General features: G+C 62.0%; 45 protein-coding genes and 3 pseudogenes. 32 read left to right on the top strand and 16 right to left on the bottom strand.

The features are described 5' to 3' along the window. Positions 1-260 precede the first annotated feature (260 nt). The 3 genes from MF410_RS26840 to MF410_RS26830 all read left to right on the top strand — a co-directional run bounded on the left by MF410_RS26840 (position 261) and on the right by MF410_RS26830 (position 2,468). Entirely contained in the window at positions 261-1,091 is an 831-nt protein-coding gene (locus tag MF410_RS26840) for an MBL fold metallo-hydrolase (protein WP_239620538.1), read from the top strand. A gap of 115 nt (positions 1,092-1,206) precedes the next feature. Further along, complete coding sequence (locus MF410_RS26835) at positions 1,207-1,581, top strand: GFA family protein (RefSeq protein ID WP_097625621.1); 375 nt, start codon at positions 1,207-1,209, stop codon at positions 1,579-1,581. Further along, positions 1,578-2,468, top strand: a complete 891-nt coding sequence (locus MF410_RS26830; protein ID WP_239620537.1) for an alpha/beta hydrolase — start codon at positions 1,578-1,580, stop codon at positions 2,466-2,468. Before MF410_RS26835 ends, MF410_RS26830 begins: the two co-directional genes overlap by 4 nt. 33 nt (positions 2,469-2,501) lie before the next feature. Here the strand turns inward: MF410_RS26830 and MF410_RS26825 are convergent, their stop codons facing one another. Further along, the gene (locus MF410_RS26825) at positions 2,502-3,254 is read right to left on the bottom strand and encodes a polysaccharide deacetylase family protein (protein ID WP_222148598.1); all 753 of its coding nucleotides are present in this window, start codon (positions 3,252-3,254) and stop codon (positions 2,502-2,504) included. Beyond that, entirely contained in the window at positions 3,251-4,345 is a 1,095-nt protein-coding gene (locus tag MF410_RS26820; RefSeq protein WP_239620536.1) for a glycosyltransferase family 4 protein, read from the bottom strand. The genes MF410_RS26825 and MF410_RS26820 overlap by 4 nt, the downstream gene beginning before the upstream one ends. Positions 4,346-4,525: 180 nt before the next feature. Here MF410_RS26820 and MF410_RS26815 point away from each other — a divergent pair, with 180 nt between their 5' ends. Together MF410_RS26815 and MF410_RS26810 are read left to right on the top strand one after the other, a co-directional pair. Beyond that, on the top strand, positions 4,526-6,244 hold the full coding sequence (locus MF410_RS26815; RefSeq protein ID WP_239620534.1) for an adenylate/guanylate cyclase domain-containing protein: 1,719 nt from the start codon (positions 4,526-4,528) through the stop codon (positions 6,242-6,244). Further along, a complete protein-coding gene (locus tag MF410_RS26810; protein ID WP_239620532.1) occupies positions 6,244-7,122 on the top strand; it encodes an FkbM family methyltransferase in 879 nt (292 codons plus the stop codon). The genes MF410_RS26815 and MF410_RS26810 overlap by 1 nt, the downstream gene beginning before the upstream one ends. A gap of 35 nt (positions 7,123-7,157) precedes the next feature. Here MF410_RS26810 and MF410_RS26805 read toward each other — a convergent pair whose 3' ends face one another. Further along, positions 7,158-8,129 carry a quinone oxidoreductase gene (locus MF410_RS26805; protein ID WP_239620530.1) on the bottom strand — a complete coding sequence of 324 codons (972 nt, stop codon included), beginning with the start codon at positions 8,127-8,129 and terminating at the stop codon, positions 7,158-7,160. Between the two features lie 69 nt (positions 8,130-8,198). Here MF410_RS26805 and MF410_RS26800 point away from each other — a divergent pair. Continuing rightward, positions 8,199-9,090: pseudogene (locus MF410_RS26800) on the top strand (LysR family transcriptional regulator). Between the two features lie 111 nt (positions 9,091-9,201). Here MF410_RS26800 and MF410_RS26795 read toward each other — a convergent pair. Then, positions 9,202-9,681, bottom strand: coding sequence for a class I SAM-dependent methyltransferase (locus tag MF410_RS26795; RefSeq protein WP_097625629.1), 480 nt, complete (start codon positions 9,679-9,681; stop codon positions 9,202-9,204). A 124-nt stretch (positions 9,682-9,805) separates the two neighbouring features. Between MF410_RS26795 and MF410_RS26790 the strand changes: the two genes are divergently transcribed. Further along, the gene (locus tag MF410_RS26790) at positions 9,806-10,981 is read left to right on the top strand and encodes a DUF3095 domain-containing protein (protein ID WP_239620528.1); all 1,176 of its coding nucleotides are present in this window, start codon (positions 9,806-9,808) and stop codon (positions 10,979-10,981) included. An 87-nt stretch (positions 10,982-11,068) separates the two neighbouring features. Here MF410_RS26790 and MF410_RS26785 read toward each other — a convergent pair whose 3' ends face one another. Beyond that, the gene (locus MF410_RS26785) at positions 11,069-12,406 is read right to left on the bottom strand and encodes a nucleotide sugar dehydrogenase (RefSeq protein ID WP_239620526.1); all 1,338 of its coding nucleotides are present in this window, start codon (positions 12,404-12,406) and stop codon (positions 11,069-11,071) included. A gap of 579 nt (positions 12,407-12,985) precedes the next feature. Between MF410_RS26785 and MF410_RS26780 the strand changes: the two genes are divergently transcribed. The 13 genes from MF410_RS26780 to MF410_RS26720 all read left to right on the top strand — a co-directional run bounded on the left by MF410_RS26780 (position 12,986) and on the right by MF410_RS26720 (position 29,517). Continuing rightward, positions 12,986-14,329 (top strand): adenylate/guanylate cyclase domain-containing protein, encoded by a 1,344-nt coding sequence (locus tag MF410_RS26780; RefSeq protein ID WP_097625632.1) that lies wholly within the window; start codon positions 12,986-12,988, stop codon positions 14,327-14,329. 154 nt (positions 14,330-14,483) lie between these two features. Beyond that, complete coding sequence (locus tag MF410_RS26775; protein WP_183854701.1) at positions 14,484-16,379, top strand: ABC transporter ATP-binding protein; 1,896 nt, start codon at positions 14,484-14,486, stop codon at positions 16,377-16,379. Further along, the gene (locus tag MF410_RS26770) at positions 16,373-18,280 is read left to right on the top strand and encodes an ABC transporter substrate-binding protein (protein ID WP_222134862.1); all 1,908 of its coding nucleotides are present in this window, start codon (positions 16,373-16,375) and stop codon (positions 18,278-18,280) included. The genes MF410_RS26775 and MF410_RS26770 overlap by 7 nt, the downstream gene beginning before the upstream one ends. Before the next feature lie 3 nt (positions 18,281-18,283). Then, entirely contained in the window at positions 18,284-19,282 is a 999-nt protein-coding gene (locus MF410_RS26765; protein WP_088940698.1) for an ABC transporter permease, read from the top strand. Further along, the gene (locus MF410_RS26760; RefSeq protein ID WP_165503876.1) at positions 19,282-20,454 is read left to right on the top strand and encodes an ABC transporter permease; all 1,173 of its coding nucleotides are present in this window, start codon (positions 19,282-19,284) and stop codon (positions 20,452-20,454) included. The genes MF410_RS26765 and MF410_RS26760 overlap by 1 nt, the downstream gene beginning before the upstream one ends. Before the next feature lie 97 nt (positions 20,455-20,551). Then, entirely contained in the window at positions 20,552-21,757 is a 1,206-nt protein-coding gene (locus MF410_RS26755) for a glycosyltransferase family protein (RefSeq protein WP_097625635.1), read from the top strand. A gap of 9 nt (positions 21,758-21,766) precedes the next feature. After that, positions 21,767-23,011 carry a glycosyltransferase gene (locus MF410_RS26750; RefSeq protein WP_239620524.1) on the top strand — a complete coding sequence of 415 codons (1,245 nt, stop codon included), beginning with the start codon at positions 21,767-21,769 and terminating at the stop codon, positions 23,009-23,011. Next, on the top strand, positions 23,008-24,156 hold the full coding sequence (locus MF410_RS26745) for a glycosyltransferase (protein ID WP_222134882.1): 1,149 nt from the start codon (positions 23,008-23,010) through the stop codon (positions 24,154-24,156). Before MF410_RS26750 ends, MF410_RS26745 begins: the two co-directional genes overlap by 4 nt. Before the next feature lie 111 nt (positions 24,157-24,267). Continuing rightward, complete coding sequence (locus MF410_RS26740; protein WP_222134860.1) at positions 24,268-24,963, top strand: YafY family protein; 696 nt, start codon at positions 24,268-24,270, stop codon at positions 24,961-24,963. A 66-nt stretch (positions 24,964-25,029) separates the two neighbouring features. Further along, positions 25,030-25,404 carry a VOC family protein gene (locus tag MF410_RS26735; RefSeq protein WP_097625639.1) on the top strand — a complete coding sequence of 125 codons (375 nt, stop codon included), beginning with the start codon at positions 25,030-25,032 and terminating at the stop codon, positions 25,402-25,404. Positions 25,405-25,407: 3 nt separating this feature from the next. Beyond that, on the top strand, positions 25,408-25,860 hold the full coding sequence (locus tag MF410_RS26730; protein ID WP_097625640.1) for an EVE domain-containing protein: 453 nt from the start codon (positions 25,408-25,410) through the stop codon (positions 25,858-25,860). A 377-nt stretch (positions 25,861-26,237) separates the two neighbouring features. Next, on the top strand, positions 26,238-28,952 hold the full coding sequence (locus MF410_RS26725) for an ABC transporter ATP-binding protein (protein WP_239620521.1): 2,715 nt from the start codon (positions 26,238-26,240) through the stop codon (positions 28,950-28,952). A gap of 97 nt (positions 28,953-29,049) precedes the next feature. Beyond that, positions 29,050-29,517, top strand: coding sequence for a cyclic nucleotide-binding domain-containing protein (locus tag MF410_RS26720; RefSeq protein ID WP_003563501.1), 468 nt, complete (start codon positions 29,050-29,052; stop codon positions 29,515-29,517). Between the two features lie 262 nt (positions 29,518-29,779). On the opposite strand, the gene MF410_RS26715 is transcribed toward MF410_RS26720, so the two are convergent. Together MF410_RS26715 and MF410_RS26710 are read right to left on the bottom strand one after the other, a co-directional pair. Beyond that, complete coding sequence (locus MF410_RS26715; protein WP_179867110.1) at positions 29,780-30,337, bottom strand: alpha/beta hydrolase; 558 nt, start codon at positions 30,335-30,337, stop codon at positions 29,780-29,782. Between the two features lie 50 nt (positions 30,338-30,387). Next, positions 30,388-31,719: an MFS transporter gene (locus MF410_RS26710; protein WP_097625642.1), complete on the bottom strand. Its 1,332-nt coding sequence runs from the start codon at positions 31,717-31,719 to the stop codon at positions 30,388-30,390. A gap of 378 nt (positions 31,720-32,097) precedes the next feature. Here MF410_RS26710 and cyoA point away from each other — a divergent pair, with 378 nt between their 5' ends. The 6 genes and pseudogenes from cyoA to MF410_RS26680 all read left to right on the top strand — a co-directional run bounded on the left by cyoA (position 32,098) and on the right by MF410_RS26680 (position 38,444). Then, on the top strand, positions 32,098-33,291 hold the full coding sequence (gene cyoA / locus MF410_RS26705) for a ubiquinol oxidase subunit II (protein ID WP_222134859.1): 1,194 nt from the start codon (positions 32,098-32,100) through the stop codon (positions 33,289-33,291). 42 nt (positions 33,292-33,333) lie between these two features. Next, entirely contained in the window at positions 33,334-35,337 is a 2,004-nt protein-coding gene (gene cyoB / locus MF410_RS26700) for a cytochrome o ubiquinol oxidase subunit I (protein WP_097625644.1), read from the top strand. Between the two features lie 5 nt (positions 35,338-35,342). Next, entirely contained in the window at positions 35,343-35,963 is a 621-nt protein-coding gene (gene cyoC, locus MF410_RS26695) for a cytochrome o ubiquinol oxidase subunit III (RefSeq protein WP_097625753.1), read from the top strand. After that, positions 35,960-36,361 carry a cytochrome o ubiquinol oxidase subunit IV gene (gene cyoD, locus MF410_RS26690; RefSeq protein ID WP_097625645.1) on the top strand — a complete coding sequence of 134 codons (402 nt, stop codon included), beginning with the start codon at positions 35,960-35,962 and terminating at the stop codon, positions 36,359-36,361. Before cyoC ends, cyoD begins: the two co-directional genes overlap by 4 nt. Positions 36,362-36,407: 46 nt before the next feature. Further along, a complete protein-coding gene (locus MF410_RS26685) occupies positions 36,408-37,166 on the top strand; it encodes an SURF1 family protein (RefSeq protein ID WP_131710726.1) in 759 nt (252 codons plus the stop codon). 109 nt (positions 37,167-37,275) lie between these two features. Beyond that, positions 37,276-38,444, top strand: a pseudogene (locus tag MF410_RS26680) (acyltransferase). Positions 38,445-38,513: 69 nt separating this feature from the next. Here MF410_RS26680 and MF410_RS26675 read toward each other — a convergent pair. From MF410_RS26675 to MF410_RS26665, 3 genes are all read right to left on the bottom strand, one after another. Beyond that, on the bottom strand, positions 38,514-40,442 hold the full coding sequence (locus MF410_RS26675; protein ID WP_131710728.1) for a PAS domain-containing sensor histidine kinase: 1,929 nt from the start codon (positions 40,440-40,442) through the stop codon (positions 38,514-38,516). Positions 40,443-40,512: 70 nt separating this feature from the next. Then, a complete protein-coding gene (locus MF410_RS26670) occupies positions 40,513-41,919 on the bottom strand; it encodes an FAD/NAD(P)-binding protein (protein WP_222134858.1) in 1,407 nt (468 codons plus the stop codon). A gap of 291 nt (positions 41,920-42,210) precedes the next feature. Next, positions 42,211-42,828 carry an NAD(P)H-dependent oxidoreductase gene (locus MF410_RS26665; protein ID WP_222134857.1) on the bottom strand — a complete coding sequence of 206 codons (618 nt, stop codon included), beginning with the start codon at positions 42,826-42,828 and terminating at the stop codon, positions 42,211-42,213. Positions 42,829-42,950: 122 nt separating this feature from the next. On the opposite strand from MF410_RS26665, the gene MF410_RS26660 reads away from it, so the two are divergent. The 5 genes and pseudogenes from MF410_RS26660 to MF410_RS26640 all read left to right on the top strand — a co-directional run bounded on the left by MF410_RS26660 (position 42,951) and on the right by MF410_RS26640 (position 49,873). Next, complete coding sequence (locus tag MF410_RS26660) at positions 42,951-44,912, top strand: ABC transporter ATP-binding protein (RefSeq protein WP_239620519.1); 1,962 nt, start codon at positions 42,951-42,953, stop codon at positions 44,910-44,912. A 217-nt stretch (positions 44,913-45,129) separates the two neighbouring features. Beyond that, on the top strand, positions 45,130-47,028 hold the full coding sequence (locus tag MF410_RS26655) for an ABC transporter ATP-binding protein (protein WP_131710731.1): 1,899 nt from the start codon (positions 45,130-45,132) through the stop codon (positions 47,026-47,028). 95 nt (positions 47,029-47,123) lie between these two features. Then, complete coding sequence (locus tag MF410_RS26650) at positions 47,124-47,441, top strand: hypothetical protein (RefSeq protein ID WP_097625652.1); 318 nt, start codon at positions 47,124-47,126, stop codon at positions 47,439-47,441. 150 nt (positions 47,442-47,591) lie between these two features. After that, positions 47,592-48,633: pseudogene (locus MF410_RS26645) on the top strand (LacI family DNA-binding transcriptional regulator). Positions 48,634-48,835: 202 nt separating this feature from the next. Then, positions 48,836-49,873, top strand: coding sequence for a LacI family DNA-binding transcriptional regulator (locus MF410_RS26640; RefSeq protein WP_097625654.1), 1,038 nt, complete (start codon positions 48,836-48,838; stop codon positions 49,871-49,873). Positions 49,874-49,879: 6 nt separating this feature from the next. Here MF410_RS26640 and MF410_RS26635 read toward each other — a convergent pair whose 3' ends face one another. Both MF410_RS26635 and MF410_RS26630 read right to left on the bottom strand, forming a co-directional pair. Beyond that, entirely contained in the window at positions 49,880-51,172 is a 1,293-nt protein-coding gene (locus MF410_RS26635; RefSeq protein WP_131710732.1) for an MFS transporter, read from the bottom strand. 140 nt (positions 51,173-51,312) lie between these two features. After that, complete coding sequence (locus tag MF410_RS26630; protein WP_097625656.1) at positions 51,313-52,512, bottom strand: multidrug effflux MFS transporter; 1,200 nt, start codon at positions 52,510-52,512, stop codon at positions 51,313-51,315. Between the two features lie 170 nt (positions 52,513-52,682). Here MF410_RS26630 and MF410_RS26625 point away from each other — a divergent pair, with 170 nt between their 5' ends. Then, complete coding sequence (locus tag MF410_RS26625) at positions 52,683-53,420, top strand: TetR/AcrR family transcriptional regulator (RefSeq protein ID WP_097625657.1); 738 nt, start codon at positions 52,683-52,685, stop codon at positions 53,418-53,420. A 23-nt stretch (positions 53,421-53,443) separates the two neighbouring features. Here the strand turns inward: MF410_RS26625 and MF410_RS26620 are convergent, their stop codons facing one another. The 4 genes from MF410_RS26620 to msrA form a co-directional block, all read right to left on the bottom strand. Continuing rightward, positions 53,444-53,884: a response regulator gene (locus MF410_RS26620; RefSeq protein WP_097625658.1), complete on the bottom strand. Its 441-nt coding sequence runs from the start codon at positions 53,882-53,884 to the stop codon at positions 53,444-53,446. A 645-nt stretch (positions 53,885-54,529) separates the two neighbouring features. Further along, on the bottom strand, positions 54,530-55,756 hold the full coding sequence (locus tag MF410_RS26615; protein WP_131710733.1) for a biotin/lipoyl-binding protein: 1,227 nt from the start codon (positions 55,754-55,756) through the stop codon (positions 54,530-54,532). Continuing rightward, on the bottom strand, positions 55,757-56,203 hold the full coding sequence (locus tag MF410_RS26610; protein WP_097625660.1) for a hypothetical protein: 447 nt from the start codon (positions 56,201-56,203) through the stop codon (positions 55,757-55,759). It lies immediately after the preceding gene. 668 nt (positions 56,204-56,871) lie between these two features. Continuing rightward, positions 56,872-57,573: a peptide-methionine (S)-S-oxide reductase MsrA gene (gene msrA, locus MF410_RS26605; RefSeq protein WP_239620518.1), complete on the bottom strand. Its 702-nt coding sequence runs from the start codon at positions 57,571-57,573 to the stop codon at positions 56,872-56,874. Between the last annotated feature and the right edge of the window lie 98 nt (positions 57,574-57,671).

Raw genomic sequence — 57,671 nt, 5'->3', positions numbered from 1 at the left:
GTTTTTTCGATCGCGCGCAACCATCTAATAGGCATGACCTACGGGAAAATGCCCCCGCCCCAACAGCACGTTTACCGAAAACCAACCATACTGGGTTGCTTTCCGAGGCGAAAGCCGATTGCTTAGGAAAATCTACTTCTTCTTCCGCTAGCGGTTAGGAGAATGAAAGGGGACACAGGCAAACCCGTGGAATTCTGCTGCTTCGCATCGGGATAAACTATGTTTACGATGGCGGTGCGGGAAGGCCGGTTTGAAGAACGATGACGACAGAACTGTTTCAGGTAAAATTTTGGGGCGTCCGCGGCAGTATTCCCGTTTCGGGCCCCGAATTCGACCGCTACGGCGGTAACACTTCCTGCATCGAAATTCGCTGCGGAGAACACAGGATGATCTTCGACGCCGGCTCCGGCCTGCGCGAGGCGGGGCTGTCGTTGCTCGCCGACGGCGTCAGCAATGTCGACCTGTTCTTCAGCCACTGCCACTACGACCACATCATCGGCCTGCCCTTTTTCAAGGCGATCTATTATCCCTCGATCAACGTCAACATCTGGTCCGGCCATCTCGACGGCAAGATGAGCACGCGTGAGATGGTCGAGCAGTTCATCAGCCCGCCCTGGTTTCCTGTGAAGACCGATATCTGTCAGGCGACGATGAACTTCCGCGACTTCCATCCCGGCCAGGCGCTGACGCCTCACGAAGGCATCGAGATCAAGACCTTCATGCTCAACCATCCGGGCGGCGCCATCGGCTACAGAATCGAATGGCAGGGCCGTTCGGTCGCTCTGATTTACGATATCGAGCATATTCCCGGCAGTTACGACCCCATCTCGCTGGAGATGATGCGGGACGCCGATCTCGTCGTCTACGACTGCACCTACAATGAAGACGAGATGCAGCGTTTCAAGGGCTTCGGCCATTCGACCTGGCAGCACGGCACCGAGCTGGCAAAGATCGCCGGCGCCAAACGCTTCGCGCTCTTCCACCATGCCCCCTCGCGCACTGACGAACAGCTGACACAGATGGAAGCGCAGGCCCAGGTCGCCTTCCCCGAATCCTTTGCCGCCCGCGACAACCAGACCGTGGTGATCTGAGAGGCTGCAGGCCGTTTTCGCCGGCTGCAGCCGGCCGCACTTGAGCCTGCTGGGGAACCGATCCCGAGCCGGACCGTTTTCCCGGCATCGCAAGACGACTAACCGGGTATCAGCCATGACCGTATTTTCCGGACAATGCCTCTGCGGGCAGGTGCACATCTCTGTTCGCGGTCAACCCATTCGCGTTGGGATCTGTCATTGCATGGACTGCAGGAAGGAAAGTGGTTCGGCCTTCACGTTCTACGCAATGTGGCCCGCCGGCCAATTCGAACATGCAGGGGAAACCGGCGCGTTCCAAGGCCGGCATTTCTGCACAGGCTGTGGCTCGCGGGTGTTTTCCGTCGATGCCAAGGAGGCGGAAATCAAGCTTGGCATCCTGTCCGAGGCGCCGACGCCGCTCGTGCCGCGCTACGAACTCTGGACCAAGCGCCGGGAAGCGTGGCTGCGGCCGGTCGAGGGTGCCGAGCAGTTCGAGGAAGACCGCAAGTGAGCGGCGACGTCGAAAGCGCGGGGCACCTCGTCCGGCATCGCCGGATCACCGTTGCCGGCGTCGAGACGTTTTATCGCGAAGCCGGGCGGCACGATGCTCCGGTCTTGCTGCTGCCGCATGGATATCCCTGCTCCTCCTATGAATTCCGCAATCTCATGCCGCGCCTGGCTGACCGCTGGCGGTTGATTGCGCCGGACTTCCCCGGTGCCGGCTATAGCGGCACGCCCGACGATTTCGACTACAGCTTCGATGGCTACGCCGCCTGGCTGGAAGCTTTCGTCGACGTGCTGGAGATCGACCGCTTCGCCCTTTACCTCCACGATTTCGGCTCGCCCATCGGTGCGCGACTGGCCATCAAAGATCCCAGGCGCATCGTGGCGCTGATCATCCAGAACGGCGATATTCCCTACGAGGATGCGCTCGGGCCGAAATATGCGGATATCGAGGCGACGTGGTCGCTGCCGCGATCGGAGATGAGGAAGGTGCTGGCCGAGGCGATCAGCAAGGAGACCTTCAAGGAGGAATTCCTCAACGACCTGCCGCCGCCTCTGGCCGCCGCCATCCCGCCGGATCTCTGGACGCTGCACTGGTCGCTGATGACGCCGCGGCGCAAGGAAATCGCCATCGACCTGATCGCCGGGCTGAAAGAGAACCGGGCGTGGTTTCCGCAGCATCGGACATACCTCAGGGAAAACCGGCCTCCGGCCTTGATCGTCTGGGGTCCCAACGACCACTACATGCCGGAACAATCGGCGCGCGCCTATCTCCACGATCTGCCGGATGCGGAACTGCATCTGCTCGGCGGCGGACACTGGCTGCTCGAGACGCATCTCGATGAAGTCACCGCACTGATGCGAGATTTTCTCGGGCGCGTTCACTCCAGGTGATCGGCCAACTGATCGGCCATCGACCGGCAAGCCTCACGGCTTGAGAAGTGCCGATGCCGCCGACCAGTGGACGGCGGGATGCCGTCCCGTTGCGGCAAACAAGGCCGACAGGAAATCCCAGGCGGCGGCGTCGTGCACCAGATGGTGGGTGAGCACGCCGATCGGTTCGTCGCTGCCGGCAAACCGGTCGCGCAATTCCGCCACCAACTCGGCCACCAGCTCCGCCTCGCTCCGTCCGCCGCGGGTGCCGTGCCAGTCGATGATGTCGACATGGGTGTTGAGAAGCGGTATCGGCCCGCCCTGCCTTGCCCGCCCATAGACCGAAAGCGCTGCGAAGCCGAGATCCGGCAGCGCCGGGATGAGGGTGGCGTCGATCCGGTTCCAGGGCGGCACCAGCACCGGCAGGAAACGGGCCGGATGGAGCCGCTGCAGCAGCCGGAACCCGTCACCCAGCTCGCCGAGCACAATCTCCGCCGGCCGGTCACTGCCAAGCTCCTGCTTCTTCCGCTCCGGCCCCGCATGGTTGCTATGCGACCAGCCATGCACGGCAACCGTCACGCCGGCCTCTGCCGCCAGCCGCGCCGCCAATGGCTCGCCCGTCAGGCCAGGAATGACGGCCAGCGTCGGGGGCACCTTGCTTTCGCCGGTTAACGCCAGCAGCCTCTCCAGATCAGGCGTCGGCTCGATCGCATCGTCGTCGCGCAGCCACAAGCGGGCCACACGGCCGGCGGCCTGCCAGCGGTCGAGCTCACGGCGCAGCGGCTCCCAGCTCGTCATGTCGGTCATCGCCTTACTCCTGTTGCCGCATTGGCTCGCAAAATTCCGTCCAGCCGCTCGGCCGCCATCGCCAGCGAGCGCTGGCCGAGCACGAAGCGGCGCGCCGCCTGGCCCATGGCGTCGCGCCTCTCCCCATCGTCCAGCAGGGCAGCCACGGCCGCGGCATAGGCGGCGACATCACCATCCGGCGTCAGCAGGCCGGTCACCCCCGCTTCGACCACGGCGGGCACCCCCGCCGTCTCCTGCGCGACGACGGGCAGGCCGGCGGCCTGGGCTTCCAGATAGGCAAGGCCGTAAGCCTCGCCGCAGCCCGGCCAGACATAGATGCCGCCGCGCCCGAGCAGACCGGCGATTTCGGCCGCATCCCGCTCGCCCAGCCATTCGATGCGGCCGGCGGGAAAGGCGGAAAACAGCGCCTCCACCTCGTGCCGCATCGGGCCATCGCCGATGACGGCAAGCGTCCAGGGCCGGTCTTCGATCAGCCGCAACGCTTTTGCCAGCATGGCATAACTTGCCATCTTGTCGCCGGCCCGCATCATCGCCACCGTCATCAGCCGCAGCGGATCGGGGGCCGGCGACACCCTCTCGAACAGCACTGTGTCGATGAAGGGTTTCAGGCCGGCAAGCCGCGCCTGCGGAAAGGCGGCCGAAAGGCCCGCCTGGTCGCGTTCGGTGAAGCTGATACTGACGGCCGCCTGCAGGATCGCCTCGCCCACGCGTTTCTGCACGCCTGCCCAGCCGGTGCTATCGCGTTTCGCCGCATAGGAGGCTTCGGCTGTGACATAGGGGATGGCGAATTCGGCGGAGATCACCGGTCCGAACGGGTCGGGCGATTTGTAATAGGGGTGATAGCAGAACCAGAGTTCGGGTCGCGGCGTGGATGTCCATTTTTGCCGCAGCCGCTGCAGTTCGGCACCGATCGCCGGTTCGAGGTCGGCTGCCGCTTCCGGTGTCGCGGCATGGGTGCGGAATTCGGAGACGACCTCGACCTCGTGCCCGGCCATTTCAAGCGCCCGGATCAACAGCCGCGCCATCAGCCGGTCGCCCGACGGCACCGGATGGTTCGGCGATTTCATCGGCGCGTAAAAAGCCACCCGCATGCACAACCCTCATATGAAGACACCGTGTTTCCGGCCGGCATGCCCGGTGGCGAAACTCCGCTATTGTCCATTTCCCTAAAACTTGCGCATAAGCATATGGAATGTGATCGCGATGGAAGCAATTCCGCCTCTTTCTCACTCTCTATGAGCCTGCGGTTGCATCGACAAGAACGGGAATGAATGACGACGGTCTCGGCCACAGGGATTTTTTCGGAGCGTACGATCAGAAGGGCGAGGCTCGGTTCCGGCCTGGTCATTTTCATCTTCGTCCTGCTGCACCTGTCGAACCATGCGATCGGCCTGATTTCCGTCTCCGCCGCCGATAAGGCCGCCCGCCTGTTCATGGCGATCTGGCGCAACCCTGTCGGCACGACCATCTTCTATTCGGCGGTTCTGATCCATATAGCGCTGGTGCTGCGCGCCATCTATACGCGCCGCAGCCTCGTCATGCCAAAGGGCGAGATGGCGCAGATCGTGCTCGGTCTGCTGATCCCGCTGCTTCTCATCGATCATGTCATCGGCACGCGCATCGCCCACGAACTCTACGGCTATATCGACGACTACGAGACGGTCGTCGGCTCGTTGTGGATCCGGGCTCCGGCCAACGGCCTGCGGCAGGCAGTCGGCCTCCTCGCCGTGTGGATCCATGGCTGCATCGGCCTGCATTTCTGGCTGCGCTACCGCCCTTGGTACCCCGGCCTGGCGCCGCTGCTGCTGGCGCTGGCAATCCTCGTGCCGGTGCTCTCGCTGCTCGGTTTCGTCGAAATGGGCCGCACGCTGGCCGACCCCTCCTATCAGCAGGCGGTCGCAAACAGCCCCTATAAGGCAACGGTCAACGCCCGTTACGCCTCGACCCCGGAGGTTCTCCGCCAGGTCTCGACGATCCGCGCCGGGCTTTACGGCGCTTTCTCAGCCGCGCTGCTGATCGTCGTCGCAGCCCGCGCCCGGCGCAGGCTGAAGGAGGCCCTCGACCAGGTGGCCGTGCATTATCCGGGCGGCGAGGTGATCCGTGTGCCGCGCGGGTTCTCGGTGCTGGAGGCAAGCCGGCTCGGCGGCCTGCCGCATTATTCCGTCTGCGGCGGCAAGGGCCAGTGTTCCACCTGCCGGGTGCAGATCCTCGGCGACTGCGAGCACCTGCCGGTCCCCGACAAGATGGAACAGACGACGCTGAGGCGCATCAATGCCGGCCCGGACGTGCGGCTTGCCTGCCAGCTTCGCCCGAACCGCGATGTCGCGGTCGCGCCGCTGCTCGTGCCGGCGCTCGAAGCCGCCCTTCCCGCCAACAGTCAGGAGACCAGCCCGGGGCGCGAACGTGAGATCGCCGTGCTCTTCGTTGACATCCGCCATTTCACCACGCTGACCGAAACGCGCCTGCCCTTCGACGTCGTCTTCCTGTTGAACCGCTATTTCGCCATCATCGGCAAGGCGGTGGAGCAGGCGGGCGGGCGGCTCGACAAGTTCATCGGCGACGGCGCCATGGCGCTTTTTGGCCTCAACACCGCGCCTGAGGAAGCCTGCCGCCAGGCGCTCAAGGCGGCTGCCGCGATCGTCGCCGAGATCGAGAAGCTCGCCGCCGAACTGGCCGAGGAACTGGCGCTGCCGCTGCGCATCGCTGTCGGCATCCACACCGGCCCGGCCGTCGTCGGCACGATGGGCTATGGCCGGGTGCGCAGCATGACGGCGATCGGCGATACCGTGAACGTCGCGAGCCGGCTGGAAAGTGCCGCCAAGGAATTCGAAGCGGCGATCGTCATCTCCGAACCGGTGGCGAGCCTCTCCGGCGCCGATCTTTCGGGCATCGAAAGCCGTGAAATCAGCGTGCGCGGCCGCGCCCTGCCCTTGAAAGTCTATGTCATTCCGAGAGAGAAAGCGGCAGAACCGCTCGAAGGAAAAGACTGATGCCCGGCAAGCCCTGGCTCACCGCCAAATATTGGAGCCGCCGCCTGCGCAAGGCGCGCAACGCCGCGGCTTCGCACTTCTTCGACACCCGTTTCGGCCGCCGCCTGCTGATCGAAAATATCGGCCCGCGCGTCGTCTGGATGACAGTCGACGCCGGCGATCATCTGATGACCTTTTCGCCTTCGGATTATATCGGCCGCAAGGTCTTTCGGAAGGGTCATTTCGAGCGCGACGCGGTCGACCGGCTGATCGTCATCCTGCGCGAGCGCGGTCTCCTCACAAAGGATGCGACGCTGCTCGAGATCGGCGGCAATATCGGCACCCAGACCGTCTATTTCGCCTTGAGCGGTACCTACGCCCGGATCGTCAGCATCGAGCCCGACCCGCGCAATTTCCCGCTGCTTGAACTCAACATCCGCCAGAACCGGCTGACGCAAAAGGTCCATCTCGTCAATTGCGCCGCCGGCGAGAGCGAAGGCGAGATCGACTTCTTCCTCAACCGCAACAATCACGGCAAGAGCAGCGCCATCCGCCAGAGCCCGACCGACAGGAAGATTAGTGTGCCGGTGAAGCCGGTGTCCGAAATCCTCGCCGGCCTGTCGATCGACCCTGGAGCAATCGGCCTCGTCTGGATGGATATCGAAGGCTACGAGCCGATCGCCTGCCGCTCTATGCAGCCCCTGCTTAGCCGCCGCGTGCCGCTCCATATGGAATTCACCCCGCTCTTCTACGGAGCCGAAGGAACAAGAGCCTTCATCTCCATGCTCGCCGGCTACTACGAGGACTGCCTCGTCCTCTTCGAGGACCGCGAGGAGGAGATGAAGGTGCGGGATCTGCCGGGGGAATTCGATCAGTATAACGTGCTGTTTCTGCCGTAGAGACGGCTTCGGAGCCATCCTCTGCGCGCCATGCTCTAAGGTATTAGCAAAATGCTGCCTGCGGCCCGCCCCGACTCCATTTCCATATGCGCTCTTGCAACATCTGCCAAGCTGAACTCGGCCGCGATCTGGCAGACGATCCCTGCTTCCATGGCCTGAACTGCCGCCTGCGCCGCCTCGCGGTATCTTTCGACATCGGCGCACCAGGCCATGATGCTAGGGTGAGAGAGCGACTTGCCCGGCCGAAGCTCCTCGACCGGAACCGGAGGAACCGGACCGGCGGCTTGCCCGATGGTCACAGCCATCCCGAAGGCTCGGACCGAACGAAGACTGTTGACCAGCATATCGCCGCCAATTCCGTCAATGGCGACGTCAACGCCATTGCCATTCGTAAGCCGCTGGACTTCCGCGACGATATCGGCCCCTCGCCCGACGATGAGATGATCCGCGCCGAAGGACTTGGCGAGCACCGCCTTTTCGGGCGTGCTGACGGTGCCAATCACCGTGGCATTGAGCGACTTGGCCCAACGAACGAGGATGCCCCCAAGCCCACCTGCGGCCGCGTGGATCAGAATACGACTTCCGTCCCGAACATCGCACGTCTTCTTCAGCAGCATGTAGGCCGTCATGCCTTTGAGCAGCGAACTCGCAGCCGTTTTCGCCGAAACCGAGTCGGGAAGCCTGATCACTCTTTCAGCGGCAATGGTCCTTGTCGTGCAATAGGCTCCGACCGGCGGCCCGGCATACGCCACCCGGTCGCCCTCTTTCAAGTCGGTCACGTCTGGGCCGACCGCTGCCACGACACCCGCAGCCTCAGCACCGATCACGGCCGGATAAGAGGGCATCGAATAGATGCCCTTCCGATGATAGATGTCCAGGAAGTTGGTCCCGATCGCTTCATGACGAATTTTTATCTCGCCCCGGCCGGGAGCAGCGGAGCGGTGATCCTGTACCTGAAACCGAGTGACGTCGCCTGGGGCGTTCAACATTACGATCTGATCTGTCATCGTTGGATCTCCATGATGCGCACAGGCTAGCGGCTGGCCAAGCGGGTGAAAATTCCCTATTGCTGCACAATGAATGGGAACAAATTCACACACCTCGATTGGGACGATTTGCGGCATTTTCTGGCGCTGGCGCAGTCAGGAACCTTTCTCGGCGCGGCAAAGCAGCTCGGCGTCGAACACGCAACCATAAGCCGGCGCGTCTCATCGCTTGAAGCAACGCTGGAACGCAAGCTCATCGACCGCCGCGGGCGTCGCGTCCTTCTCACTCCGGAAGGCGAGAAGGTTGCCAGGCATGCCGCTGTCATCGCCTTGCAGACAGCCGCGGTCGAGCAGATTGGGCGCAGCAGCGCGACGGAAGTGCGCGGCCATGTGAGGATCAGCGCCCCTCCCGCTCTTTCGAGCGCGCTTCTGGCAAAACCGATCGTGGCCATCCGGCGAGATCATCCGGGTGTGCAGATTACGCTTGTTGGGGAGAAGCGGTTTACGTCGTTGAACAGGCGCGAGACAGACATCGCGGTACGACTGTCAAGACCGGAAGATGGCGACTATTCGATCACCAAGCTCCAGGAGCTTGACGTTCGACCTCTTCGCTTCGAAGCGTTACCTCGAAACCGTTGCGCCATCCGAATGGACGTTTATCGGCTACGATGAAGCGATGAATTCCTCGCCGCAGCAGCTGCGTCTCAAGGAAGTGGCCGCCGGTCGCCAAATTGCGTTGCGATCATCCGTTCTGGAGTTTCAGGTCGCGGCCGCAAGGCTTGACGGGGGTGTCGTCATGCTGCCCGATTTCGCAGTCCCCGCAGATCTCCAGCGCATCGAGGGCGGACATGCTCTCGTAAGGGAGCTGTGGCTGGTCGTGCACTCGGAGATCAAGGACGTTCCGTCTATTCGTGTCGTCCTGGATGCGCTCAAGAGCGCGTTCAAAAAGAAGCCTGATGCCGGCCCGCCCTGCAAGACTTGAATGCTGAGGCATTTTCGTCACATCCCGCATCGAGTGGAGATTAGAGCGCATCATCGCGAGCGCCGATCGGAAAATGCTAGAGCGATCAGATAATGACTGCCACCTAATCGCTTACCTCCTCCGATACAGAAAATACCGCCCGTCCTTGATCCCCTCCGGCAGCGGCAGCGCCACAAGCTCGGCATGCTCCAGCGGCAGGCCGCTGACGGCGATGCCGTTGGGGGTGAGCACGCCGGCCATCAGCTGCGGCAGCCAGGTCAGCGTCACCGCATCGATCTCGTCATGGCCGGTGCCGATATCGGCGTGGGCGAGCGCCGCGCCGATGCCGAGGAAGGCCTGGCCGGACTCGCGGATATTGCCGGTCACCATGTCTTCCGCCGCTGGCGTCGAGGCCGAATAGGAGCGGACTTCCCAGTCGAACGCGACGATGCGTCGGCCGGGGAAATTTTCGCGCAGGTGATCGTAGGTGCGGCCGTTGCCGAGGCCGAATTCCAGCACCGGGCCTTCGATTTCGCCGACCAGATCGATGATCGCGTTCAAAATGTCGCGTTGGGCCGTCAACCGGCGAATGAAGCTGTCGAGGCGGCTCATCTAATCCATATCCGTCATGAAATATCGTGAGCGCGTGCTAACACATGAAACCTTGCCAAGTCGATTGCCGTAAATGGGAAATGGCGTTGCAGTTGCAACATGGGTCTGTGCTAAGCTGGATGACATGGAAACCGTGACCGACGAAGAATTCTTTGCCGCCGTGCCGCTGTTCAGCGCCTTCGAGGGCGTGACCGATGCCGCAAACTACCGGCCGCTGCCGGATGGGTGGGTGCTGGCGCTTGCCGATATCGTCGGCTCGACGCAGGCAATCGCCAGCGGCCGCTACAAGGACGTCAACATGGCCGGCGCCAGCGTCATTTCGGCTGTGTTGAATGCCGTCGGCAAGGGCGATTATCCCTTCGTCTTCGGCGGCGACGGCGCGCTGATCGCGCTTCCGGGCTCGCTGGAGCAGGCGGCACGCGATGCCCTTGCCGCCGTGCAGATCTGGGTCGAGGAGGATCTCGGCCTGATGCTGCGCGTCGCCATCGTTCCGGTCGCCGACACCCGCGCCGAGGGCCTTGACGTGCGCGTCGCGCGCTACTCGGCAAGCCCGCATGTCACCTATGCGATGTTCTGGGGCGGCGGCACCAGTTGGGCGGAGAGACAGATGAAGCTCGGCCATTACGCGGTCGGGCGCGCGGCGGCCGGAACACGCCCGGATCTGACCGGCCTTTCCTGCCGCTGGAGCCCGATTGATGCGCAGAACGGCGAGATCGTCTCGATCATCGCGGTTCCAGGCGAAGGCCGGCCGGGCGAAGAATTCCGCGACCTCGTCAACGGCATCGTCGCCATCACCAGCGAACAGAACCGCGGCAGCCATCCGGTGCCGGCCGATGGCCCGGAGCTTGCCTTCTCGCTGCACGGCATCAATCGCGAGGCCAAGGCGACAGCCCCCGCCGGCCGGCGCTTGCGCCAGAAGCTGATCATCTTCCTGCAGCTCGCCATCACCGTGGTCTGCTATCGGCTCGGCATTCCGCTCGGCCGCTTCGACGCACGCCGCTACAAGCGCGACGTCGCCGGCAATTCCGATTTCCGCAAATTCGACGACGGGCTGAAAATGACGGTGGACGTCGACGCCGAACATCTGAAACGGATCGAGACGCTGCTGGAAGCGGCACGCGCCAAGGGTATTGCCCGCTACGGCCTGCATCGGCAGGCCTCGGCGCTGATGACCTGCTTCGTGCCGACGCCGATTTCGCGCGACCACATGCATTTCATCGACGGCGCGTCAGGCGGTTACGCGGTGGCTGCCAGCCGGATGACCGGCAAGTCGCTTTCTGCAGCGCCGAGCGTCATTTAAAACGCCCACCGAAGAAGCAAAAGCCGCCATTTTGAGGCGACGCCGTCATCATAGCGGGTCGACTCGGCTTGTGCCGTCGCGCCGATTTTATGCCTTGATGACGTGATCGGCGGAAAGGCCGAGCCGGTGGAAGACGTTGCGGGTGTCGATGATCAGCGCGGTACTTTTTGCCAGCGTCGCATAATCGACGCTGTCATGGTCGGTGGCGACCAGCACCGCATCGTAGCCGGCGATAGTATCAGGCGTCAGCGCCACCGATCGGCGGCCCTTCAGCGCCTGGTATTCACGTGTCGGCGGGATCTCGGCGACGAAGGGGTCGTGATAATCGGCCCGTCCGCCGCGTTCCTCGATGATCTCGATCAGCCGCAGCGACGGGCTCTCTCTTATGTCGGCGACGTTCTTCTTGTAGGCGAGCCCGATCACCAGCACCTTGCTGCGGCTCAGCGCCTTGCCGGCGCGGATATCGAGGGCTTCGGCAAGCTTGCCGACGACGTAACGCGGCATCGCCGAATTGATCTCGCCGGCCAGCTCGATGAAGCGGGTGGGCAGCTCGTACTCGCGCGATTTCCAGGTGAGGTAGAAGGGGTCGATCGGGATGCAGTGGCCGCCAAGGCCGGGGCCGGGATAGAAGGGCATGTAGCCGAAGGGCTTGGTCTTGGCCGCATCGATCACTTCCCAGACGTCGATGCCCATCGCCGCATAGACGGTCTTCAGCTCGTTGACGAGGGCGATGTTGACCGAGCGGAAGATGTTTTCGGTGAGCTTCACCGCCTCGGCCGTCGCATTCGAGGAGACCGGAACGACCGTCGAGACCGCCGCGCCGTAAAAGGCCGTCATCAACGACAGCGCCTCGGGCCCGTCTCCGGCGACGACCTTCGGGATGGTGGCGGTGTGATAATGCTGATTGCCGGGATCCTCGCGCTCCGGCGAGAAGCCGACGAAGAAATCCGCGCCGGATTTCAGTCCCGTGCCTTCGAGGATGACCTTGACGATATCGTCGGTGGTGCCGGGATAAGTGGTCGATTCCAGCACGACGAGCTGGCCGGGCCGCACATGTTGCGCGATCGAGCGCGACGTCGCCTCGACGAAGGAGAGATCGGGATCGCGATGTTTGGTGAGCGGCGTCGGCACGCAGATGATGATGACGTCGCACTCGGCAAGACCGGCAAAATCGGTGGTCGCCTGGAAGCGCCCGGCCTCGATCTGGGCCGACAGCGCCTCATTGGTGACGGCATCGATGTAAGAGCGGCGGGCATCGAGCGCCACCATCTTGGAGGGATCGATGTCGAAGCCGGTGACCGCAAAGCCGCTGCGCGCCACCGCGATTGCCAGCGGCAGGCCGACATAACCGAGCCCGATGACGCCGGCACGGGCGTTGCGGGTTTCGATCTTCTGCAAAAGCGTGTCGAAGGTGGAGATGGCCAAGGCGGGATCTTTCGGAACGGGGAAGAGGAAGCTGATCTAATGCATGATCGCGGTGAATTAAACCCGGGGCCCTCTTCTCCCCGGCGGCAATAGCGTCGGTTGGCGACCAAGACCCCTCCCCAACCCTCCCCACAAGGGGGAGGGCCAACCTGCGGCGCCGGCCTGCCCTCTTTCAGCCAAAGCGTTCTCGGCGATAATTTTGAGTAGGACGACGCGGCAAGCTAAGCCCCTCCCTTGTGGGGAGGGGTCCTGAGCTGCTCAAAGCTCCTTACCCGGGTGTGGCCAAAATGCCCCGGCACAATCCTTTGTTGCAACTTGAGCGCACAAAAAAATTACGCTCCCATTGTTTCGCATTTGCAGCATCCCTATTTTGCCTTTCAACAATAAACTGCCGTGAAAGGACTGCCCGTTCGGTCTCCTAGGGGCGCAGAGGGGTGCCGCTGTCGGGCTTTCGGCAGATCGTTGACAAATAATACCGCTCGTACATCCTGATTTCCTTGTGACCTGCGCATAAAAATGTGCCGGCCGAGGGATTTTTGGCTCTTGGGGATGGCGTGCCTTATGAGGATCATACCGAGAATGAGCACGATCGAATCCAGCGTGTCCTCCATCCTGTTGGACCGGGTCGCTGAATGGCTGACGAACTCTTCGCTGGCCGGAGACGAGCTTGAAAACATCGTGCGCGGTTTCTGCGAAAGGATCGCGGCGGCCGGCCTGCCGATCGCGCGCGTGCATCTGACCTTTTCGATGCTGCATCCGCTTTATGACGCGCTGAGCTTTACCTGGCGGCGCGCCAGCGGCGTCACCATCGAGGGCTTCCGCATGCCGGCCGGCCAGAAGCCGGACCGTTTTCTGCAGAGCCCCTATTATTACCTGCTCGACAACAACCTGCAGCACATCCGCCGCCGGCTGATGCAGGAAGGGCCGGCCGAATTTCCGATCTTCGAGGACCTGCGCAAGGACGCCATCACCGATTACCTCGCCTTCGTGCAGCCCTTCGGCGACGGCTCGGTACAGGGCATGATGGGCTCCTGGTCGACCGACCATCATAACGGCTTTTCCGACGACATGATCGACGCGCTTCTCCGGATGCAGAACCATCTGGCGGTCGCCGCCAAGATGGCCGTGCTCGGCAAGCTCGCCAACAACATGCTCACCACCTATCTCGGTGGCGATGCCGGCAAACGGGTGCTGAACGGCCAGATCCGCCGCGGCGACGGCGAGACGATCCGTGCCGCGCTCGTCATGGGCGACATGCGCGAGTCCACGATGTATGCCGAAAAGGAAGGCCGCCAGGCCTACATCGACACGCTGAACCAGTTCTTCGACGCGATCGCCGCGCCCTTCAATCGCAACGGCGGCGAGATCTTAAGCTTCCTCGGCGACGGCTTCCTCGCCGTCTATCCCTGCGGGCGCCACAAGGACCCGTCGAAAATCGCCTGCGAGGCAGCGCTTTCCGCCGTCCATCAGGCGCAGGCGCGGGTCGCCGAGCTCAACAAGGACCGCGAGGCGAAGGGCCTCAGCAAGGTCGGCTACGGCATCGGCCTGCATGTTGGCAACGTCATGTTCGGCAATGTCGGCCTGAAAGACCGGCTGACCTTCTCCGCCTTCGGCTCGGCCGTCAATGAGGTGCAGCGGCTGCAGATCCTGACCAAGAAATATGGCCGTGAGGTCGTCGCGAGCCAGGCTTTTGCCGGTTATTGCGGCGGCGAATGGACGACGCTCGGCGAAGAGAAGCTGCGCGGCATCCGCCAGAAGGTGACGGTGCTGCAGCCACGGGCGCCGGCCCCCGAGATCAACGTCGACGATGGCTTCCGCGAGGCGGTGCAGAACGGGCTGTCCGAGGCCGAGCAAGTTATTCTCCTGCACCGCGACGCGAAGAAACACGTCGAGCGCACAACCGTGGAGAAGTTCATCCAGTAAAGCCTTTAAGGCCTGCTATGAATCTGCGCCTCTCGCCTGGGGAACTTCGGCGAGATGTGGCGGTTTTCCCTTGATTGTCATCAACTAGACACCCCGTTTGCGGTACGATAGTGTGCCTTAACGGGAACATAGAAGACTGGGGAATTTCATTGGTATGGCGTCTGCAGCCGATTTGTTGCGTATTGAAAATCTCGACGTCTCCTTCTCGGTTTTCGGCGACCGGCTGCGTGTCGTAAAGGAAGCCAATCTTCGCATCCTCCCGGGCAAGGTTACCGCTCTCGTCGGCGAATCCGGCTCCGGCAAGTCGGTGATCAGCCAGTCTGTGATGGGCATCCTGCCCAACCCGGCCAAGGCCTCCGGCAGCATTCTTTTCACCGATCCGCTCGACGGCAGCACGACCGATATCCTGTCGCTCTCGCGCGACAGTGAGGAAATGCGCGACCTGCGCGGCCGGCGCATGGCGACGATCTTCCAGGAGCCGATGACCTCGCTTTCGCCGCTGCATACGGTCGGAAACCAGATCAGCGAAGTGCTTTTGATCCATACCGAGATCGACAAGCAGGAAGCGCGTGAGAAGACCGAGGAAATGCTCGGCCTCGTCGGCTTCACCAATCCGCACCGCACCTACGACATGTATCCGTTCGAACTGTCCGGCGGCATGCGCCAGCGCGCAATGATCGCCATGGCGCTGATCTGCAAGCCGGCGCTGTTGATTGCCGACGAGCCGACGACGGCGCTCGACGTGACGATCCAGGCGCAGATCCTCGAATTGCTGCGCGAACTGCAGGCCAAGCTCGGCATGGCGATGCTGCTTATCACCCACGATCTCGGCATCGTCGCCAACATGGCAGACGAGGTGGTCGTCATCTATCACGGCGAGATCATGGAAGCCGGGCCGGTCGAAGCGATCTTCCGCAATCCGCAGCATGCCTATCTGAAGGCGCTGATGGCCGCCGTTCCGCATTTCGACATGAAGCCCGGCGAGCGGCTGAAGGCGCTGCGCGACGTGCCGGTCAATCTCGAGACCCTCGTCGGCAAGAAGAAGCCGTTGCAGGCGGAGGCGCCGGGCACGCTGCTTTCGGTCGCCAACCTCTCGAAAACTTATAAGACGCGCAAGCGCAGTTTTCTCGGCAAGCACGAAGCCGCCGTTGTGCACGCCGTCGACGACGTCAGCTTCGACATCCGGCGCGGCGAATGCCTTGGCCTTGTCGGCGAATCCGGTTGCGGCAAGACGACGCTCAGCAAGATCCTGATGCGCGCCATCACACCTGACAGCGGCTCGGTGGTGTTCAACGACGGCAAGGACGTGATCGACGTGCTTTCGGTACGCGGCGAGGCATTGCAGGACATGCGCACCAAGATCCAGATGGTGTTCCAGGATCCGGTCTCCTCGCTCTCGCCGCGCATGACGGTGCGCAACATCCTCAGCGAACCGCTGGAGATTCACGACCGCGGCGACAGTGACGAGCACAAGCGCAAGGTCGAAGGGCTGATGGCGGCGATCGGCCTCGACAAGCGTTACCTCAGCCGTTACCCGCACAGTTTTTCCGGCGGCCAGCGTCAGCGCATCGGCATTGCCCGCGCGCTTGCCCTCGGCCCGAAGCTCATCATCCTCGACGAGCCGGTCTCGGCCCTCGACGTCTCCGTCCAGGCGCAGATCCTCAACCTGTTGAAGGACCTGCAGAAGGAACTGGGGCTGACATATCTGTTCATCTCGCACAATCTCGCCGTCGTCGACTACATGGCCGACCGCATCGCCGTGATGTGCAAGGGCCGTATCGTCGAGATCGCGCCGCGTGAGATCATCCTGCGCGATCCGGTGCACCCCTATACGAAATCGCTGCTCGCCGCCGTCCCCTTCCCCGATCTCGATCGGCCGCTCGATTTCAAGGCGCTCCGGGAAAACGGCGCGGCAGACAAGCAAAACTGGGGTGTGACCTTCACCGCCGAGCATGACGACGCGGCCGAGCTTGCCTATGCCGATCTCGGCGACGGCCATCTGGTGCGCGCCCGCAAAGGCGCCGATGCCAAGGAGTTGCGAGGATGGTGACGCGTCGCACCTTTCTGGGCGGCCTTGTCGGCGCTGCAATCGCCCCTGCAGTGCTTCGGGCGGAGCCGGCCGGCGAGCCTGAGTTTCTCAAGGAGCGGCTGGCATCGGGCAGCCTGCCCCCGATGGCCGAGCGCATTCCCGCCCGCCCGCGCATCGTCAACCTGAAGGAGATGGGGCTTGCCCCCGGCAGCTACGGCGGCACGGTGCGCACCATCATCGGCAGCCAGCGCGACATCCGCTTCATGACGATCTACGGCTATGCCCGGCTGATCGGCTACAACAAGCACCTGCAGTTCCAGCCGGATATCCTCGCCGATTTCAGCTCGGAAGACGACACGGTCTTCACCTTCAGGCTGCGCGAAGGCCATAAATGGTCCGATGGAGAGCCGTTCACGGCTGACGACTTCCGCTACTGGTGGGAAGACGTGATCCTGAACGACAAGCTGACACCTGGCGGCGGCGCGCTGGAGCTTCGCCCGCACGGCAGCCTGCCGCGTTTCGAGGTGCTCGATCCGCTGACGGTGCGCTACACTTGGGAAAAACCCAACCCGATGTTCCTGCCCACGCTGGCAGGACCGATCCCGCTCGTCATCGTCGGGCCGGCGCATTATCTCAAGCAATTCCATAAGAAGTTCCAGCCCGACCAGGCGAAGATGGAACAGATGATGCAGACCAACCGCGTCAAGAAATGGCAGGACCTGCACATCAAGATGGCCCGCTCCTACCGGCCTGAGAATCCCAACCTGCCGACGCTCGATCCCTGGCGCAACACGACGGCACTGCCGGCCGAGCAGTTCGTCTTCGAGCGCAACCCGTTCTTCCACCGCGTCGACGAGACCGGCAGGCAGCTTCCCTATCTCGACCGGTTCATCCTCAACGTCTCCTCCTCGTCGATCATCGCCGCCAAGGCGGGTGCCGGCGAGGCCGACCTGCAGGCGACCGGCATCGACTTCAACGACTACACCTTTCTGAAAGAAGCTGAGAAGCGCTTCCCGGTGAAGGTCAATCTCTGGAAGGTGGCGCGCGGCTCGCGCATCACGCTGCTGCCGAACCTCAACTGCGCCGACGAGGTATGGCGCGGCCTTTTCCGCGACGTGCGCCTGCGCCGCGCCTTGTCGCTGGCGATCGACCGGCACGAGATCAACATGGTCGCCTTCTACGGCTTGGGCACGCCGAGCGCCGATACCGTCCTGCCCGACAGCCCGCTGTTCAAGCAGGAATATGCCGATGCCTTCGTGAAGTTCGATGCCGACGAGGCCAACCGGCTGCTCGACGAGATCGGCCTGACCAAGCGCGGCGATGACGGCATAAGGCTGCTGCCGGACGGGCGGCGCGCCGAGATCACCGTCGAGACCGCCGGCGAGAGCAATCTCGATACCGACGTGCTGGAGCTGGTGCACGATCACTGGGCTAATATCGGCCTTGCGCTTTATACACGCACGTCGCAGCGCGACGTCTTCCGCAACCGCGCCATGAGCGGTTCGATCATGATGTCGATCTGGTACGGCCTCGACAATGGTGTTCCCACCGCCGACATGTCACCCTCGGGGCTGGCGCCGACGCTGGACGATCAGTTGCAATGGCCGCTGTGGGGCATGCATTACCTCTCCGCCGGCCAGGAGGGCACCGCCCCCGACCTGCCGGAGGCGGCCGAACTGGTCGACCTGCTCGGCCAGTGGGGCTCGACGGCGAAATTCGAGGAGCGCCAGGTGATCTGGCACAAGATGCTGTCGCTCTATACGCAGCAGGTGTTCTCGATCGGGCTGATCAACAGCACGCTGCAGCCGGTCCTTTGCGCCGCCAAGCTGCAGAACCTGCCGGAGAAAGCCCTCTACGGCTTCGATCCCACCTCCTATCTCGGCATCTACATGCCGGATACATTCTGGTACAAGGAGGCCTGAGGCGTGCTCAGATACATTCTCTGGCGCATCGCCGCCATGGTGCCGACGCTCTTCGTCATTTCGGCGCTGGTTTTCACCATCATCGAGCTGCCGCCGGGCGACTTCTTCGAGAGCCAGATCGCCGAGCTGCGCGCCTCCGGCGAGACTGCCAACCTCCAGGAAATCGAGGAGATGCGCCAGCAATACGGCTTCGACAAGCCGGAGATCGTGCGCTATTTCTACTGGGTCGGCGGCATGCTGCACGGTGATTTCGGCTATTCCTTCGAATACCAGATGCCGGTTTCCGACGTGGTCGGCGAGCGCCTGTGGCTGACGATCCTCGTCTCCTTCACGACCATCCTGCTCACCTGGCTGATCGCCTTTCCGATCGGCATCTATTCGGCCACGCACCAGTATAGCTGGAGCGATTACGGGCTGACCTTCCTCGGCCTGCTCGGCATCGCCGTTCCGAATTTCATGCTGGCGCTGATCCTGATGTATTTCGCCAATATCTGGTTCGGCATCTCGATCGGCCATCTGATGGACCAGCAATATATCTCGGCGCCGATGAGCTGGGAGAAGGCGCGATCGATCCTCTCCCACCTGTGGATTCCCGTCATCATCGTCGGCACGGCGGGGACTGCCGGCATGATCCGGCGGCTGCGCGCCAACCTGCTCGACGAGATGCAGAAGCAATATGTGACGACGGCGCGCGCCAAGGGCCTGCATCCGATGCGGGCGCTGTTGAAATATCCGCTGCGCATGGCGCTCAACTTCTTCGTCGCCGATATCGGCTCGATCCTGCCGTCGATCATTTCAGGCGCCGAGATCGTCGCGATCGTGCTGTCGCTGGAGACGACGGGACCGATGCTGATCAAGGCGCTGCAAAGCCAGGACATGTATCTCGCCGGCTCCTTCCTGATGTTCCTCGCCTTCCTCAACGTCATCGGCGTTCTGATCTCCGACATCGCCCTCGGCTTCCTCGATCCCCGCATCCGTCTGCAAGGCAGGAGCACCAAATAATGTCGCCCCTTCCCGCGCCCGGCGCGCCGCTTCCCCATTACGTCTCGACCGCGCCCTTCGATCCGCTGGCGACAGAAACGATGACGGCGGCGCAATCGCGCATCCATCTCGCTTCGCAGAAACAGCTGATGTGGTGGAAGTTCAAGCAGCACAGGCTGGCCTTGATCTCCGGCATCTTTCTCGCCGCCGTCTACGCGATGATTCTGATCGTCGAGTTCCTGGCGCCCTACGGCCTGCATACGCGCAATGTCGATTTCATCCATGCGCCACCGCAGCGCGTCCATTTCTTCGACAAGGGCAATTTCGTCGGCCCCTTCGTCTATGGCCGCAGCATGACGCTGGATCTCGACACGCTGCACCGCGTCTATACCGACCGGCCGAACGACGTGCAGCCGATCCGTTTTTTCTGCCGCGGCGATGCCTATAAATTCTGGGGTTTTGCGGCCTCGAACTATCATCTGGTCTGCCCGGCGATCGGCGGGCAGATGTTCCTGCTCGGCACCGACCGGCTCGGCCGCGACGTTCTCTCGCGCATTCTTTACGGCGCGCGGATATCGCTGACGATCGGCCTGATCGGCATTTCGATCAGCTTCCTGCTCGGCATCGTCATCGGCGGCCTTGCCGGTTATCGCGGCGGCATTTTCGATCTCGTCGTCCAGCGCCTGATCGAAGTGCTGCAATCGCTGCCGAGCCTGCCGCTATGGATGGCGCTGGCCGCCATCATGCCGGTGACCTGGAGCCCGATCGTCATCTATTTCGGCATTACCGTCATCCTCGGCATCATCGACTGGACGGGACTGGCGCGAGCCGTGCGCTCCAAGCTTCTGGCACTGCGCGAGGAGGATTACGTCCAGGCGGCACAGCTGATGGGCGCCAGTACGCCGCGCATCATCGGCCGGCATCTGGTGCCGGGCTTCATGTCGCATCTGATTGCCTCGGCGACGATTTCGATCCCCGGCATGATCCTCGGCGAGACCGCGCTCTCCTTCCTTGGCCTCGGCCTTCGCCCGCCGATCACCAGCTGGGGCATTCTGCTGACCGAGGCAAAAAGCGTCAGCGTTATCGCCTTTTATCCTTGGCTGCTCTATCCGATCATTCCTGTTGTTCTTGTCATTTTGGCGTTCAACTTTCTGGGAGACGGCTTGCGTGATGCGGCAGATCCCTACAAATAGCAGAAAACCCGGCGGCGCCTTATGGCACCGCCCCCGCCACGTGGCCTCCGGACGGTGGGGGTACTAACGCATGCTGTTCACCCCGGAGGGAACACCCATGGCCAGACGTCTAGAAGATGCGCGCATCCTCATGTACAGTCACGACACCTTCGGCCTCGGCCATCTCAGGCGCTGTCGCGCCATTGCCCATGCGCTGGTCGAGGATTATCGCGGCCTCAACATCCTGATCATTTCGGGCGCGACGATCGCCGGCGCCTTCGACTACCGCGCCCGCGTCGACTTCGTGAAGATCCCGAGCGTCATCAAGCTGCGCAACGGCGAATATACCTCGCTTGCCAGCCATATCGACCTGCACGAAACGCTGAAGATGCGCGAATCGAGCATCCGCCACACCGCCGAGACCTTCCAGCCCGACATCTTCATCGTCGACAAGGAGCCGATGGGATTGAAGGGCGAGGTCGAGGATACGCTCGCCTATCTCAAGGCCCGCGGCACCGTGCTGGTGCTCGGCCTGCGCGAAATCATGGACGCGCCGCATCTGCTCGACGCCGAGTGGAAGAGGAACGGCATCATGCAGAAGATCGACCAATATTACGACAGCGTCTGGGTCTATGGTCCGCCTGATTTCTACGATCCGCTTATGGGTCTCGACGTGCCGGCCAGCCTGCGCCGAAAGATGGATTTCGTCGGCTTTCTGCAGCGCAGCGTCTCCAAGGGCAAGAGCTCGATCAACGCCCGCAAGGATAATTACCTCCTGGTCACCACAGGCGGCGGCGGCGACGGCTCCGATCTCGTGCACGACGTGATGAACGCCTACGAGGCCGATCCGACGCTGACGCAGAAAGCGCTTGTCGTGCTCGGGCCCTATATGCCGGCCGCCGAGCGGGCCAAGCTGGTGCAGAAGGGCGAAGCCATCCCCTATATCGAGGTGATCGAGTTCGACAACCACATGGAAGAGCTGATCGACGGCGCCACCGGCGTCGTCGCCATGGGCGGCTACAACACCTATTGCGAGATCCTTTCCTTCGACAAACCGGCCCTCATCGTGCCGCGCGTCAAGCCGCGCGAGGAACAGCTGCTTCGTGCCCAGCGGGCAAGCGCGCTCGGCCTTGTCGATATGCTGCTGCCGGAACAATCGGCCGATCCCACCATCATGTCCGAGGCTCTGAAACGTCTGCCTTCCCGCCTGCCGCCGTCGAAGAGCGGCAGCAACATGCATCTTGAAGGGCTGGACCACATCTCGCAGACGGTCGGGCGATGGATCGACGGCCGCGCCAGCCACCTTTCCCTCGTCGCGGAATAGGGCACAGCCTTGCCGCCACGCCGCAAGATCCTCGTCGTGCTGAAAGGCTATCCCCGCCTTTCGGAAACCTTCATCGCCCAGGAGCTGCTCGGCTTGGAAAAGGCCGGCTTCGACCTGACGCTGATTTCGATGCGCCGGCCGACCGACAAGAAGCGCCATCCCGTGCATGACGAGATCAGGGCGCGGGTCGTCTACCTGCCGGAATATCTGCATGAGGAGCCGATCCGCGTGCTGAAAGGCCTGGTTGCCGGCTTCTCAAAACCCGGCTTCAAGGTCCTGATCAAACGTTTCCTCGCCGACCTCAAGCGCGACATCTCCCGCAACCGCTTCCGCCGTCTCGGCCAGGCGCTGGTGCTGGGACGCGAATGGCCGGATAGGGGCGAATGGCTGCATGCCCATTTCATCCACACGCCGGCTTCGGTGACGGAATATTCAAGCATCCTCACTGGCACACCCTGGACTTGTTCGGCCCATGCCAAGGATATCTGGACGTCGCCCGACTGGGAGCTGCAGGAAAAACTCGGCAGCGCCCGCTGGGCCGTCACCTGCACCAGGACAGGTTATGAGCACATGCGCGCCCTGACATCCCGCAAGGATGCCGTGCACCTGAGTTACCACGGTCTCGATCTTGCCCGTTTCGGCCATTTTGCCGGCGAGCGTTCTGAGAGAACCGGCAGCGACCCTGACGATCCCGCCTTCATCCTCAGCGTCGGCCGGGCCGTCGAGAAGAAGGGCTATGACGTGCTGCTGCGCGCGCTCGCCCTGCTATCCCAGGACCTTCATTGGCGCATGGACCATATCGGCGGCGGCGAGGAGCTTGCCAAACTGAAGGCGCTCGCCAGCGAGCTCGGACTCTCCAACCGCATCGTCTGGAAGGGCGCCATGGCGCAGGAAGACGTGCTCGATCACTACCGCCGCGCCGACCTCTTCGCGCTCGCCTGCCGGATCGCCGCCAATGGCGACCGCGACGGCCTGCCGAACGTGCTTGTGGAGGCTTCGAGCCAGCGCCTCGTCTGCCTCTCGACGGCGGTATCCGGCGTGCCGGAACTTTTGGAGGACGGCGAAAACGGCCTGGTCGTGCCGCCGGAGGATCCGGGTAGGCTTGCCAAAGCGCTGGAGACGGCGATCCGCAACCCGGCGCTCCGCAAGCGCCTCGGCGACGCCGCTGAAAGGCGGGTGCGCGACGATTTCGACTATCACTCCAGCATTCGGCAGCTCACCGGCCTGTTCGAGGCCGAATGGCAGAAGTCATGACGGCACCGCGCATCTTTTTCTACGTCCAGCACCTGCTCGGCATCGGCCACATCGCCCGCGCCAGCCGCATCGCCAATGCGCTCGTCAAGGACGGTTTCGACGTCACGGTGGTCACCGGCGGCCTGCCGGTGCCGGGTTTTTCCGGCGACGGCGTCAAGACCGTGGCCCTGCCGCCGGTCGTCGCCAGCAATGCCGGCTTTTCCGGCCTCGCCGACGCCGATGGCCGCCCCGCCGGTGAGGATTTCCTCAATGCCCGCCGCGATCTGCTGCTTGAGGCCTTCCATGCCGCCAGGCCCGATGTCGTGATCATCGAAGCCTTCCCCTTCGGCCGGCGGCAGATGCGCTTCGAACTGCTGCCGCTGCTGGCGGCGATCGACAAAACCGAACCGCGGCCGAAACTCTTAAGCTCGGTGCGCGACATCCTGCAAGAAAACCGCAAGGCCGGCCGCGACGCGGAGACGGCAGCATTGGTCAAGGATCATTTCGATGCGGTGCTCGTCCATGGCGATCCCGATTTCACCAGGCTTGAGGATACTTTTCCGCTGACGGCAGAGATCGCCGACAGGTTGCGTTATACCGGCCTCGTCGCAGCGCCGCCGGCGCCGGAACCGACTGAAACCTTCGAGATTATCGCATCGGCAGGCGGCGGCGCGGTCGGGGCGGCGTTGATCGGCGCGGCAAAAGACGCGGCCGCCCTCCTGCCCGGCAACCTTCGCTGGCTGCTGATAGCAGGCCCGAATCTGCCGGAAGCCGATTTCGCGGCATTGTCTGAGGATGCGGCACCAAACGTGACGCTGGTCCGCTTCCGCAAGGATTTTCCCTCGCTGCTGCGCAGCGCCAAGGTCTCGATCTCGCAGGCAGGCTACAACACCGTCGGCGATCTCCTGCGTACCGAATGCCGGGCAATCCTCATCCCCTTCGTCGCCGGCGGCGAAACCGAACAGACGGTGCGCGCCGAGCGGCTGCAGGCGCTTGGTTTCGCCGACATACTGCCCGAAACGGGACTGACGCCCGGCCATGTGAAGGAGGCGGTCGAAAAAGCGCTCGCCGCGCCGCGCCGCGGGGCAGTCTCGCTCGATCTCCACGGCGCTGAGAAGACCGCCGGCATAATCCGCTCCATGCTGGTCGGCAATTCGAAGTCTTGAGTATCTCAATGAGCGCAGGCGGCTAAAGAAGTGGGCGCACGGTTTCGGCAAATCCGGGCAAATCTCGTCCTGCCAGTATCTGGCAGCAGCAAGCCTGTATAAGCTTACCGCATGTCCCGTTCCGAACGCCTTCTCGACCTTCTCCAGGTATTGCGCCGCCACCGCCGGCCGGTCAGTGGCGGGGTGCTGGCCGACGAGATCGGCGTCAGTATCCGCACCCTCTATCGGGATATCGCCAGCCTTCAGGCCCAAGGCGCAGCGATCGAGGGCGAACCGGGTGTCGGTTATATTTTGAAACCCGGATTTCTCCTGCCGCCGCTGATGTTTCCGCCGGAGGAGATCGAAGCGCTCGTCCTTGGTTCCCGATGGGTGGCGGATAGAGGGGACGATCATTTGCGCGATGCGGCGCGAAATGCGCTGGCGCGGATTGCCGCCGTGCTGCCGCCCGAATTGCGCGACGCACTGGATGCATCCGCCCTCCTGGTGGGGCCTGGGGTCAAACTCCCTGTCGACCAGGTCGATCCGGCGCTTCTGCGCAAGGCGATCCGCACCGAACGCAAGCTTTTGATCTCCTATAGCGACGGGGCCGGCGTGGCATCGGAGCGTGTGGTGTGGCCGTTCGCGCTGGCTTTTTTCGACCAGGTGCGCCTCCTTCTCGGCTGGTGCGAACTGCGCCAGGATTTCCGCTCGTTTCGCACGGATCGAATTGTTCATGCGCAGGTGCTCGACGCACGGTATCCCAAGCGCCGGCAGGCGCTGCTGAAACAATGGCGGGAGATCCAGGGAATATCGCATCGTGACGCATGATACTGCCAGAAATTGGCAGTGTCTGGTCATAAGCTTCTACTGTCCAACGAACAACAGGAGCGCCTTATGACCGCCAGCAACAGCATTCTTCTCTACGTGACCGATGCCCCGACAAGCGCCCGCTTCTACACCAGCCTGCTCGGGAAGGAGCCCGTGGAGGCGAGCGCGACCTTCGCCATGTTCATCTTGCCCTCCGGCCTGGGGCTCGGTCTCTGGGGCAAAGCGGGCGTGGAGCCCGCGCCGGCAGCAGCGGGCGGCGGCTGCGACATAGGTTTTAAGGTCGCGACATCAGACATCGTCGATGCGACCCACGCCGATTGGCGGGCCAAGGGCGCTGATATCGTCATGGCGCCGACCGATCTCGATTTCGGCCGAAGCTTTGTCGCCGCCGATCCCGATGGGCATCGCCTGCGCGTCTACACCTTGACCGAGGAGGGTTGAGCCATGGCCAGAGCCTGGATCGCCGTCGCTTCCGCAGAGCATGTCCGCATCGGCCGTCAAGCCGGCTTCATGCAGGTCTGTCACGGCAAGGCATCACCCCTCAGGCGCATCACGCCTGGGGATCGCGTGATCTACTACTCGCCCACCGTCGTCTTTGGCGGCAAGGACCGCCTGCAGGCTTTCACCGCGATCGGCGCGGCTCGTGACGGCGCGCCATACCAGGTGGAGATGGAAAGCGGTTTCAGGCCCTGGCGTCGCGATGTCGATTGGCAGCCGGCAGAGGAAACCCCGATCCGGCCCCTGCTTGACCGGCTGGCCTTCACACGGGTCGGCCCCAATTGGGGCTATCAGCTTCGCTTCGGTTTGTTCGGCATCAGTGATGAGGATGCCGACATGATCGCGGAAGCGTTGAGCTGCTCCACTGCAAACGCCATGCTGCGAGCAGTCGCGGCTTGAGCGCGACCTCTCTTGAGATCTGCAATTGACGAGCCCCCGGGTTTTTCCGGGGGTTTCTTTTGCTCGCAGCGCCGATCTCCGGATGACCGCCGAGCCGCCTGCTGCCCCGCATTTCCGTTAATCGGAATCGATTCAAGGATAAAATTATTCAGCAATTCCAAGTGCTACGGTGTCCTTTTCGCGTCTTTTCAGACGCACGGCGCTGCAATCCAAAATTCCTGTGATATAAGCAAAGTTCCGGCGAGAATCGGCCTTTCTGCAGCCGGTCTCTTCGCCTTGTTTTCATTGCGATATCGGCGGTCCGGCTGCATGGTCCTGTTCTCAGAATTGCTCCCCATCCCGGCCCCCGGAATTTCCCAGCACGCTGACGGTTAGCCATGGAAAAAAGCCTCGCCCGCTACATCTGGAAGAACACGCGGCTGCAGCAGCTGTGGATTCTGGCCGTCGTCGCCGCCTCGATGGTGCCCTATTTCCTGTCTTTCGACCTGCCGAAGCAGATCGTCAACGGACCGATCCAGGGCGACGGTTTCGAAGGTCCAGGCGCAAGGCAGACCTTCATGCACATCGCCTACGACATTCCGCTGATCGGCCATGTCGAATTTTTTCAAGGCTTGCAGCTCAACCGTTTCCAGATGCTGATGGCCCTCAGCCTGGTGTTCCTTGCGCTGGTGGTGCTGAACGGCCTCTTCAAGTTCTATATCAACACCTATAAGGGCCGGCTCGGCGAGCGCATGCTGCGCCGTATCCGCTTCGAACTGATCGACCGGGTCTTACGTTTTCCGCCTATCCACTTCAAGCGGGTGAAATCGGCCGAGATCGCCACGATGATCAAGGACGAGGTGGAGCCGATGGGCGGCTTCACCGGTGATGCCTTCGTCTCGCCTGCCCTTCTCGGCGGCCAGGCGATCACCGCCCTCGCCTTCATCATCGTCCAGAATTTCTGGCTCGGCATGATCGCCGCCGGCATCGTTGGCGTACAGGCCGTCGTCATTCCCCGCATGCGCAAGCGCCTGCTGGACCTTGGCCGCCAGCGGCAGCTGACGGCGCGCGAGCTTTCCGGCCGTGTCGGCGAAATCGTCGACGGCATCGGCACGATCCACGGCAACGACACCTCCAACCTCGAGCGCGCCGACATTGCCTCGCGGCTCGGCCGGATCTTTTCGATCCGTTACGACCTTTACCAGTGGAAGTTCCTGGTGAAGTTCATCAACAACTTCCTTGCCCAGGTGACACCCTTCCTGTTCTACGCGATCGGCGGCTACTTGGCGCTGCAGGGCCGGCTCGACATCGGCCAGCTCGTCGCCGTCATATCAGCCTACAAGGACCTGCCCGGGCCATTGAAGGAGCTGATCGACTGGGACCAGATGCGCCAGGACGTGCAGGTGAAGTACCAGCAGGTCTACGAGCAGTTCAATGTCGAGCCGCTGATCGACAGCCGCATCCAGGAGCTGGCCACCGCCCCCGTCGGCGCGCTGACGAGTGCGCTCGTCGTCACCAATCTCTCACTCTCCGACGACAGCGGCGCCCGCCTCGTCGACCACGTCTCCGTCGAGATCAAGCCGAACGAGACGGTGGCGATCGTCGGCCCGAACGGCAGCGGCGCGGAAGCCTTCGCCGAAGCGCTCGGCCGCATGGTCTGGCCCGATTCCGGCCGCATCACCATCGACGGCCGCGACCTGCTGGATCTGCCGGAATCGATCACCGGCCGGCGGATCTCCTATGCCTCGGCCGATACCTTCTTCTTCCACGGCACGCTCGCCAGCAATCTGCTTTACGGCCTCAAACACGCGCCGATGACCGATCCCGTCTACGACGAGAAGGAAGCGCTCGAATATAAATGGCATTCCGTCGAGGCAGTGAAGGCCGGCAATCCGACGCTCGATCTCAACAGCGACTGGGTGGATTACCAGGCGGCCGGCGCCAGCGGGCCGGAGGATCTGCTGAAAGCCATCCGGCCGGTGCTCGACGCCGTGCTGATCTCGCAGGACATCCTCGACCTGGCGCTGCGCTCGACCGTCAATACCGACGTGCATGTCGCGGTCAGCGACCATGTCGTCGCCCTGCGCGCTTCGCTGAGAGACCGGCTGCGCGACGAAGGGCTCGACGGCATCGTCGTGCCATTCGACTTCGACGCCTATAACCCCCAGGCAACGGTCGGCGAAAACCTGCTCTTCGGCACGATGAAGCGACCGCTGATGACCAATCGCCGGCTTGCCGCCCATCCCTATTTCCAGCAGCTGTTCCGCGAGACGGGCTTGAGCACCGATCTCTACGCCATGGGCTTGGAGATTGCACAGAACGCCGTCGAACTCTTCCACGACCTGCCGCCGGACCATCCGTTCTTCCAGCAACTGACGTTCATGACGGCGGACGACATTCCGACCTACCAGGCGCTGCTGCAGAAGCTGCAAAGCCGCCGCTTCGAGGACGCCACACCCGAGGAACGCTCGGCCATCATCCGGCTGAGCTTTGCCTATATCGAACCGCGCCACCGCTTCGGTCTGCTGACCGACGAGCTGATGGACAAGATCGTCAGCGCCCGCAAGCAGTTCCACGAGCATATCCCGGCCGATCTTGGCGAGCTGATCGAGCGCTACGACGCCGAGCGTTTCACCCCGTCGGCAAGCCTGATGGACAATGTGCTCTTCGGCCGCATCGCCTACCAGCAGGCCGACGCCTCCGATCGCATCCGCGCCATCATGGGCGAACTCTTCGACGCGCTCGATCTTTATGACGATGTCCTGTCGATCGGGCTGGAATTCGACGTCGGCTCCGGTGGCAAGCGGCTGACCATGGTGCAGCGGCAGAAGCTCAACCTGGCGCGTGCGCTGTTGAAACGCTCGGACTATTTCATCTTCAACCGGCCGCTGTCGGCGCTCGACCAGCGCGTTCAGGACCAGATCACCCGCAACATCGTCCAGGACCTGCACGAGGAAGGCAAGCGGCCGTCGATCATCTGGGTGCTCTCCAATGCGCGCCTTGCCGAGATGTTCGACCGGATCCTGCTCTTCGACCGCGGCGGCTTGGCCGAAGCTGGAAACTATCCCGAACTTTCCGAGAAAAACGGGATGTTCAAGGAACTGTTATCGTAATATTCTATAGGGGCGGCGATGGTAGGTGTTCCCGGGGGACGCCAGGAATTGAAGGCGCCAGGTTCCAAGAACCCTGCGTCAGGGGATTGAAACGCTCATGCTGTTGAGAGACGAAGTGGAAATGCTGCGGCGCGTGCCGATCTTTTCAAGGATCGCGCCAGCCAAGCTCAAGCTTTTGGCCTTCACCTCCGACCGCATGACCTACAAGGCCGGACAGAACCTCTTCCATCAGGGCGATGTGGGCGACGCTGCCTATGTCATCCTCTCCGGCACCGCCGATATCATCGTCTCCTCGCCGGCCGGCGAGATCAAGGTCGCCGATGTCGAACTCAATTCCATCGTCGGCGAAATCGCCATCCTCTGCGATGTCTCGCGCACGGCAACGGTGCGCGCCACCTCGCCGCTCGAGGTGCTGCGCATCAGCAAGGAACACTTCCTGAAGCTGCTCAGCGACTTCCCCGAAATGGCCGTTGAAATCATGCGCGTGCTCGCCGACCGCCTGAACCACACCACCGCGGAACTGACGGCGGCCCGGGCTGCGAAGCAGCCGCAAATGGCGCAATAAGATTGCAGATCGAGATTTCGGTGGCCATTTTTGCGTGCCGTGGACCACGGCACAATATTTCCACATGTTTGAGTTTTTGGCGGACACGATAGGCCACGAAAAACGATGTGCGTGAAATGACCAGTTCGCGCGCCATCTTCTTCAACAACTTCGTGCGGAATCCAGACCGCCTTCGGATCAGCTCCCCTCCGGCAGGCCGATGAGGGGCTGGCGACCCGGCGGAGTAGCCTACTAAGGTCAGCCGAAGTGACGCAGATATGCGCTATGCGAAGAGGCCTTCGATGAAAGCGGCAATCTCTGCCCGTAACGGAGATCCAGCTGTCAGCGCGTCGGTACGGTAAAAATCGTGCTGCTTGCCGGCATAGGATTTCCAACGCTTGGGAACAATGTTGTTCCAGCTTTCAGGCGGCCGATATGGATCGAGTTCTCCCCAGGCTACCATTGTGGGTATATGCAATGGAGACGTTTCGAAGCGCAATCTGGTTGATGACACGCAGATCAGGGCCTCAAGCTCCAGCCCCTCTTTGACCGCATTCCACAAAGCAGTTCCACCGGCGCTAAAACCGATCCCTAAGCACGTGCGTCCGTCCATCTCGCGAAGTGCCCGAACCGCATGCCGCATGCCGTCTTCGTTGAAAAGATGGTGGTGGAGCTCGTCTCCGCGCAGACCGGCGCCACCGCTCAGGTCGGCCAGCTGTAGTAAGCGGTGCTCAGGGCACCCAACATCCAAGAGTTCGGCGAAAGTTCCGGGAAAGCCGTGGATATCGCTCACGACCAACAAGTGCTTCATCAATTTGGCGGCGCCGCTCTTCGATACCATAGAGAATGAGGCAGCACGCCGGACTTTTCGGCGTGCTGCTGCAGTTTACACTATTCGCGCTGTTCCAGTGCCCTGCTGAAGGCGAGCGCCGCCAGCGTGCAAATGGCGCCAGAGAGCAGGTAGTAGCCGACGAAGGTCAGGCCGAAGCGGCTGGAGAGGCTGAGCGCTACCAGCGGCGCGAAGCCGGCGCCGATCAGCCAGGCGAGGTCCGAGGTGAAGGCAGCACCCGTGTAACGATAGCCGCGGCCGAAGCGCGAGGAGATCGAGCCGGTCGCCTGGCCGAAGGACAGGCCGAGCACGCCGAAGCCGATGATGACGAAGGCGTCATGGCCGCTGTTGCCCGACGCGATCAGCATCGGCCCGACGAAGCTGAAGACGGCGATGATGACCGCACAGATGGCAAGCTGGGCGCGCCGGCCGATGCGGTCGGCGATCAGGCCCGACGCGACGATGGCGACGATGCCGACCATGGCGCCGACCACCTGCACCACCATGAAGGCGCCGATCGGCTGGTTGCCGTAAAGGCTCATCCAGCCGAGCGGGAAAATGGTGACGAGGTGGAACATGGCGAAACTGGCGAGCGGCACGAAGGCGCCGATCAGGATGTCGCGGCCATGAACGCGCAGCACGTCGAGGATCGGTGCAGCCTCGAGCTCGTGCTGTTCGAGCAGCGTGCCGAATTCCTTGGTCATGACCAGGCGCAGACGCGCAAACAGCGCCACGACGTTGATCGCGAAGGCGACGAAGAACGGATAACGCCAGCCCCAGGAGAGGAAATCCTCGCTGGAAAGATTGGCGACGAAATAACCGAACAGCGTGCTTGCCAGCGCAAAGCCGATCGGCGCGCCGAGCTGCGGGATCATCGCATACCAGCCGCGGTGATTGGCCGGCGCATTGAGCGCCAGCAGCGAGGCAAGACCGTCCCAGGCGCCGCCGAGCGCAAAACCCTGGCCGAGACGGAAGAGCGCCAAGAGCGCGATCGACCAGACGCCGATCTCCTCGTAACCCGGCAGGAAGGCGATCGAGGCCGTCGAGCCGCCGAGCAGGAAGAGCGCGATGGTCAGTTTGGTGCCGCGCCCGTACATCCGGTCAATCGTCATGAAGACGACGGAGCCGACGGGACGAGCGAGGAAGGCGAGCGAGAAGATGGCGAAGGAATAGAGCGTGCCCGTCAGCCGGTCGGGCGCAAATGGGAAGACGAGCTGTGGAAAGACCAGGACGGAGGCGAGGCCGTAGACGAAGAAATCGAAGAATTCCGACATGCGGCCGATGACCACGCCGATGGCGATGCTGCCTGGCGAAACCGGTTTGTCGTCGTGAATACGCCGCGCGTCGCGTTCCAGCGACGATGACGACGGTCCGTAATGCGATGTTGTTGCCATAAACGCCTCCTCGTTAAGGCGCTTCCGGCAAGGCGCCCCAAGCGTGATCTTGATCAAACCCGCAGGCTTATCAAGTCCGCAAGACTGAAATAGTTGATCATCGCGGCGCAAATGAAGTGTGGATGGGAAAAATTTGCGTGATCCGGACGGTGATTTCCCCTGCAAATGCTGGCCTGGCCGGTTCTTGCGGATATATTGAGTTGAAACATGCGCTGGCGAAAGAATCCTTCTGGATTTCCTCAGGATTTCAACGCTATAGGACAACGGCATTTACGCCGCAGTGCGGCATGCTTGCTGCACTGCGACCAAACACCTCATGTCGCGATCTGGTTCAGTGCTTTAGTCGCGGAACAAACGAAACAACAAGAGCTTAGAGACGTGCCAAAACTCATGAAGTTTTCCCGCCTTCTATCCGTCTTGCCGCTGCTTTTCCTGGCAGGATGCAACATGGTGGTCATGGCGCCGTCCGGCGACATCGCCGTGCAACAGCGTGATCTCATCGTCATCTCGACGGTGCTGATGCTTCTGATCATCATCCCGGTGATCTTCCTGACGCTGCTCTTCGCCTGGCGCTACCGCCACTCCAACACGGCCGCAACCTATGCGCCGGAATGGCACCATTCGACCCGCCTCGAAATCGTCATCTGGGCTGCACCCCTGGCGATCATCATCGCGCTCGGCGCCGTCACCTGGATTTCCACCCATAAGCTCGATCCCTACCGCCCGCTCGACCGCCTCGATGCGGCGCGCGCCATCCCGGCCGATACCAAGCCGCTGACCGTCGAGGTCGTGGCGCTCGACTGGAAGTGGCTGTTCTTCTATCCCGAACTCGGCATCGCCACCGTCAACGAGCTCGCCGCGCCCGTGGATATGCCGATCAATTTCAAGATTACCGCCTCCTCGGTGATGAACTCCTTCTATATCCCCGCCCTTGCCGGCCAGATCTACGCCATGCCGGGCATGGAGACCAAGCTGCACGCGGTCATCAACAAAGAGGGCGAGTATGAGGGCTTCTCCGCCAATTACAGCGGCTCGGGTTTCTCGCATATGCGCTTCAAGTTCCACGGCCTCACCCGCGAAGGCTTCGACGCCTGGGTGGCCAAGGTCAAGCAGCAGGGCACCATACTTAACCGCGACGCCTATCTGAAGCTCGAAAAGCCGAGCGAGAAGGAGCCGGTGCGCTATTATGCCGGCGCCGATGCCGATCTCTACGAGGCCATCCTCAACATGTGCGCCACGCCGGGCAAGATGTGCATGAACGAGATGATGCACATCGACATGACGGGCGGCGGCGGCAAGGAAAGTGCCGAGAATCACGACAAGCTGCAATATGACAATCGCCATGCCGACGAAGGCATCGTGGCGCCTGCCGCCACCGTGCCGGCGACGGGTGCTCCGGCGCGCAGCGAACCGGCCAACACAAGCGATGGCAACAGCATGCAGCACGACATGCCCGGCATGCAGGGCATGGACAGCACGCCCGGTGCGGGCATGCGGCATGACGGCCATTCCATGCCCGGCATGAACAACGGCGCCGATCCGGCGCCGGCGCAGCTCAACAACAACAATTAACCTGGCGCTTTGCGTCGCAAGACATAATGAACGGGTTGTTCCATGTTTTCCAATCCTGACCTCCTGAAGTTCGTCTTCGGCCGGTTGACCCTCGATGCCATCCCCTATCACGAGCCGATCCTGGTCGTGACCTTCATCGGCGTTGTCATCGGCGGCCTCGCCGTGCTCGGCGCCATCACCTATTTCAAGTTCTGGGGCCCGCTCTGGAACGACTGGATCTGCAGCGTCGATCACAAGAAGATCGGCATCATGTATGTGATCCTCGCCGTCATCATGCTGTTGCGCGGCTTCTCCGACGCCATCCTGATGCGCATCCAGCAGGCGATCGCCTTCAACGGCTCCGAAGGCTACCTGCCGCCGCACCATTACGACCAGGTGTTCACCGCCCACGGCGTCATCATGATCTTCTTCGTGGCGATGCCCTTCGTCACCGGCCTGATGAACTTCGTCGTGCCGCTGCAGATCGGCGCGCGCGACGTCTCGTTCCCGTTCCTCAACAATTTCTCCTTCTGGATGACCACCGCCGGCGCGATCATCATCATGCTGTCGCTGTTCATCGGCGAATTCGCCCAGACCGGCTGGCTCGCCTATCCGCCGCTATCGGGCGCCGCCTACAGTCCGGGTGTCGGCGTCGATTATTATATCTGGGGCCTGCAGGTGGCCGGTGTCGGCACGACGCTGTCGGGCATCAACCTGATCGCCACCATCGTCAAGATGCGCGCGCCGGGCATGACCTTCATGAAGATGCCTGTTTTCACCTGGACGGCGCTTTGCACCAACGTGCTGATCGTCGCCTCCTTCCCGATCCTGACTGCAACGCTTGCCCTGTTGTCGCTCGACCGCTATGCCGGCACGAACTTCTTCACCAATGATCTCGGCGGCAACCCGATGATGTACATCAACCTCATCTGGATCTGGGGCCATCCGGAAGTCTACATCCTGGTGCTGCCGGCCTTCGGCATATTCTCCGAAGTCGTCGCCACCTTCTCCGGCAAACGCCTCTTCGGCTACGCCTCGATGGTCTACGCCACCTGCGTGATCATGATCCTGTCCTACATCGTCTGGTTGCACCACTTCTTCACGATGGGATCGGGTGCTTCCGTCAACTCCTTCTTCGGCATCACCACGATGATCATCTCGATCCCGACGGGCGCCAAGATCTTCAACTGGCTGTTCACCATGTATCGCGGCCGCATCCGCTACGAGGTGCCGATGCTGTGGACGGTCGGCTTCATGGTGACCTTCGTCATCGGCGGCATGACCGGCGTAATGCTTGCCGTGCCGCCGGCCGACTTCGTGCTGCACAATTCGCTGTTCCTCATCGCCCATTTCCACAACGTCATCATCGGCGGCGTTCTGTTCGGCATGTTCGCCGGCGTGAACTACTGGTTCCCGAAGGCCTTCGGCTTCAAGCTCGACCCCTTCTGGGGCAAGCTGAGCTTCTGGTTCTGGCAGATCGGCTTCTGGTTCGCCTTCATGCCGCTCTATGTGCTTGGCCTGATGGGCGTCACCCGCCGCATGAGCCAGTTCGAGGATCCGTCGCTGCAGATCTGGTTCATCATCGCCGCCTTCGGCGTCGGTCTGATCGCGTTGGGGATCGCCGCCTTCCTGATCCAGATCGTCGTCAGCTTCATGAAGCGCGAGGAACTGCGTGACGATACGGGCGATCCCTGGGACGGCCGCACGCTGGAATGGTCGACCGCCTCGCCGCCGCCGGATTACAACTTCGCCTTCACGCCCGTCGTCCATGACCATGACAGCTGGTACGACATGAAGAACCGTGGTTATGCGCGTCCGCTGGAAGGCTTCCGGCCGATCCATATGCCGAAGAATACCGGCACCGGCGCCATCCTCTCGGGCATCAGCGTCGCGCTGGCCTTCGGCCTGATCTGGTATATGTGGTGGCTGGTCGTCGTCTCCTTCATCGGTCTGCTGGTCGTGGCGATCGGCCATACCTTCAACTACCGACGCGACTTTCACATCCCCGCCGAAGAGGTGACCGAAACGGAAGGCAAGCGCACCGCCCTGCTTGCCGAGCAGGTGTAATGACCATGAGCGATCAGACCATCGACACATCAGAAAAGCCTGAATTCTACCTGACGGAAGATCATCATCCGGAAAACAGCACCAATCTCGGCTTCTGGCTCTACCTGATGAGCGACTGCCTGATTTTTGCGGTGCTGTTTGCCACCCACGGCGTGCTCGGTCGCAATTATGCCGCCGGCCCGTCGCCGGCCGATCTCTTCGATCTGCCGATCGTCGCCCTGAACACCTCGATGCTGCTGCTCTCCTCGATCACCTACGGCTTCGCCATGCTGCAGATGGAGCGCAACGCCAAGGCGGAAACGCTGTTCTGGCTTGCTGTCACCGGTCTGTTCGGCGCGGCCTTCATCGGGCTTGAGCTTTATGAGTTCATCCACCTGATCCACGAAGGCGCCGGGCCGACGCGCAGCGCCTTCCTCTCCTCCTTCTTCACCCTTGTCGGCACGCACGGGCTGCACGTCACCTTCGGGATCATCTGGCTGATCACGCTGATGGTGCAGGTGTCGATGCACGGGCTGGTCGAAGCCAACCGCCGTCGGCTGATGTGCCTTTCGATGTTCTGGCACTTCCTCGACGTCGTCTGGATCGGCGTCTTTTCCTTCGTCTATCTCCTGGGAGTTCTCGGATGAGTTCGCAAGCACCCGCACATGAGGATGCCCACGAGGCCCACCACGGCCACAGCCACGGCCATCAGGCCGGCCACGGCACCTTCCGCAGCTATATGACGGGCTTCGCCCTCTCCGTCATCCTGACCGCCATTCCTTTCTGGCTCGTCATGGCAGGCGTGTTCGCCAGCCCGCTGGTGACGGCGGTGCTCGTCATGGGCATCGGCGCCATCCAGATCGTCGTCCATATGGTCTTCTTCCTGCACATGAACCCGCGCAGCGAGGGCGGCTGGACAATGATGGCGCTGATCTTCACCATCATCATCGTCGCCATCGCGCTCTCCGGTTCCCTCTGGGTCATGCATCATCTCAACACCAACATGATGCCGATGAGCCCCGAGATGATGAAGAACATGCCGTGATGGTCACGGAGCGCCGGCGGCAGCGCCGCCGGCATCGGTTCAGCCCATGAGCGTGGCTCCTTCGGACCAATTTGAAAGACAGCCTTCCCAGGCAAAACGGGCAATCTTCTGCGTCTGCCTGGTGCTGCTTGCCGCAGCCCTCGCAGCGCTCGGCACCTGGCAGGTGCAACGCCTCTCTTGGAAGCGCGACCTCATCGCCCGCGTCGATCAGCGTGTGCATGCGGCACCGGTTCCGGCGCCGGGACAGGCCGATTGGGATAAGGTCAATGCCGCCGAGGACGAGTATCGGCGGGTGAGTGCGACCGGGACATTGGCAAACGATAGGGAGACGCTGGTCTATGCGTCGACCGCGCTCGGCCCGGGTTATTGGGTGATGACGCCGCTGACCCTTTCCGACGGCACTGCCATTCTCGTCAATCGCGGCTTCGTACCGATGGACAGACGCGATCCGGCCACGCGCCGCGCGGGCGAATTGTCAGGCCCGATCGAGATTACCGGTCTGATCAGGATGACCGAACCGAAGGGATCGCTGTTGCAATCCAACGATGCCGCGGCCGACCGCTGGTATTCGCGCGATGTCGCGGCGATCGCTGAAAAGCGCGGCGTCGGCGCGGTCGCGCCCTATTTCATCGATGCCGATGCAACCGCCAATCCTGGCGGTCTGCCCGTCGGCGGCCTGACCGTCATCCATTTCCCCAACAACCATCTCGTCTATGCGATCACCTGGTACGGGCTGGCGACGATGGCGGTCGCCTTGCTGGTATTTATCCTTCGCGGCGAGATCGGAAGAGGCCGCCGCCAATAGTCAGAGCTCCGGCACGCGGTTGCGCCGGGCGCTTGCGCGCAACCGGATTAACACCGTGTAAAGCGATGTCCGATACTGCTTACCGGAACAGAATATTTAGAAGCTGCCCATGAACCGGCCGGATTACATTCCCAGTCTCGATGGCCTGCGCGGTATCGCCGCGCTGCTGGTCGTTCTGGCGCATGTCGGACTTATCTTTCCAACTGCATCCGCGCATTTGACCACCATGGGCAGCGAAGCGGTCGGCCTGTTTTTTGCCCTCAGCGGCTTTCTGATGGCCCATCTCTACGGTTCGCGCCCGGTGACCAAGGAAAACGTCCTGGATTTTCTGGTCAGCCGCTTTGCCCGCATCTATCCGGTTTATCTGGCTGCCGTTCTGCTTGTGGCGATACTGTCCGGCATGCAGAATTCAGACTTCGTCCAGCCGATCACCGGCGGCACCGACTTTATCCGCCATGTCTTTCTTCTGGGCTCAAGTGGGGTTTTCTGGTCAATCCCACCCGAAATTCAATTCTATCTGCTCTTCCCGATCCTGTGGCTTTGCCTGGCCCGCCCGCAGCGCTACCGCGGGATGATCGTCGGCTTCACTGTGGTCGTCGTCGTCGATGGTCTGCTCGACTTGCCGGGGCCGGGAATCATGCTCCTTTCCAAGCTCCCCTATTTTCTTTTCGGCGCCCTTACCGGGAAGATGCATTCCTACGGGGATAAATGGACACCATCCGCCCTCACCGGAATTTTCACGCTCTTTCTTCTGGCGGCGTTCTTCACGTACAGGCATCTCGTACCTGGTTTTTCCCCGAATTCTGGAGCCTGCAAAGCGCCTTCGCCGCAGCCGTCATTGTCGCGCTCGTTGCTCGACAACCTCCCATCGCAGTCCATGTCCTGGCAGCTGCACCTATGCGGTTTCTAGGCACGATCAGCTTCTCACTCTATCTTTTCCACGTGCCGATAATGTTCCTGGTGCATCTGAGTTTTGAATCTCTGATGCCGGAAGCGTCGCTGATCGCGGTCGCGCTTGTCATCGCCGTGGGAGGAGCATGGTTCCTGCACGAGACGATAGAAGTCCCAAGCCGACGCCTGCTCGTCGGCCTATGGCAGCATCATCGGTGGCGCGTCACCGGACGCGACATTCCGGCTGAGCGGATCGAACGGGCGATCCTCGACCTGCAAGAGACCGAGAAGCGCCTGCTGAGCAGCGCGCCGGCAGACACAGCGGTTGAACTCCAGGAGGGAGCCGACCAAGACGGGGATAGAGGCGACCAGAAGCGTCGCGCATAGCACAGCCGCTCTAGCTTTTTTCGCTTTTCGCAACTCCGGACGGAAAACCGCTTCACACTTCTGGAATTGCTAAGAAGCGACCCGGCTGATCGCGTCGGCGAGCTGCGCCTGCGAGAAGGGCTTGCCGAGGCGGGGCAGATTTGCAATGCGCGTGCCTTCCGGGAGCTCGGCGTAACCCGTTGCGAGAATGATCGGCATCTCCGGCCATTCCTCGCGGATCACCTCGGCAAGCTCCGCACCCGTCATACGCGGCATGGCGTGGTCGCAAATCACCAGATCGACCGGCTGCTTGCGCATGATTTCAAGCGCCTCGGGACCTGCCATCGCCTCGAACACGGTGTGACCGAGATCCTCCAGCATCAGCGTCGTATTCATCAGGACCAGACCATCGTCATCGACGGCGACGATGCGCAGCCCGCGTGGCGTATTTTCCGCACGTTGCGCCGGGTCGGCGGTGACCTCGGCCGCTTGCTCCAGCGTGACCACCGGGAACCACAATTCAGCTGTCGTGCCTTCCCCGAGGCGGCTCTTCAGCATCAGGCGGCCTCCGGACTGGGAGGCAAGACCCTGCACCATGGAAAGGCCGAGACCGGTGCCCTTGCCAACACCCTTGGTGGTGAAGAACGGCGTAATTGCCTGCTCCATCGTCTTTGCATCCATGCCCTCGCCATCATCGATCACCGCGATGCGGACATAGCGGCCGGACGGCAGCGGCCCCTTGCCCGGCGGCACTGATTCCTCGGCCGCGCGAAGCAATATCCGCCCGCCGGACGGCATGGCGTCGCGGGCGTTGACGACGAGATTGAGGATTGCCATCTCCAGCTGGTTCGGATCGGTAAGGATCGTCGGCAGCCGGATAGGAAAGGAGGTCTCGATCCTGGTGAGGGGGCCGAGCGAACGGCTCAGCATATCCATCATGCCGCGCACCAGGCCGGAGACGTCGATCGGCTCCATATGCAGTTCCTGCCGGCGGGAAAAGGCCAGCATGCGTTGCGTCAACGCCGCGCCGCGCTGGGCACCCTGCATGGCATTGTCGACAAGCGATGTCAGCGACCGATCCTGCGGCATGCGTTTCTTCAGGATTTCGAGACTGCCGAGCACGGCCATCAGCAGATTGTTGAAATCATGGGCGATACCGCCGGTCAATTGGCCGATCGCCTCCATCTTCTGCGACTGGAACAGCTCTTCGCGTGCCTGCTCCAGCGCCCGTTGAGTCTCCATCTTCTCAGTGATATCGCGGGTGATCTTTGCGAAACCAAGAACTTGGCCGTCATCGTCGCGGATGGCGTCGATGACGATACTCGCCCAGAAACGAGTGCCATCCTTGCGCACGCGCCAGCCTTCCCTCTCGAACCGCCCTTCGGCGCGGGCGATGCCCAGCGCGGTCTGCGGCACGCCGGCGGCGCGGTCCTCTGGGGTATAGAAGGTCGAGAAATGCCGGCCGATGATTTCATCAGGCCGGTAACCCTTGATCCGCTCGGCGCCGAAATTCCAGCTGCTGACATTGCCGTCGGGATCGAGCATGTAAATCGCATAGTCGGAGACGCCCTGGACCAGCCGGCGGAACTGTTCCTCGCTCTGGCGGATTGCGTTTTCAGCAGCCCGGCGTTCCGTCAAATCACGCGTGATCTTGGCAAAACCGATAAGTTCGCCAGAGGGGCGGCGGATCGGATCGACGATCACATGCGCCCAGAAGCGGCTGCCGTCCTTGCGCTGGCGCCAGCCCTCCCCTTCGAACCGGCCTTGCTCCCTCGCGGTGGTGAGCGCGCGCTCCGGAATGCCCGCGGCGCGGTCCTCTTCCGAATAGAAACGGGAAAAATGCTCACCGAGAATTTCGGAAGGCTTGTAACCTTTAAAACGCTGAGCCCCGGTATTCCAGCTGGTGATGATGCCTTCGGGGCTGAGCATGTAGATGGCGTAGTCGGTGATGGCATCGACCAAAAGGCGAAAGCGTCCCTCGTCGTTAAGAGACGAGTCTTGTCGATTCAGCGCTTCCATCAGCCCCTCTTGATTCACCAGCGCTGTATAACGCGGCGGCGGCCGGATGGTTCCGAAGCGGCTTCAATTTTCAGACCGCCTTGACCTGTGGATAGAACCGTTCACCGACCCGCTCGGCAGCGGCATAGGCCTGCGAGACGATTTCCGGCACGAGATCGATATCGGGCAAGCTGCCAAGGCCGAGCGGGCCGATGGCAAAAAGCCCGGCGATAGCCGAGCCGTCCTCGAAAAAAGGCTCGCCGCGCGCGTTCACCGCCAGCCCGAGCGAGAGCTCGTCCGGCATGGCAAGGCCGGCGGAAAACAGGCTCTGGATCAGCGGCGCCGAAAGATCCGGCGCCTGACAGCGGCAATCAATGATGCGCTCGGCATGGATGATCTCCTCGGCGGAGGAACCGGCCGGCGTGAAAAACAGGCCGCTCATGCCTCGGCGGCCGGCCCGCCCGCGGCGCAGCACCGTGCGGCCTTCGGCAAGCTCGCGTTTCAGGCGCAAGTGCATCGCCTCCGGCAGGCGGTTGCGATGGCTGTCGTAGATTGCCCGCAAATGCCGGTTGAACTGGTGCTTGTCGCGGGCCGGCAACGATCGCCAAAGCGAGCGGGCATGTTTCCTTAGGCCGTTCATCACAGATTGCCAGCTACGACCCTCTTCTTCAGCCTCGCGGCAGGCCTGGCGGATGAAGCGGACGATGTCGGGAAGGCTCTCGGGCAGCGCTTCGGCCGGAAACACCGGATCGGCTGAATTCGGCGTATGGCTCTGAGGCAGGAAGCCGCGCCGGGAAATGATCGTCACCTGGCCGGCATAACCGGAATCGCGCAGCTGCAGCAGCTGGTCGACGACGCGGATGCCGCTGCCGAGCAGCACTGCATGCGGCCGTGCCACGAGGCGCTGGGCCCTGACCGGCGAAGCCTGCCGCTCCCCGGCATCGGGATCGTTCAGTCCGTAGCCGGTTGCAAGGATCACCGTATCGAATAGCGGATTGGCAGGATTGGCGCTCTCGAGCAGGAAGCGGTTGCCATGGCTCCTGCGGATTGCCACGACCGGATCGTTGCAGACTTGGACGGTAATGTCCCTGCGCGCGGCAAGCGCTTCCGAGAAACGCTGATAGACGTAATCGCTGAAGATTTCCTTCGGCACGAAGATCTGCCGGAAACCGGGGATGGCGGCCGGCACCGCGGCGCGGAAGGCGGCATTGCTGCAGAGCCAGTCGTTGAAATCGTCATTGTCGCCGACTGACACCGAGAGATCGCGCACGCGGGTGTTGAGGATTGTCGAGGCCCGCGCTGACGCCAGCGCCTGCCCGCCGCTGACCGACGAATTCGGATCGAACAGCTGCAAATGGAAAGGCGCGCGCAGCGTTTTCATCAAGGCGATGGCCGCCATCATGCCGGAAAAGCCGCGGCCGACGATCGCGATACGCGGCACGGCCGATATCTGTGCCGCCGCATTGGCTCTGGCGGAAAAAAGTCCCTGAACCGTCATCGCAACTCCTTTGCGGCCATCCGCACCGTGTGTCGATCGAGGTTTCAACGCATAAAAGCGGATCATGCGTTGATGAGGTTCATGCGGCCATTTACATCTGCCGCAGCATCGAGGTCCGAGCCGGAGGCCTCGACAGTGCCCGAGCGGAGCAATCACGCTCGGTCTATAGTCTATTAAACTAGTCGTGTATCAAAGCGCTAAATCTCGCGCATGGCAAGAGCTTTCTTACCGTGGCGATTCAAGCCATTGAAAGATAACGGGATTTAGAAGCACCGAGGCGTTTTTTCGGCTTCAGCCGCCCTCGCCCGGATATTGCTTAGCCTTTAGAAGGCCCGCCAGATGTGCCGTATTGCGGGCCAGCATATCGACGGCTTTGGTCACGACTTTCGGGACCTTGTCGAGATCGACGAAATTGGTGGAGCCCATCGCTTCGCCGACCCAGTAGGCGACGGCATTGGCCGGTATGGTGAAGCCGACGTCGTTCAGCGCCTGGTAGATCTCGGCCGACACATGATGGGCGCCGTCCTCGTTGCCGACGACGGCGACGACCGCGACCCTGCCGTAAGAGGCCATGCGGCCCTGATCGTCGGTCTCGTCGAGGAAGGCGTCCATGCGTTCCAGCGCCCGTTTGCAGATGCTGGAAGGCTGGCCGAGCCAGATCGGCGTCGCCATGATCAGGATATCGGCGGCGAGCACCCTGGCGCGAATATCAGGCCAGTCATCGCCTTTGCCCTCATCCGATGTGACGCCAGGCTTGACGTTGAAATCGGCAAGCCGCAGTACCTCCGTCTTGACGTCATAGGCCGACAGCGCCTTGTCGATGAGGCCGATCATCCGGTCGGTCGAAGACGGCTCCTTGGCATCGCTGGATTTCAAAGTTGCATTGAGAGCGAGGGCTTTCAGCGGCATGATCTCTCTCCGGAAATGATTGCCTGACGGGGTTGTCTGCCGCAACCCACCCGCGCGCCGATTGTTCCCTTCGGGATGCGAGGGGACCTCACGTAAAAATAACCAGTTGGTGAATTCTTTACTTGAACCCCCAAATGGAATCGGCAAAAGTGAAGGTGCTATCAATCCTTTCATGGATTTGCCGTCTTTTCGGGCCAGCGTCCGATCACACATCTATTGGAAAAAATACCGTGAGCAGCGATGCGTTAATACGCGCGACGAAGCCTTCGGCTTCGATGGCGCTTGCAACTGCGGCAGGCTGGGGCCGAGGCCTCTTCACATTGGTGCGCATCACCATGATGGCCTTCCGTCACCCCTGGCAATCGGGCTTTGCGATCGGCGCCACGCTTGTTGCCTCCACCTTCCAGCTGATGATCCCCCGCCTTCTCGGCCAGGCGGTCGACCACACGCAGATGGCGATGAGCGGCGGCGCGGCCGGCCAGGTGGCGCAGGACGCGCTTTTGACCACGGCGCTGCTCCTGCTCGGCGCCAGCGTGCTGCGCGGCCTCTTCACCATGATCCAGAACTATTACAGCGAGGCCGTCGGCCATCACATCGGCTACGAATTGCGGCTGGCCTGTTACGAAAAGATCCAGCGGCTATCCTACAGCTTCCACGACACCGTGCATTCCGGCGACCTGATCACCATCGGCCTGCTCGATCTCGAAGGTGTGCGCATGTATTTTTCCACGGCGCTCGTCCGGATGATCCTGCTGTCGATCCTGATCGGCATCGGCGCCTATATGCTGCTGTCGACCGATATCGTGCTCGGCCTGCTGGCGCTCTCCTTCGTGCCCTTTGTCGGCTGGCGCTCCTCGGTGACGCAGCTCAGGCTGCGCGCCACCTGGCTCGACCTGCAGGAGCGGTTGTCGGTGCTGACCCGCATCATGGAAGAAAACCTCGGCGGCATCCGCGTCGTGCGCGCCTTTGCCGCGCAGGACCACGAAATGTCGAAATTCGAGGCGGCGTCGAAAAACGCGCTGGCGCTCGCCCATCAGCGCGTCGGCATCCGTGTAACCAATACCAGCGCCATGACCTTTTCCTTTTTCGCGGCGATGGGCCTGGTGCTCTTCGTCGGCGGCGGCAAGGTGATGTCGGGCGAGATCACCGTCGGCACGCTTGCCTCCTTTCTGACCTTCATGACCATTTTGCAGATGCCGGTGCGTCAGCTCGGCCTGATGGTCAATGCTTTCGCCCGCGCTTCCACCTGCGGCACACGCCTCTTCAACCTGCTCGACCTCGACATCGCGATCAAGGATGCGCCGGATGCCAGGGATTTGGCGGTGACCGACGGCGTGCTGCGCTTCGAGAATGTCAGCTTCGCCTATCCCGGTTCGGAAAAACGCACCGTGCTCCACGATGTCTCCTTCGAAGCCAGGCGCGGCCAGACGATCGGCATCGTCGGGCCTCCGGGCAGCGGCAAGTCGACCATCGCCCATCTGATCCCGCGCTTCTACGACGTTAGCGGCGGCAAGATCACCATTGACGGCCAGGATATCCGCAAGGCGAAGCTGCAATCGCTGCGCCGGGCGGTTGCCGTCGTCCAGCAGGATTCCTTCCTCTTCACCACGACGATCGAAAACAATATCGCTTATGGCGACCCCTGGGCGAAGGAAGGCCGCATCGAACGCGCCAGCGAAAGCGCCCAGTTGCACAATTACGTGCTCGGCCTGCCCATCGGCTACGACACCGTCGTCGGCGAGCGCGGCGTTTCGCTGTCCGGCGGCCAGAGGCAGCGTCTTTCGATCGCCCGCGCGCTGATGCTGAAGCCGGCGGTGATGGTGTTCGACGATTCGACGGCGGCGATCGACGCGGCCACCGAACAGCGCATCCGCAGCGCCATGCGCCGCTATGCCGCCGACCGGGTGACGATCATCGTCGCCCATCGCCTGAGCTCGCTGATGCATGCCGATCAGATCCTGTTCGTCGAAGACGGCCGGATCGTCGAACGCGGAACGCATGCGGCGCTGCTGGCGCTTGGCGGACGCTACAAGGCGCTCTACGACCTGCAGGTGCGGCCGGGCGATGAGGTGTTGAGCGCGTGACTCCCCTCTTCTCCCCATCGGGGAGAAGTGCCGAGCAAGCGAGGCGATGCGGGGGCGAGGAGCGATAGCGACGAGTGCGCCGAGCGGAAGCGAAGGGCAAATAAGGGCGCGCCGTGCGGCCCCCTCATCCGCCCTCCGGGCACCTTCTCCCCGCTGGGGAGAAGAGGAAAAGCAATGAGATGCAGGCCACCGACGTCATGGCCGCAGGAGGAATGAGATGGCCGAGGAACTGGAAACCGAGCGTCCCGACGTTCGCGAGGATGGACGTCGCCCGCCGCGGGCAGTCGTCGGTTCGCATCGCGTCGAGGAGGAGATGTTCGGCAAGGCCTTCGACGGCAATATCGTCAGGCGCATCTGGGCTTTTGTTCACCCCTATCGCCGCCAGGTCGCCTGGTCGGTCGTCGCCGTCCTGACCTTCACGATGATGCAGTTGCTGATCCCGCTGATCATCCGTTACGCCATCGATCACGGCATGTCGCCGGGCGGCAGCCCTTCGGCGCTGATCTGGTCGATCGCCGGCTTCGCCGTCGCCATATCAATCAATTATGCGGCAAGCTACGCGCAGGAGACGCTGGTCGGCGGCGTCGCGGAAGACGTGCTCTTCGATATACGCAGGGCGATGTTTTCGCATCTCCAGCGCGTCTCGCTCTCCTTCATGGACAAGACCGAGGTGGGCCGGCTGATGTCGCGCCTGCAGGGCGACGTCAATTCGATGCAGGAATTCCTCGAAACCTCGGTTCTCTCGGTCGGCGACATCGTGCTGCTCTTCGGCATCGTCTTCGTCATGCTCTATCTCGATTTCAAGCTGGGGCTGCTGACGCTCTCGGCGCTGCCGGTGCTGTTCATCGTCCGGCTGTTCTGGCTGCCGCTCGCCCGCAAGTCCTTTATGGCCGCGCACGAGACCAATTCGGTGGCCAATGGCGCGCTTGCCGAAGCCATCCACGGAGTGCGCGCCGTCCAGAGCATGGACCGGCAGGGCGTCAACTTCACGCTTTACGACGACAAGGCGCATGCCAACCTCAGGACGCATCTGACGGCGGCGCGTTATGCCCAGGTGATGGTGCCGATCGTCGACAGCCTGACCGGCGTGGCGATGGCGCTCGTCATCGTCGTCGGCGGCGCCCGCGTTCTCAACCAAGCGCTCGATGTCGGCGTGCTTGTCGCCTTCCTGTTCTATATCCAGCGCTTCTTCGACCCGATCCGTTCGCTGACCCTGCAATATTCGGTGATGCAGCGCGCCATGGCCTCCGGCCAGCGGCTGACCGAGGTGCTCGACGTGCCCGTCGATATCAAGGACGCGCCCGGCGCCAAGACCCTGTCGCGTGACATGGACGGCTCGGTGGAATTCAACGATGTCGTCTTCGGCTACAATCCGAAACATCCGGTGCTGAAACATGTGAGCTTCAAGGTCAATCCCGGCGAGACGGTGGCGCTGGTCGGGCCGACGGGGTCGGGCAAATCGAGCTGCATGTCGCTGATCCACCGCTTCTACGACGTGCAGCAGGGCCAGGTGCTGGTCGGCGGCCACGATGTGCGTGATCTGACCCAGGATTCGCTTGGTGCGCAGATCGCCATGGTGCTGCAGGAACCCTTTCTGTTCACCGGCACCGTCTTCGAAAACATCCGCTACCACAAGCTTGAGGCGACGCGCGAACAGGTGATTGAGGCGGCCAAGGCGGTCGGCGCCCATGAATTCATCATGCGCCTGCCCGATGGTTACGACAGCGTTCTCGGCGAACGCGGCGGCAATCTTTCGCTCGGCCAGCGCCAGCTTTTGAGTTTTGCCCGCGCGCTGGTGGCGGATGCCAAGATCCTGGTGCTCGACGAGGCAACGGCCAATATCGACAGCTATACCGAGATGCTGATCCAGAAGGCGCTGGTGAAGCTGCTCGAAAACCGCACCGGCCTCGTCATCGCCCATCGCCTGGCGACGATCCGCGAGGCCGACCGCATCATCGTGCTGCAGAACGGCGAAATCATCGAGAGCGGCGACCATCGCCAGCTGATGAAAAACAACAAGCTATACTCCAGGCTCTACAACCTCAATTACGCCTCTTTCGACGATATTCCCGAAGATGTCTTGGAGGAGACGACGGCGACGCAATCGGCAACCTGACGTGCGTTACCGACTGTCGCAAAGTTTGAACGAACAAACGCGTTGCTGCCGCATTTTCCTTTTATCCGGGGCGAGTGCCCACTGAGGAGAGCGTTATGAAGAGAATTATTAGCAGCCTGTTGATCGCGACGGCCCTTGTTGGATCGGCTATTCAGCCCGCTGCCGCGCGTGACCACCACCATCACGATAATACCGGCCGCATCATCGCCGGCGGCGTTGCCGCAGGAGTGGTCGGCGGCCTGATCGGCGGCGCAATCGCGAATGGTGGCCCTCGCTACGTCGATGAAGGCCCACGTTACGTAGAGAGCCCCCGCTATGTCGAGCCCCAGCCGAGGTGCTGGTATGAAGACCGCGATGTTCGCAACCGCTATGATGGCGGCTACCACGCCGAAACCGTGCGGGTCTGCGAGTAGATCTGAAGTCTGAAGCGGTGTTGAACTCGTCGTCACCGCTCGACCCTCAGCCGGGGCTGCCTTCCACAGCCTCGGCTTTTTTCTGCAAAAATTCCGCCCGCCGCACCGCCTGTCATGCAACTGTCAGAGACGAGCAATAGCTGAGAGCCAATGAATGATGGTCCCGCGAACGACGGCAAAGTGCCAAAAAAAGAGCGCATGCGTTTTGTCAGCGCCGAGCAGGTAGCGCAACGGGCGGGCGTTTCGCGCTCCGCCGTGTCGCGTACCTTCACGCCGGGCGCAAGCGTTGCGCCGGCAACGCGGGAAAAGGTGCTGCGGGCGGCGGAAGAGCTCGGCTATCACGTCAATGATCTGGCGCGCGGCGTACTTGCCAATCAGAGCCGCCTGGTCGGCATCGTCGCGACGCGGCCGGAAGTCGGTTTTCGCGCGCATCTGGCCGCAGCCCTTGCTAAATCGCTGATCCGCCGCGGCAGCATTCCGATCCTCGTCAACACCGGCCAGACGGAAGAGGAGCTGCTTGCCGCCCAGAAGATGCTGATCGGTCACCGCGCCGAGGCGATCATCATCCTCTCCGGCTCGCCGCCGGCAAGTTTCCTCGAACTCGCCCAGCGAAACGGCCAGCCGCTCGTCGTCATCGGCCGGTCGGAGCCCGACGCCGACCAGGTACGCGCCGGCAACACCGAAGCCTCACGGAAGGCTGCGACCGCCTTTTACGACAGTGGCCGGAGGCGGCTGGCGGTCATTGGCTCCAACTCCGGAACGCCTGCCATCGTCGAGCGTGAAAGCGCCTTCCTGGCGACGGCAGAGACGCTTGGCGCATCCGTCACCGTCGCCCGCGGCGGCGATTCTGATTATGACGGCGGCGTCGCCGCCGGGCGGGCGTTGTTTTCGCAGACAATCAAGCCCGACGCCGTCTTCTGCGCCAACGACCAGATCGCCTTCGGGTTGATGGATGTGGTGCGCCTGGAAGCAGGATTGCGCATTCCCGAGGAAGTCGCCGTCATTGGCTTCGACGACGTACCAGAATCCGCCTGGCTGAGCTATCAGCTGACCACCTTCCGCCAGGACCCGCTGATCACGGCGCAACGCGCCGTCGCGCTGATGGAGCGGCGGCTGGAAAATCCGGAACTCGCAGCCGGCTTACGAGCGCGTCATTCCCGAACTGGTCATCCGCCGAAGCTTCCAACCGTAAGCTCTTCCCTCATGGCTTTTCGCAGAGGTCATCCTGTGGCAAGAATGGTCATGACGCTAGAGCATGATGCCGAAAAGTGTGAGCGGTTTTCGGGCGACATCATGCTCTAATTCTTTAAATGTAGAACAGGATTCAGATTTTAGGCCAACCGTGCCTAAAATCATCCCGTTCTGGGCGCTGCATGGGAAGAAGATCGCCAGAGATGAAGGGAATCCGCCAGCTCGCCGAGCATCTCGATATTTCGATCGGTACCGTGTCGCGTGCGTTGAACGGCAAGCCCGACGTCAATGACGAAACGCGCCGGCGCGTGCTCGCTGCTGCCGAAGAACTCGGTTATGTCGCCAACCAGTCGGGCCGCAGCCTTCGCCAGGGCATGACCAACGTCATCGGGCTGATGCTCGAGGTCAGCCGCGAGACGGTCGAAAACAGCGACGACTTCTTCCTCGGCGTCACCGACGGGCTGCAGAGCGTCTTTTCCCGCCACAAGCTCGATCTGGTCATGCTGCCCTGCCCCGATGACGAGGATCCGCACGAATATCTAAAGCGCATGGTGGCGCGCCGGCTCGTCGACGCAATGATCATCTCGGCGACGCGGCGCACCGACCGGCGCATCGAGCTCCTGGAAAAGGCCCGCATTCCCTTCGTGGCGCTCGGCCGCAGCGTGTCCGGCGGCAGCTATACCTGGATGGATCTCGATTTCGAGGGTGTGGCGGCCCGCGGCGTCGACCGGCTAGTCGCAAAAGGCCATCGACGGATCGCGGTGGCAGCCCCCTCCTCCGACATCAACCTCGGCTACATCTTCCTCGACAGTTATCGTCAGGCGCTGAAACGCCACGGTATCGCCTTCGACCCCGCCCTCGTCATCCGCGTGAAGTCGAGCGAACAGGGCGGCTATCAGGCAGGCCACGAACTGCTGATGATCGAAGATCGGCCGACGGCGATCATCCTGATCCACGAGTTGATGGCGATCGGGCTTTACCGCCGGCTTGCCGAGGCCGGCATCGTGCCTGGCCGCGACCTTGCCGTCGTCGGTTTCCGCGAGGAGCCGCGCACGCATTTCCTGCAGCCGTCGCTGACCTCCTTCCGCATGTCGCTGCGCGATCTCGGCGCCCAGCTCGGCGAAACGCTGCTCGCCAGCATGCCGGCCTATGCCGAGCACTATCCGCAGGGCGCCCGCAACCGGATCTGGCCGCTGGAACTCGTTCCCGGGGAAAGCGATGCTTTCACGCTTTCGCGCTGAAGCCCCTCAGACCCGGCTCGGCGCCGCCGGAGGCTCCCGGCTCGACAGCTGACGCGTGACGAAGAAGACCAGGAGGGCGCCGGCGGCAAGGCAGGCGGCCAGGAAGAACATCGGCGCGATCGTGCTGCCGCTCTGATCCTTGATCCAGGGCACGACGTTCTGGGCGACGAAACCGCCGAGATTGCCGACCGAATTGATGGCGGCAAGGCCAGCGGCGGCCCCCGCACCTTTCAGGAAGCGCGAGGGCAGGCTCCAGAACACCGGCTGCGGCGCGAAGATCCCGGCGGCGGCCACGCAGAGGAAGGCGAACTGCAGGGCGTGGTTCGGGATCAGCGCCGAGAGCAGCAGGCAGGCGGCGCCGATGAAGGCGGGAATGACGATATAGGGCGTCTTCGATTGCGCCTTGTCGGCCATGGCCGGCACGGCATAGAGCGCCACTGCCACCAGCAGCCAGGGAATGATGTTGAGGAAACCGTTGACCGTGTTGCTGACACCAAAGGCCTTGACGATGGTCGGCAGCCAATAGCTCAACCCGTAGGCCGACAGCGGAAAGGCGATATAGCAAAGCGCCATCAGCAGGACGCGCGGGTCGATCAGCGCCTTGAAGCCGTTTCCGGCATGTTCGCCCATGCCGGCATTTTCCGCGGCGAGCCGGCGTTCGAGCCAGTCCTTTTCCTCACCGGTCAGGAAGCTCGCATTTTCCGGCCGGCCGGGAAGATAGAAGAAGGTGACGATGCCGGCGATGATAGCGGGAATACCGGTCGCCAGGAAGACCCACTCCCAGCCGGCAAAGCCGTAGAGACCGTCGAGATCAAGCAGCACGCCGCCGAGCGGCGCGCCGACGGCATTAGCGATGGCGCTGAAGATCATGAACAACCCGACCATCCTGCCGCGATACACAGAAGGAAACCAAAGCGTCAGCAGATAGAGCACGCCCGGAAAGAAGCCGGCTTCGCACACACCGAGCAGGAAGCGCAGGATATAAAACATCGTCGCGTTCTGCGTGAAGGCGAGCGCCACGGTGACGATGCCCCAGGAGACCAGGATGCGGGCGAACCAGACGCGAGCGCCGAGCCGGTCGAGGAAGAGGTTGCTCGGCACCTCGAAAAGAAAATAACCGATGAAGAACAGCGAAGCGCCGAGGCCGTAGGCATATTCGCTCATGCCCAGCGCATCGACCATCTGCAGCTTGGCGAAGCTGACATTCTGCCGGTCGATATAGGCGATGAGATAAAGGACGCCGAGAAACGGCATCAGCTTCCAGGTGATTTTCGAGATCAGCCGCTTCTCATCGACCATTGCGTATTCTCCGGAATGACATTGCTACGTCGGAACGTAGATAGCGCCGCCCGTCAATATTCAATTGCGCGAGGTATTTTCTCCGATGCCGCAACCCTGATTGGTGGCCGCACCCGAAACCCGGATGCGGCCTGTCCTGATCATTCGGCGGCGGCAACCGCGGCACGGCGGCCGATCGTTGCCTGGGTCAGCACGAAGGCTGCGAAAGCGCAGACGGCGATGCCGGCGGCCATCGGAACGGCGGTGCCGTCGAAGAACAGGCTCGATATCACCATGGCAACGGCGGAGATGACGAAATGCAGCGTGCCCATCAGCGACGAGGCAGTGCCGGCGATGGCCCCGTGATCCTCGAGGGCGAGCACGGCGCTCGTCGGAATGACGAGGCCGAGAAAGCCGTAGCCGATGAACAGGAAGGTCGCCAGAACAGGCAGTTGGTTGAAGCCTGAGGCCATCACCACCGCCATCACCACCATCGCAAGCGCATAAGCGCTGACCGCGATCCGCATGACGCGCACCAGGCCGAAACGCTCGCCGAGCCAGCCGGTCGCCTGCGACACCGCAAAGAAGGAGACGGCGTTGATCGAGAAGGCGAAGCTGTATTGCGTCGGCGTCAGCCCGTAGTGCTGGATCAGCACGAAGGGCGAGTTGGCGAGATAGACGAGGAAGCTCGAAATGCCAAGGCCACCGATGAAGGTCAGCGTCAGAAAATTGCGATCGGAAAGCAGCAGCCGGTAGGCCGTCATGGCGCTCTTGAGGCCGCTGCCGCTGCGCTCCTTGGCCGGCCGGGTTTCCTCAAGCTGGGTGGCGAGCAAGACAAGGCCGATGAAGGCGGCAATCGTCACCGCCCAGAACACGCCGCGCCAGCCGTAGAATTCGATGACGGCACTGCCGGTCAGCGGCGCCAGGATCGGCGAAATCGAAAAGACCAGCATCAGCAGCGACATCAGCCGCGCGGCCTGCACGCCGGTATGCATGTCGCGGACGATGGCGCGGGGGATGACCATGCCGGCAGCGCCGCCGATGCCCTGGACGAAGCGGAAGGCGATCAGCGTTTCGATGTCGGTCGAGAGCGCGCAGCCGATCGAGGCCACGGCGAAGACGCCGATGCCGAGATAGAGCGGCAGCTTGCGGCCCCACATATCCGACAGCGGCCCGTAGACGAGCTGAGCAAGCGCAAAGGAGATGAAGAAAGCGAGAAGTGTCAGCTGGGTGACGTTGTTATCGGCATGCAGGTCCTGGCCGATGGAGGGCAGCGCGGGAAGATACATGTCGATGGCGAAAGGCCCGATGGCCGAGAGAAGGCCGAGAATGAGGGCCATGCGAAAGAAGGAAGCCGTCATAAGGGTGATCTTTCGTAAAGCGCGGCGAAGGCGCCGGATCGCCGCTCCGCCGCAGTGCTCTTAAGGGGTTCAATGATGATCGTTCGCGCGAAGACGAAGTTGGGAGCTCATATCTTCAGCTGAAACAGACGCGTCAATAAATTTGGACACGGATGTAAAATTAGACGCCATTGTCTAAAACGTCAAGACGCCTTATCTTCTTTGTCATGAAAGATCGCATGACACCGGCAATCCGGATGGGTGGGCATACGCAGCGCGGGCAATGCGCCAAGCGCATGTCGATCCTCGATGCCGCCGCCGACGTCTTCTGCCGCCAGGGTTTTGCCGGCGCCAGCATTGACGAGATCGCCGCCGTCGCCTGCGTCTCCCGCCAGACGATCTACAATCACTACCGTGAAAAAGAGACGCTGTTCGTCGCCGTCGTCGAGGACGTCATGACCCGCGCCAACGCCATGCTATTCTCCGTGCTGTCGAGCTTCCCTGAAAAGGCCGACAATCTGGAGGACGGGCTCACCGCCTTTGCCGTACGCCTCAACAAGAACTGCATCTGCAATCACGACGGAAAATTCCTGCGCAAGCTGGTGCAGACGGAAGGTGAGCGCTATCCGCACCTGTTCGAAAGCTGGCGCCAGCAGGGCCCGGGCAAGCTGACCACTGCCCTCTCCGCGCTTCTCGCACGGCTCGCTCATAAGGGCGCGCTCGTCATAGACGATTTCGACGTCGCCGCCCGGCAGTTCGTGGCGCTCGGCAATGCCGACCTGCAGATGATGACGCTTTTCGGCGAAACACCCAGCGATGAAGAACTGGAAGGGGCGGCACGCAATGCCGTCCGTACGTTTCTCAAGGCCTATGGCGGGCCCGCGGATATTGCCAGCCGGCCGCCGGAGCTTGCAGCCATAGCCGGCTGACCGGGTCTCGGTCAGCCGCCTGATCAGGCAAAGACCGTCATTTGCGAGGGCACGACCGCGAACATGCCGACGCGGCGTGCGGCAAGATAATTCACCAGCTGCTGAACGACAGAAGGCATGACCGGCTTCTGCACAACGCCGACCGCGCCTTTGACGCCATCGGCGATAACTTCCGGATTGCCGGTCATGAAGACCACTGCAATGCCGTGCTCTTGCGCCAGCCGCCGGCCGATCTCCGGCCCGGTCGGGCCGTCGGCGAGATTGACGTCGACGAAGGCGATATCGGCAAGCGGCGCCAGCCGCAGCGCCTGCTCGCGATCGCTCGCAAGGCCCGCCACCTGCATCCCCATGCCTTCGACGGTCGCCCCGAGATCCAGGGCGATCAGGAATTCATCTTCGACGATCAATACTCTCTGCTTCATGAGATCATCTCGTTGCCAGCGCCGCACGACATTGGTGGCCATGATACGTCCCCTTGTTACGCCCATACTTCTAAAGAGGGATCCGCTGCGGGAGCCTATCCCGCGCGAAACTCACGATGGTAACGGGCAATTCCGCAATATGTTCCGCGGCGGAACGTGATTCGTTGGAATTAACGTATTGTTAACGTTGATAAATTCTTAAATTGGCTGGGGAAAACTGAATCGTGCTCGATCTCACGCCAGCCGGCTCGATGGGAGCGTGACAAGGACGATATAATTATTTCTCCCATTTGGGGGCCAGAATCTGAAGCGCATTGCCGGGTGGATACTAATTCTTTGGTAATCTTAAGCCCTCTGGGCGTATTTCGAACCTCCCGTCTCCTGCGGAGAAGGGGTCATGTTGTTTCGAAGAATGCGCGCTTGTGGTGTTCTAATACACGTAATTGCACGGCCGGCACATGTCGGTCCGCCTCCCTCAGCGCCAGTGCGCATATGCACTTCCCATTCCGGTTTTCCTTCTTGTGGCCATCCTTTCGTTCGTCCCTCTTGTTGGCTTTGCGAAGGACGCCGCCGACGTTTTTGGATTGACAGCCAAACGGACGACAGTGATCCGTCTGCCCGACGAGCGCCCACACCAAGTCTCTTCTTGAAGACGCCGATGAAAACGATCCCCGTATTGTTCTGCGTTCAATGACCCGACAGAACGAGCGTCTGAACCGGCAGGAGCAGCGCTTGAATTCGCAGAATCATCGCATGTACAAGTCCAACGGCGTCGACCATATGCAGGGCAAACCACCTAACCGTACCAATGTTTGGATCGGCGAGCGCGTCGTGATTGTTGGTATAGGCGTTGGCGATGCAACTGCTTCCAGGCGGCACGCCATCGAGCCCTCCCGGATAAAGTGGCTGCAGAAAGACCGTCAGGGTGCCAGGCTGCGCCGTCTGCTGAACGTCGATGAGTTGATCCGTCGCGCGCAATTGTCCGGCCGCGATAACTTCCTGCACGTCGGTCACGACCATCGGAATGATCGTAAACGGCTTTCCGATGCAGGTTGCTTCGGCGATCATCCCCTTTTTCATAACCTGCGCTTCGATCTGGCCGAAGCCGGCGATCAGCGTGCTTTGTCCAGCGCCTTCTGGCACAAGGATCCCGGCAGGACGCAACATTGCATTGACGACGTCCCCGCGACGCAGCGTAAACTGTTGCACAGTACCCGCGACGCCGGCCCTCACGATGGTCTTGTCGAGTTCGACCTGCGCCTGCGCCAGGGCCGCTTCGGCGCTTGCTCTTTGAGCTGGCAACTGCGCGGAGATCTGTGTCTCCAGGGTCAGCTTTTTCGCGACCGTCGCATCCAGCGCTCCCTTGCGGCCGTCGATCGTCGTTGCCAGGCGTTCGACCTCGCGCCTGGCGACAGCGTTGTTCGTCAGGAGCTGCGCCTTCATCTCGTATTCGTCGACCGCCGTCTGGTAGGCACCTTGCGCCTCTTTGATCTGGCCATCGACCCCTATAAGCTCGGTCTGGGTCACCTTTATTCCAGCCTCGACTTCTGCGACGCGCCGACGGGCCGTCTCCAGCGCCGCCTGCTGTTCGGAATTATCGAGCCTGAACAGTGGCGATCCGGCCTCGACCTTCTGGTTCAGCCCGATGAAAACTTCCTCTACACGTCCGGTTGCCTCCGGCATGATCGTGACGGTTCGGAATATCGCGGTGGCAGTCCGGGCTGACGGATGGAAGTAGAAAATCATCGTGATCAGCGAAACGGTCAGAAGAAGGCAGGCTGTGATACCCCACCGGAGTTCGTACCACACCGTATAAAGCGTGATGTCGCGGCCGATCCGCTTTCCCTGACCGTAGCGCCGGAACAGATAGTCGGGGAGGATCGTCAGTATGGAGCAGAGAAGCAACTCAAACATTCAGATATCCTCTCCGTGTACGCTGGTCTTGGACGGTGACGGTATTGGCTCTGCTTCCCCAGTATCTTCCACTATCAGAGCAGGATCGCCTGTCGTTTCAGCCTGGCGGCCGGAGAGTTTGCCGAGGGACTGGGCGATTGAGTAAAGCGGCGTGGAGAAGTCGGGAATCTGAATGAAGGCCAAAAGCAGCCCGGCAATCCAGAAAAGATGGTTATGGGTGAACAGTGAGATGAGCGCCAGGACGGCCACGATCTCCATCTGCACCTTGTTCGTGCGGTGGGCTCTGCGTTCGGGAAGGGCGTGCAATTGGAAGTACAGATTTCCAACCGCGAGCACGGCCACCAGCAGAAAGACAACGACGACAACGAAAAGGTAGTCCGTCTGTCCGGGCGGAGTGATGAAAATCGGCAGGTGCTCGATTGCCGCTGGATGAACTGATTGCTCCATTGCTACCACCTAAGAGAAAAAGAGTGAAATGCGCCGTCGTCGAGAGCGTCTTCGATTTCTTTTGCCAGTGCCGCGACCAACTCTTCGTACATCCTACGGCGCTCGCCACGCATCGGATCTATCGAGGCCTCCCACCTGGCGAACTCGGGTTTTGCTTCCGAAAAGTCCATGTGCCGGAAACTGCCGCGTAGCAGCGGCCACGTCTTCGTCCACATTTCACTCCCAAGGCCACGACACAGACACGTTTGCTTCTCTGATGTAGGGAGACGTTGGCGGGGTTGTGGAGTATGTTACTGTATTATACGGGTTCACGATGACTGTCCCCAGGGGCATTGGGAGCGCCGACGAGGCACCGACAACCGGGAGTTCGTTGGAATGTGACCTGATTTCCTGCTCAATGCCCTTCACGGATAGGGAATTAGCAACCCGCCGATCATGATCAAACTGTAGGGTTCAGCGCCGTTACGGCCGCTCTGGCGCCGACGGCATGAAGAACCGTCGTCCCCACTTTGCGACCAATAACGTTTGCCTTTCATCAACCGCACCGTTCGCATCCATTGCCGCACGGGACGGCGGCGATTCACTCTGAATCGCTGGGCCGCCAATGCGCAGTTGGAGATTTGCGACCGCCGCTCCGGCCAACGCTGGGCTATAAGCGGTCGTGTCAATCAGCCCTTGGCCTTCACGAGCACCGGTTGGCTGCGGTAGTCGGCCGGAAACAGCGACTTCAAGTTCTCGATTTTCGGGAGGTCATTGTAGACGATATAGGGATAGGTCGGATTGAGCGTCAGGAAATCCTGATGATAGGCTTCGGCCGGATAAAAGCCGGTGGCGTCGGATACTTTGGTGACGATCGGCTGGGCGAAGACATGGGCCTGATCGAGCTGACCGATATAGCGCTCGGCGACCTTGCGCTGCTCGGGACCGGCGACGAACAGCGCAGAGCGGTACTGCGTTCCCTGATCCGGCCCCTGGAAATTCAGCTGCGTCGGGTTGTGCGCCACCGAGAAGAAGATCTGCAGCAGCTTGCCGTAGCTGACCTTGCTCGGATCGAACGTTACCTCGACGGATTCGGCGTGACCTGTCGAGCCGGTGCTGACGGTTTCATACCGTGCCGTTCCAGACTTGCCGCCGGCATAACCGGAGACGGCGCTCTTGACACCTTTGACGTGCTGGAAAACGCCCTGGACACCCCAGAAACAGCCACCGGCGAAAATGGCGGTCTCGGTGCCCGGTCCGGCTGCCTCGTCGACATCGGGCGGCGGGATGACGACAGCGTCTTCGGCCGCGCTTGCAACACCCGCAGCGATTGAGAAAATCGTGGCGGCCAGGAGCGCGGCAAGGCTCCGGCGGCGATAAGACATGGACATGGTGCTACTCCCTGCGATGGTCCAAATCCTTGCCTATTCCTTGAGAGGCCGCAAATCACAAGGCGATCACTCACGCCGATGTGACAGCCAGACGAAAG

The sequence above is a fragment of the Rhizobium sp. C104 genome (assembly GCF_022354505.1).
In the GTDB taxonomy this organism is placed as follows: Bacteria; Pseudomonadota; Alphaproteobacteria; order Rhizobiales; family Rhizobiaceae; genus Rhizobium; species Rhizobium redzepovicii.
This window is presented reverse-complemented; position numbering and strand designations above follow the sequence as displayed.

Bases quoted from the DNA above. Each gene is read 5' to 3' on its own strand.
- MF410_RS26780 (WP_097625632.1), top strand. From the start codon at position 12,986: ATGAGCACGATCGAATCCAGCGTGTCCTCCATCCTGTTGGACCGGGTC.
- MF410_RS26805 (WP_239620530.1), bottom strand. From the start codon at position 8,129: ATGACAGATCAGATCGTAATGTTGAACGCCCCAGGCGACGTCACTCGG.
- MF410_RS26790 (WP_239620528.1), top strand. From the start codon at position 9,806: ATGGAAACCGTGACCGACGAAGAATTCTTTGCCGCCGTGCCGCTGTTC.
- MF410_RS26745 (WP_222134882.1), top strand. From the start codon at position 23,008: ATGACGGCACCGCGCATCTTTTTCTACGTCCAGCACCTGCTCGGCATC.
- MF410_RS26635 (WP_131710732.1), bottom strand. From the start codon at position 51,172: ATGGTCGATGAGAAGCGGCTGATCTCGAAAATCACCTGGAAGCTGATG.
- MF410_RS26715 (WP_179867110.1), bottom strand. From the start codon at position 30,337: ATGGTATCGAAGAGCGGCGCCGCCAAATTGATGAAGCACTTGTTGGTC.
- MF410_RS26720 (WP_003563501.1), top strand. From the start codon at position 29,050: ATGCTGTTGAGAGACGAAGTGGAAATGCTGCGGCGCGTGCCGATCTTT.
- MF410_RS26620 (WP_097625658.1), bottom strand. From the start codon at position 53,884: ATGGCCACCAATGTCGTGCGGCGCTGGCAACGAGATGATCTCATGAAG.
- cyoB (WP_097625644.1), top strand. From the start codon at position 33,334: ATGTTTTCCAATCCTGACCTCCTGAAGTTCGTCTTCGGCCGGTTGACC.
- MF410_RS26840 (WP_239620538.1), top strand. From the start codon at position 261: ATGACGACAGAACTGTTTCAGGTAAAATTTTGGGGCGTCCGCGGCAGT.
- cyoD (WP_097625645.1), top strand. From the start codon at position 35,960: ATGAGTTCGCAAGCACCCGCACATGAGGATGCCCACGAGGCCCACCAC.
- MF410_RS26685 (WP_131710726.1), top strand. From the start codon at position 36,408: ATGAGCGTGGCTCCTTCGGACCAATTTGAAAGACAGCCTTCCCAGGCA.
- MF410_RS26650 (WP_097625652.1), top strand. From the start codon at position 47,124: ATGAAGAGAATTATTAGCAGCCTGTTGATCGCGACGGCCCTTGTTGGA.
- MF410_RS26655 (WP_131710731.1), top strand. From the start codon at position 45,130: ATGGCCGAGGAACTGGAAACCGAGCGTCCCGACGTTCGCGAGGATGGA.
- MF410_RS26640 (WP_097625654.1), top strand. From the start codon at position 48,836: ATGAAGGGAATCCGCCAGCTCGCCGAGCATCTCGATATTTCGATCGGT.
- MF410_RS26710 (WP_097625642.1), bottom strand. From the start codon at position 31,719: ATGGCAACAACATCGCATTACGGACCGTCGTCATCGTCGCTGGAACGC.
- MF410_RS26835 (WP_097625621.1), top strand. From the start codon at position 1,207: ATGACCGTATTTTCCGGACAATGCCTCTGCGGGCAGGTGCACATCTCT.
- MF410_RS26810 (WP_239620532.1), top strand. From the start codon at position 6,244: ATGCCCGGCAAGCCCTGGCTCACCGCCAAATATTGGAGCCGCCGCCTG.
- MF410_RS26735 (WP_097625639.1), top strand. From the start codon at position 25,030: ATGACCGCCAGCAACAGCATTCTTCTCTACGTGACCGATGCCCCGACA.
- MF410_RS26825 (WP_222148598.1), bottom strand. From the start codon at position 3,254: ATGACCGACATGACGAGCTGGGAGCCGCTGCGCCGTGAGCTCGACCGC.
- MF410_RS26770 (WP_222134862.1), top strand. From the start codon at position 16,373: ATGGTGACGCGTCGCACCTTTCTGGGCGGCCTTGTCGGCGCTGCAATC.
- MF410_RS26815 (WP_239620534.1), top strand. From the start codon at position 4,526: ATGACGACGGTCTCGGCCACAGGGATTTTTTCGGAGCGTACGATCAGA.
- MF410_RS26740 (WP_222134860.1), top strand. From the start codon at position 24,268: ATGTCCCGTTCCGAACGCCTTCTCGACCTTCTCCAGGTATTGCGCCGC.
- MF410_RS26610 (WP_097625660.1), bottom strand. From the start codon at position 56,203: ATGGAGCAATCAGTTCATCCAGCGGCAATCGAGCACCTGCCGATTTTC.
- msrA (WP_239620518.1), bottom strand. From the start codon at position 57,573: ATGTCCATGTCTTATCGCCGCCGGAGCCTTGCCGCGCTCCTGGCCGCC.
- MF410_RS26725 (WP_239620521.1), top strand. From the start codon at position 26,238: ATGGAAAAAAGCCTCGCCCGCTACATCTGGAAGAACACGCGGCTGCAG.
- MF410_RS26755 (WP_097625635.1), top strand. From the start codon at position 20,552: ATGGCCAGACGTCTAGAAGATGCGCGCATCCTCATGTACAGTCACGAC.
- MF410_RS26665 (WP_222134857.1), bottom strand. From the start codon at position 42,828: ATGCCGCTGAAAGCCCTCGCTCTCAATGCAACTTTGAAATCCAGCGAT.
- MF410_RS26820 (WP_239620536.1), bottom strand. From the start codon at position 4,345: ATGCGGGTGGCTTTTTACGCGCCGATGAAATCGCCGAACCATCCGGTG.
- MF410_RS26615 (WP_131710733.1), bottom strand. From the start codon at position 55,756: ATGTTTGAGTTGCTTCTCTGCTCCATACTGACGATCCTCCCCGACTAT.
- MF410_RS26675 (WP_131710728.1), bottom strand. From the start codon at position 40,442: ATGGAAGCGCTGAATCGACAAGACTCGTCTCTTAACGACGAGGGACGC.
- MF410_RS26630 (WP_097625656.1), bottom strand. From the start codon at position 52,512: ATGACGGCTTCCTTCTTTCGCATGGCCCTCATTCTCGGCCTTCTCTCG.
- MF410_RS26730 (WP_097625640.1), top strand. From the start codon at position 25,408: ATGGCCAGAGCCTGGATCGCCGTCGCTTCCGCAGAGCATGTCCGCATC.
- cyoC (WP_097625753.1), top strand. From the start codon at position 35,343: ATGAGCGATCAGACCATCGACACATCAGAAAAGCCTGAATTCTACCTG.
- MF410_RS26670 (WP_222134858.1), bottom strand. From the start codon at position 41,919: ATGACGGTTCAGGGACTTTTTTCCGCCAGAGCCAATGCGGCGGCACAG.
- MF410_RS26775 (WP_183854701.1), top strand. From the start codon at position 14,484: ATGGCGTCTGCAGCCGATTTGTTGCGTATTGAAAATCTCGACGTCTCC.
- MF410_RS26760 (WP_165503876.1), top strand. From the start codon at position 19,282: ATGTCGCCCCTTCCCGCGCCCGGCGCGCCGCTTCCCCATTACGTCTCG.
- MF410_RS26795 (WP_097625629.1), bottom strand. From the start codon at position 9,681: ATGAGCCGCCTCGACAGCTTCATTCGCCGGTTGACGGCCCAACGCGAC.